The sequence below is a fragment of the Micromonospora citrea genome, assembly GCF_049629545.1.
GTDB lineage: Bacteria > Actinomycetota > Actinomycetes > Mycobacteriales > Micromonosporaceae > Micromonospora > Micromonospora citrea_A.
In genome coordinates, this window is record NZ_JBNADX010000003.1 from 279,773 (window position 1) to 336,319 (window position 56,547).

General features: G+C 74.0%; 52 protein-coding genes, 1 pseudogene and 1 riboswitch (2 of these 54 only partly in view). Of the genes and pseudogenes, 19 read left to right on the forward strand and 34 right to left on the reverse strand.

What is annotated here, in order from left to right; genetic code table 11:
- The 3 genes from ACPFP2_RS05700 to ACPFP2_RS05710 all read left to right on the forward strand — a co-directional run.
- A protein-coding gene (locus ACPFP2_RS05700; RefSeq protein ID WP_424086790.1) for a hypothetical protein crosses the window boundary here: on the forward strand, positions 1–550 show its 3' portion. Its footprint begins 212 nt before the window's first position; the window shows 550 of its 762 coding nt (coding positions 213–762); its start codon lies beyond the left edge, outside the window; the stop codon is at positions 548–550.
- 1 nt (position 551) lies between these two features.
- The gene (locus ACPFP2_RS05705) at positions 552–1,802 is read left to right on the forward strand and encodes an FAD-binding protein (protein ID WP_424086791.1); all 1,251 of its coding nucleotides are present in this window, start codon (positions 552–554) and stop codon (positions 1,800–1,802) included.
- Between the two features lie 83 nt (positions 1,803–1,885).
- The gene (locus ACPFP2_RS05710; protein ID WP_424086793.1) at positions 1,886–2,752 is read left to right on the forward strand and encodes an AraC family transcriptional regulator; all 867 of its coding nucleotides are present in this window, start codon (positions 1,886–1,888) and stop codon (positions 2,750–2,752) included.
- Positions 2,753–2,799: 47 nt separating this feature from the next.
- Here ACPFP2_RS05710 and ACPFP2_RS05715 read toward each other — a convergent pair whose 3' ends face one another.
- Together ACPFP2_RS05715 and ACPFP2_RS05720 are read right to left on the reverse strand one after the other, a co-directional pair.
- A complete protein-coding gene (locus ACPFP2_RS05715; protein ID WP_424086795.1) occupies positions 2,800–3,282 on the reverse strand; it encodes an anthrone oxygenase family protein in 483 nt (160 codons plus the stop codon).
- Positions 3,279–3,665: a nuclear transport factor 2 family protein gene (locus ACPFP2_RS05720; RefSeq protein ID WP_424086797.1), complete on the reverse strand. Its 387-nt coding sequence runs from the start codon at positions 3,663–3,665 to the stop codon at positions 3,279–3,281. Before ACPFP2_RS05720 ends, ACPFP2_RS05715 begins: the two co-directional genes overlap by 4 nt.
- Positions 3,666–3,735: 70 nt before the next feature.
- Here ACPFP2_RS05720 and ACPFP2_RS05725 point away from each other — a divergent pair, with 70 nt between their 5' ends.
- Positions 3,736–4,317, forward strand: coding sequence for a TetR/AcrR family transcriptional regulator (locus tag ACPFP2_RS05725; RefSeq protein WP_424086973.1), 582 nt, complete (start codon positions 3,736–3,738; stop codon positions 4,315–4,317).
- Positions 4,318–4,342: 25 nt separating this feature from the next.
- Here the strand turns inward: ACPFP2_RS05725 and ACPFP2_RS05730 are convergent, their stop codons facing one another.
- Complete coding sequence (locus ACPFP2_RS05730) at positions 4,343–5,485, reverse strand: site-2 protease family protein (protein WP_424086799.1); 1,143 nt, start codon at positions 5,483–5,485, stop codon at positions 4,343–4,345.
- A gap of 365 nt (positions 5,486–5,850) precedes the next feature.
- Between ACPFP2_RS05730 and ACPFP2_RS05735 the strand changes: the two genes are divergently transcribed.
- The gene (locus tag ACPFP2_RS05735; RefSeq protein WP_424086801.1) at positions 5,851–7,971 is read left to right on the forward strand and encodes a prolyl oligopeptidase family serine peptidase; all 2,121 of its coding nucleotides are present in this window, start codon (positions 5,851–5,853) and stop codon (positions 7,969–7,971) included.
- 97 nt (positions 7,972–8,068) lie between these two features.
- Positions 8,069–9,208, forward strand: coding sequence for a DUF3103 family protein (locus ACPFP2_RS05740; RefSeq protein ID WP_424086803.1), 1,140 nt, complete (start codon positions 8,069–8,071; stop codon positions 9,206–9,208).
- Between the two features lie 162 nt (positions 9,209–9,370).
- On the opposite strand, the gene ACPFP2_RS05745 is transcribed toward ACPFP2_RS05740, so the two are convergent.
- Positions 9,371–9,868 (reverse strand): hypothetical protein, encoded by a 498-nt coding sequence (locus tag ACPFP2_RS05745; RefSeq protein ID WP_424086805.1) that lies wholly within the window; start codon positions 9,866–9,868, stop codon positions 9,371–9,373.
- Between the two features lie 242 nt (positions 9,869–10,110).
- On the reverse strand, positions 10,111–10,941 hold the full coding sequence (locus tag ACPFP2_RS05750) for a hypothetical protein (protein ID WP_424086989.1): 831 nt from the start codon (positions 10,939–10,941) through the stop codon (positions 10,111–10,113).
- Between ACPFP2_RS05750 and ACPFP2_RS05755 the strand changes: the two genes are divergently transcribed.
- Positions 10,942–11,172: a hypothetical protein gene (locus ACPFP2_RS05755; RefSeq protein WP_424086975.1), complete on the forward strand. Its 231-nt coding sequence runs from the start codon at positions 10,942–10,944 to the stop codon at positions 11,170–11,172.
- 10 nt (positions 11,173–11,182) lie between these two features.
- Here the strand turns inward: ACPFP2_RS05755 and ACPFP2_RS05760 are convergent, their stop codons facing one another.
- The gene (locus ACPFP2_RS05760; RefSeq protein ID WP_424086807.1) at positions 11,183–12,106 is read right to left on the reverse strand and encodes a L,D-transpeptidase; all 924 of its coding nucleotides are present in this window, start codon (positions 12,104–12,106) and stop codon (positions 11,183–11,185) included.
- A gap of 85 nt (positions 12,107–12,191) precedes the next feature.
- On the reverse strand, positions 12,192–13,640 hold the full coding sequence (locus ACPFP2_RS05765; RefSeq protein WP_424086808.1) for an alpha-amylase: 1,449 nt from the start codon (positions 13,638–13,640) through the stop codon (positions 12,192–12,194).
- Between the two features lie 278 nt (positions 13,641–13,918).
- Between ACPFP2_RS05765 and ACPFP2_RS05770 the strand changes: the two genes are divergently transcribed.
- The 3 genes from ACPFP2_RS05770 to ACPFP2_RS05780 are packed head-to-tail and all read left to right on the forward strand — an operon-like array spanning position 13,919 to position 17,845.
- Positions 13,919–15,736 (forward strand): hypothetical protein, encoded by a 1,818-nt coding sequence (locus tag ACPFP2_RS05770; RefSeq protein ID WP_424086810.1) that lies wholly within the window; start codon positions 13,919–13,921, stop codon positions 15,734–15,736.
- Positions 15,733–17,202, forward strand: a complete 1,470-nt coding sequence (locus ACPFP2_RS05775; RefSeq protein ID WP_424086812.1) for an NADH-ubiquinone oxidoreductase-F iron-sulfur binding region domain-containing protein — start codon at positions 15,733–15,735, stop codon at positions 17,200–17,202. The genes ACPFP2_RS05770 and ACPFP2_RS05775 overlap by 4 nt, the downstream gene beginning before the upstream one ends.
- Before the next feature lie 22 nt (positions 17,203–17,224).
- Positions 17,225–17,845, forward strand: a complete 621-nt coding sequence (locus ACPFP2_RS05780; protein WP_424086814.1) for a TlpA family protein disulfide reductase — start codon at positions 17,225–17,227, stop codon at positions 17,843–17,845.
- An 84-nt stretch (positions 17,846–17,929) separates the two neighbouring features.
- Here the strand turns inward: ACPFP2_RS05780 and serS are convergent, their stop codons facing one another.
- The 5 genes from serS to ACPFP2_RS05805 form a co-directional block, all read right to left on the reverse strand.
- Positions 17,930–19,216: a serine--tRNA ligase gene (serS, locus tag ACPFP2_RS05785; protein ID WP_424086816.1), complete on the reverse strand. Its 1,287-nt coding sequence runs from the start codon at positions 19,214–19,216 to the stop codon at positions 17,930–17,932.
- A gap of 148 nt (positions 19,217–19,364) precedes the next feature.
- Positions 19,365–20,450: a MerR family transcriptional regulator gene (locus ACPFP2_RS05790; protein WP_424086977.1), complete on the reverse strand. Its 1,086-nt coding sequence runs from the start codon at positions 20,448–20,450 to the stop codon at positions 19,365–19,367.
- Between the two features lie 60 nt (positions 20,451–20,510).
- Positions 20,511–21,692 (reverse strand): saccharopine dehydrogenase family protein, encoded by a 1,182-nt coding sequence (locus tag ACPFP2_RS05795; protein WP_424086818.1) that lies wholly within the window; start codon positions 21,690–21,692, stop codon positions 20,511–20,513.
- A 29-nt stretch (positions 21,693–21,721) separates the two neighbouring features.
- On the reverse strand, positions 21,722–22,897 hold the full coding sequence (locus ACPFP2_RS05800) for a zinc-dependent alcohol dehydrogenase (protein WP_424086820.1): 1,176 nt from the start codon (positions 22,895–22,897) through the stop codon (positions 21,722–21,724).
- A complete protein-coding gene (locus tag ACPFP2_RS05805) occupies positions 22,894–23,310 on the reverse strand; it encodes a hypothetical protein (RefSeq protein ID WP_424086822.1) in 417 nt (138 codons plus the stop codon). The genes ACPFP2_RS05800 and ACPFP2_RS05805 overlap by 4 nt, the downstream gene beginning before the upstream one ends.
- A 76-nt stretch (positions 23,311–23,386) precedes the next feature.
- Between ACPFP2_RS05805 and ACPFP2_RS05810 the strand changes: the two are divergent.
- Positions 23,387–26,186, forward strand: a pseudogene (locus tag ACPFP2_RS05810) (LuxR C-terminal-related transcriptional regulator).
- 151 nt (positions 26,187–26,337) lie between these two features.
- On the opposite strand, the gene ACPFP2_RS05815 reads toward ACPFP2_RS05810, so the two are convergent.
- The 3 genes from ACPFP2_RS05815 to ACPFP2_RS05825 are packed head-to-tail and all read right to left on the reverse strand — an operon-like array spanning position 26,338 to position 28,119.
- Positions 26,338–26,850, reverse strand: a complete 513-nt coding sequence (locus ACPFP2_RS05815; protein WP_424086979.1) for a DsbA family protein — start codon at positions 26,848–26,850, stop codon at positions 26,338–26,340.
- Positions 26,851–26,885: 35 nt separating this feature from the next.
- A complete protein-coding gene (locus ACPFP2_RS05820) occupies positions 26,886–27,383 on the reverse strand; it encodes a redoxin domain-containing protein (RefSeq protein ID WP_424086824.1) in 498 nt (165 codons plus the stop codon).
- 55 nt (positions 27,384–27,438) lie between these two features.
- Positions 27,439–28,119 (reverse strand): BON domain-containing protein, encoded by a 681-nt coding sequence (locus tag ACPFP2_RS05825; protein ID WP_424086826.1) that lies wholly within the window; start codon positions 28,117–28,119, stop codon positions 27,439–27,441.
- Between the two features lie 345 nt (positions 28,120–28,464).
- On the opposite strand from ACPFP2_RS05825, the gene ACPFP2_RS05830 reads away from it, so the two are divergent.
- Together ACPFP2_RS05830 and ACPFP2_RS05835 are read left to right on the forward strand one after the other, a co-directional pair.
- Positions 28,465–30,204, forward strand: coding sequence for a hypothetical protein (locus ACPFP2_RS05830; protein WP_424086981.1), 1,740 nt, complete (start codon positions 28,465–28,467; stop codon positions 30,202–30,204).
- Between the two features lie 160 nt (positions 30,205–30,364).
- Positions 30,365–33,070 (forward strand): cellulose binding domain-containing protein, encoded by a 2,706-nt coding sequence (locus ACPFP2_RS05835; protein ID WP_424086828.1) that lies wholly within the window; start codon positions 30,365–30,367, stop codon positions 33,068–33,070.
- 132 nt (positions 33,071–33,202) lie between these two features.
- Here ACPFP2_RS05835 and ACPFP2_RS05840 read toward each other — a convergent pair whose 3' ends face one another.
- The 3 genes from ACPFP2_RS05840 to ACPFP2_RS05850 all read right to left on the reverse strand — a co-directional run bounded on the left by ACPFP2_RS05840 (position 33,203) and on the right by ACPFP2_RS05850 (position 34,667).
- A complete protein-coding gene (locus tag ACPFP2_RS05840; protein ID WP_424086830.1) occupies positions 33,203–33,718 on the reverse strand; it encodes a hypothetical protein in 516 nt (171 codons plus the stop codon).
- Between the two features lie 234 nt (positions 33,719–33,952).
- Positions 33,953–34,351, reverse strand: coding sequence for a hypothetical protein (locus ACPFP2_RS05845; protein WP_424086832.1), 399 nt, complete (start codon positions 34,349–34,351; stop codon positions 33,953–33,955).
- A gap of 163 nt (positions 34,352–34,514) precedes the next feature.
- Entirely contained in the window at positions 34,515–34,667 is a 153-nt protein-coding gene (locus ACPFP2_RS05850) for a hypothetical protein (protein ID WP_424086834.1), read from the reverse strand.
- A gap of 425 nt (positions 34,668–35,092) precedes the next feature.
- On the opposite strand from ACPFP2_RS05850, the gene ACPFP2_RS05855 reads away from it, so the two are divergent.
- The gene (locus tag ACPFP2_RS05855; RefSeq protein ID WP_091291757.1) at positions 35,093–35,455 is read left to right on the forward strand and encodes an STAS domain-containing protein; all 363 of its coding nucleotides are present in this window, start codon (positions 35,093–35,095) and stop codon (positions 35,453–35,455) included.
- A 12-nt stretch (positions 35,456–35,467) separates the two neighbouring features.
- Here the strand turns inward: ACPFP2_RS05855 and surE are convergent, their stop codons facing one another.
- Together surE and ACPFP2_RS05865 are read right to left on the reverse strand one after the other, a co-directional pair.
- Positions 35,468–36,292 carry a 5'/3'-nucleotidase SurE gene (surE, locus tag ACPFP2_RS05860; RefSeq protein WP_424086837.1) on the reverse strand — a complete coding sequence of 275 codons (825 nt, stop codon included), beginning with the start codon at positions 36,290–36,292 and terminating at the stop codon, positions 35,468–35,470.
- Entirely contained in the window at positions 36,289–37,266 is a 978-nt protein-coding gene (locus ACPFP2_RS05865) for a PfkB family carbohydrate kinase (RefSeq protein ID WP_424086839.1), read from the reverse strand. Before ACPFP2_RS05865 ends, surE begins: the two co-directional genes overlap by 4 nt.
- 152 nt (positions 37,267–37,418) lie before the next feature.
- On the opposite strand from ACPFP2_RS05865, the gene ACPFP2_RS05870 reads away from it, so the two are divergent.
- Positions 37,419–37,886, forward strand: coding sequence for an SRPBCC family protein (locus tag ACPFP2_RS05870; protein ID WP_424086841.1), 468 nt, complete (start codon positions 37,419–37,421; stop codon positions 37,884–37,886).
- Positions 37,887–37,963: 77 nt separating this feature from the next.
- On the opposite strand, the gene ACPFP2_RS05875 is transcribed toward ACPFP2_RS05870, so the two are convergent.
- The 4 genes from ACPFP2_RS05875 to ACPFP2_RS05890 all read right to left on the reverse strand — a co-directional run bounded on the left by ACPFP2_RS05875 (position 37,964) and on the right by ACPFP2_RS05890 (position 43,683).
- Positions 37,964–39,019, reverse strand: coding sequence for a coiled-coil domain-containing protein (locus tag ACPFP2_RS05875; protein ID WP_424086843.1), 1,056 nt, complete (start codon positions 39,017–39,019; stop codon positions 37,964–37,966).
- Positions 39,020–39,022: 3 nt separating this feature from the next.
- Positions 39,023–39,154: riboswitch (cyclic di-AMP (ydaO/yuaA leader) on the reverse strand.
- 131 nt (positions 39,155–39,285) lie between these two features.
- Positions 39,286–40,200 carry a cation diffusion facilitator family transporter gene (locus ACPFP2_RS05880; protein WP_424086844.1) on the reverse strand — a complete coding sequence of 305 codons (915 nt, stop codon included), beginning with the start codon at positions 40,198–40,200 and terminating at the stop codon, positions 39,286–39,288.
- A 176-nt stretch (positions 40,201–40,376) separates the two neighbouring features.
- Positions 40,377–42,491: a HelD family protein gene (locus ACPFP2_RS05885; protein ID WP_424086846.1), complete on the reverse strand. Its 2,115-nt coding sequence runs from the start codon at positions 42,489–42,491 to the stop codon at positions 40,377–40,379.
- 253 nt (positions 42,492–42,744) lie between these two features.
- Positions 42,745–43,683, reverse strand: coding sequence for an alpha/beta fold hydrolase (locus ACPFP2_RS05890; protein WP_424086848.1), 939 nt, complete (start codon positions 43,681–43,683; stop codon positions 42,745–42,747).
- 149 nt (positions 43,684–43,832) lie between these two features.
- Between ACPFP2_RS05890 and ACPFP2_RS05895 the strand changes: the two genes are divergently transcribed.
- Positions 43,833–44,447, forward strand: coding sequence for a carbonic anhydrase (locus ACPFP2_RS05895; RefSeq protein WP_424086850.1), 615 nt, complete (start codon positions 43,833–43,835; stop codon positions 44,445–44,447).
- Between the two features lie 170 nt (positions 44,448–44,617).
- Here ACPFP2_RS05895 and ACPFP2_RS05900 read toward each other — a convergent pair whose 3' ends face one another.
- On the reverse strand, positions 44,618–44,947 hold the full coding sequence (locus ACPFP2_RS05900) for a hypothetical protein (protein ID WP_091291747.1): 330 nt from the start codon (positions 44,945–44,947) through the stop codon (positions 44,618–44,620).
- A gap of 320 nt (positions 44,948–45,267) precedes the next feature.
- Here ACPFP2_RS05900 and ACPFP2_RS05905 point away from each other — a divergent pair, with 320 nt between their 5' ends.
- Positions 45,268–45,759: a DUF3145 domain-containing protein gene (locus tag ACPFP2_RS05905; protein WP_424086853.1), complete on the forward strand. Its 492-nt coding sequence runs from the start codon at positions 45,268–45,270 to the stop codon at positions 45,757–45,759.
- Positions 45,760–45,855: 96 nt separating this feature from the next.
- Positions 45,856–47,583: a glycoside hydrolase family 3 protein gene (locus ACPFP2_RS05910; protein ID WP_424086855.1), complete on the forward strand. Its 1,728-nt coding sequence runs from the start codon at positions 45,856–45,858 to the stop codon at positions 47,581–47,583.
- A gap of 138 nt (positions 47,584–47,721) precedes the next feature.
- Here ACPFP2_RS05910 and ACPFP2_RS05915 read toward each other — a convergent pair whose 3' ends face one another.
- A complete protein-coding gene (locus ACPFP2_RS05915) occupies positions 47,722–48,348 on the reverse strand; it encodes a lipoprotein (protein ID WP_424086857.1) in 627 nt (208 codons plus the stop codon).
- 203 nt (positions 48,349–48,551) lie between these two features.
- Between ACPFP2_RS05915 and ACPFP2_RS05920 the strand changes: the two genes are divergently transcribed.
- Positions 48,552–48,773 carry a hypothetical protein gene (locus tag ACPFP2_RS05920; protein WP_424086859.1) on the forward strand — a complete coding sequence of 74 codons (222 nt, stop codon included), beginning with the start codon at positions 48,552–48,554 and terminating at the stop codon, positions 48,771–48,773.
- 54 nt (positions 48,774–48,827) lie between these two features.
- Here ACPFP2_RS05920 and ACPFP2_RS05925 read toward each other — a convergent pair whose 3' ends face one another.
- From ACPFP2_RS05925 to ACPFP2_RS05960, 8 genes are all read right to left on the reverse strand, one after another.
- The gene (locus ACPFP2_RS05925; RefSeq protein ID WP_424086861.1) at positions 48,828–50,249 is read right to left on the reverse strand and encodes an acyl-CoA carboxylase subunit beta; all 1,422 of its coding nucleotides are present in this window, start codon (positions 50,247–50,249) and stop codon (positions 48,828–48,830) included.
- Between the two features lie 21 nt (positions 50,250–50,270).
- Entirely contained in the window at positions 50,271–51,497 is a 1,227-nt protein-coding gene (gene fabF / locus ACPFP2_RS05930; RefSeq protein WP_424086863.1) for a beta-ketoacyl-ACP synthase II, read from the reverse strand.
- 1 nt (position 51,498) lies between these two features.
- Positions 51,499–51,738: an acyl carrier protein gene (locus ACPFP2_RS05935; protein WP_053653162.1), complete on the reverse strand. Its 240-nt coding sequence runs from the start codon at positions 51,736–51,738 to the stop codon at positions 51,499–51,501.
- A 77-nt stretch (positions 51,739–51,815) separates the two neighbouring features.
- Positions 51,816–52,772, reverse strand: a complete 957-nt coding sequence (locus tag ACPFP2_RS05940) for a beta-ketoacyl-ACP synthase III (RefSeq protein WP_424086866.1) — start codon at positions 52,770–52,772, stop codon at positions 51,816–51,818.
- Between the two features lie 40 nt (positions 52,773–52,812).
- Positions 52,813–53,982: an acyltransferase domain-containing protein gene (locus ACPFP2_RS05945; protein WP_424086868.1), complete on the reverse strand. Its 1,170-nt coding sequence runs from the start codon at positions 53,980–53,982 to the stop codon at positions 52,813–52,815.
- A gap of 87 nt (positions 53,983–54,069) precedes the next feature.
- Positions 54,070–55,458 carry a PucR family transcriptional regulator gene (locus tag ACPFP2_RS05950; protein WP_424086870.1) on the reverse strand — a complete coding sequence of 463 codons (1,389 nt, stop codon included), beginning with the start codon at positions 55,456–55,458 and terminating at the stop codon, positions 54,070–54,072.
- Positions 55,455–56,123: a response regulator gene (locus tag ACPFP2_RS05955; protein WP_424086872.1), complete on the reverse strand. Its 669-nt coding sequence runs from the start codon at positions 56,121–56,123 to the stop codon at positions 55,455–55,457. Before ACPFP2_RS05955 ends, ACPFP2_RS05950 begins: the two co-directional genes overlap by 4 nt.
- Positions 56,120–56,547, reverse strand: the 3' portion of a protein-coding gene (locus tag ACPFP2_RS05960) for a sensor histidine kinase (protein WP_424086874.1). The gene runs 742 nt beyond the window's last position; only the last 428 of its 1,170 coding nucleotides appear in the window; its start codon lies off the right edge, out of view — the gene reads right to left on this strand; it ends in the stop codon at positions 56,120–56,122. The genes ACPFP2_RS05955 and ACPFP2_RS05960 overlap by 4 nt, the downstream gene beginning before the upstream one ends.

Below are 56,547 nucleotides of genomic sequence, written 5' to 3' on the forward strand. Positions count from 1 at the left end.
CGCCGACGGGCTGACCGTCCGGCGGCCCGGCCTGCGCCGCTGCGTCGGCTGGACGGAGCTGGACGCGGTGGTGCTCGACCAGCCGGCGCCCCGCTCCGGCGTCCCCGCCGCGCCGCGCCTGCTCGCGGTGCCCGCCCCCGGTACCCGCCTCGGCCCGGCGCGGTCGCGTCACCCGTTCGACGACCGGCCGGCGGTGGACCTGCTCGACCTCGCCGGGATCCGGGAATCGCCCGACGAGCTGGCGGCGGCGCTGGCCCGCCACGCGGGCGATCGCTTCCTCGACGCCCGGGCGCGGCGTAGGAGCACGTTCGCCGACCCGGACTTCGCCGTGGCGCTGCGCGGCTACCGGGCCGAGGCGGTCGACGCGCTGGTCCGGCAGGGGCGCGACGCGCTCGCCTCCGGCGATCCGGAGCTGCGCCGGACGGCCCGCGCCGAGATCGACCGGGCCCGGGCGACCGGTCTGGCCCGCGCCGACCGCGGCTACAGTGTGCTCCAGGTCGACGAGGTGCTGGACGCCCTCGTCGCCGCCCTCACCGAGGAACCGGGGTGACATGGTGACCGACCTCCCGCGCCGCAACTGGGCCGGCAACGTCGCGTACGCCGCCCGGGCCTTCCACCGGCCCGCCACCGTCGACGAGCTGCGCAGGCTCGTCGCCCACAGCGACCGGATCCGGGCCGTCGGCACCGGCCACTCCTTCAACCGCCTCGGCGACACCACCGGCGACCTCGTCTCCCTCGCCGGACTGCCACCCACCGTCGAGATCGACCGGGCACGCCGCACGGTCACCGTGGCCGCCGCCGTGCGCTACGGCGACCTGGCGACGCGGCTGCACGCCGAAGGGCTGGCCCTGGCCAACCTGGCCTCGCTGCCGCACATCTCGGTGGCCGGCGCGGTGGCCACCGGCACCCACGGCTCCGGTGACGGCAACGGCAACCTGGCCGCGGCGGTGGCCGGCCTGGAACTGGTCACCGCCGACGGGGAACTGGTCACGGTGGGCCGGGCCGACGGCGACCGGTTCGCCGGTCACGTCGTCTCGCTCGGCGCGCTGGGCGTCGTCACCCGGGTCGCCCTGGACGTGACGCCCACCTTCGCCGTCCGCCAGTACGTGCACCGCGATCTGCCCGCCGACGCCCTCGACGCGGCGTTCGCGTCGGCGTACAGCGTCAGCGGGTTCACCTCCTGGCGGTCGTCGCGCATCGACATGGTGTGGCGCAAGCAGCTCGCCGACCGGCCGCCGCCGCCCGCCGACTGGCTCGGCGCCACGGCGGCCACGGAAGCCGCCCACCCGGTGCCCGGCATGGACCCGGTCAACTGCACCGCGCAGCTCGGCGAACCCGGCCCGTGGCACGAGCGGCTGCCGCACTTCCGGCTCGGCTTCACCCCGAGCAGCGGCGACGAACTCCAGTCCGAGTACCACCTGCCCCGGGCGGCCGGGCCCGACGCGCTGGCCGCGCTGGACGGGATGCGCGACCGGATCGCCCCGGTGCTGCAGGTCTGCGAGCTGCGGACGGTCGCCGCCGACGGGCTGTGGCTGAGCCCCAACCAGGGCCGGGACACGCTCGCCGTCCACTTCACCTGGGTCGACGACGCGGCGGCGGTGCTGCCGGTGGTGGCCGAGGTCGAGCGGCGCCTCGCCCCGTTCGCGCCCCGCCCGCACTGGGGCAAGGTCTTCACCCTCGACCCGTCGGCGGTGGCCGCCACCTTTCCCCGGTACGCCGACTTCCTCGACCTGCTGGCCGAGCGGGACCCGGCCGGGAAGTTCCGCACCGACCTGCTGGACCGCTACTTCCCCCGCCGCTGACCCGACCGCGGCGGGCACCGGATGTCGGGTCGGCCGGCCGGTCGCGTCCCTAGCGTGGATCCCGGCAACAGGAGGGAGACCCGGTGCTGGAGCGGCTGAACGAGGCCATGGCGTACGTCGAGCGCCATCTGGACGAGCGGATCGACGTCGCCGAGCTGGCGCGGATCGCGCTGACGTCGGAGTACCACTTCCGGCGGATGTTCTCCGCGCTGGCCGGGATGCCGCTGTCCGAGTACGTCCGTCGGCGGCGGCTCACCATCGCCGCCGCCGAGGTGGCGGCCGGCGAACGGACCCTGCTCGACATCGCGGTCCGGCACGGGTACGGCTCGACCGAGGCGTTCACCCGGGCGTTCCGCGCGATGCACGGGGTCGGACCCGGCGAGGCCCGGCGCACGGGCGCGGTCCTGCGCTCGCAGCAGCGGCTCTCCTTCCGTCTCATCGTCGAAGGGAGTGGCAGCATGCGGTACCGCGTGGTGGAGAAGCCGGAGTTCGGGCTGGTGGGGAAGCGGGCCCGGGTGCCCCTGGTCCACGAGGGGATGAACCCGGCGATCGTGGCGTTCGTCCGGAGCATCGGCCAGGAGACGGTGGCCCGGATCGAGGCCCTGTCCGACCAGGAGCCGGCGGGGATCGTGCACGCCAGCGACAAGCTGGGCGACGACCGCGAGGAGGGCGCCGAGCTGGACTACTGGTACGCCGTGGTGACCGACGCCGACGTGCCGGAGGGGCTGGACCGGGTGACCGTGCCGGCCGGGACGTGGGCGGTCTTCGAGACCTCCGGCGAGTTCCCGGCGGCGGTGCAGCACCTGTGGCGGGACGTGTTCACCCAGTGGTTCCCGGCCAACCCGTACCGCAGCCGGCCGGGGCCGGAGATCTCCCGTACCCGGATCTCGGCGGACGGCACCCGGGCGGACGCCGAGCTGTGGATCCCGGTGGAGCGCACGGCGGCCTGACCCGCCCCGCGTCGCTGCCGGTCCGTCGGCAGCGACGCGGACCGCCGTCACCGTGGCTGCCGCGCAAGCGGGGTGACCAGGGTGAGCAGCAGCAGGAACGCCACCAGGGCGGCGACGGTCCGTACGTCGTTGAACAGCTCCCAGCGGCGCAGGATCGCCGCGTAATCGGGCGGCGCGCCGGTGACGGCCCAGACCTTGATCCGGCCGTTGATCGGCACGTTGCCGAGCCGGGTCACCAGGAACGAGGTCGCCACCAGCACGGACGCGGCGGCGGCCACCCGGCGGGCGGCGCCGTGCAGCAGCACGGCCAGCACCAGTGAGCTGAGGAACGCCAGCGCCATCGTGGACTGGACGACCGGGCCGTTCATCCGCATCAGCGCGGTGTGGAAGGTGAGCCGGACGTCCAGCGGAACGGCCTTGAAGGTCTGGACGACGTTGACCGCGCCGTAGCCGAAGGCTCCGGCGAGCAGGCCGGTGAAGAGCAGCGCGAGCCCGCGTACGACGGGGAGCAGCCGGGGGTGGTCGGTCACGACTCCTCGCCGGCGGGCACGATCCGGGTGAGCTGGTCGATGCGGCACAGCCGCCCGTCGGGGGCGAGCCGGCCGAAGAGGTGGATGTCGGTCGAGAGTGGCCGGCCCCGGGAGACGGCGTGCAGGGTGTAGCGGGCCGCGACCCGGTCACCGTCGATCAGCGTGTCGTGGATGTCGACGTGCCCCTCGGTCGCGGTGCGGCGGACCGGTCGGGCGTGGTCGATCAGCCGTTGCCGGCCGAGCACCGTCCCGTCGTTGCGCCAGACCAGATCCGGGGTGTGGTAGCGGTCCAGGACGACCTCGGGATCCTCGGTGCCGAAGCCCATCTCCTGGACGTAGGAGCGGAGATAGCCGGCGAGGTCGTTGCCGGGCAGCATGGTCATGTCGCCTCCTTAGCCTTGACGATGCTGTCAAGGCTAAGGGGTGGAGGTAGCGTTGACAACCGTGTCAGAGATGAAGGCGGGACGGCCGCGACGGATGCGCGCCGAGGGGCGGCGCAGCGTCGCCGCCATCCTCGACGCGGCGCTGCGGATCCTCGGCGACCGGCCGCAGGCCAGCATGGACGAGGTGGCCGCCGCGGCCGGTGTCTCCCGGCAGACCGTCTACGCCCACTTCCCGTCCCGGGACGCGCTGCTCGGCGCGGTGGCGCGCCGGCTCACCGACGAGGCCGTGGCGGCGATGGACGCCGCCGATCTCGATCAGGGTCCCGCCGCCGAGGCGCTGCTGCGGGTGGTCGAGGTGAGCTGGGCGATCTTCGACCGGTTCCCGCTGCTCAGCGCCGTCCCCGAGGCCGCCGCCGAGGACCTGCACCTGCCGGTGTTCGACCGGCTGGAACGGCTGATCCGGCGCGGGCAGCAGGCCGGCGAGTTCGACCCGGACCTGTCGTCGGGCTGGCTGATCGCGGCCACCGTCGCGCTCGGGCACGCCGCCGGGACCGAGGCCGCCGCCGGCCGGATGCCCGCCGCCGACGCCCTCGCCGCGCTGCGTGCCAGCGTCCTGCGGGTGTACGGGGTACGCACACCACCGCCCGCCTGAGCGAGTGCCGGCCCCGCGGGGCGGATCAGCGCCGGTCGGCGGCCGACTGGTGGCGGAGGCTGCCCCGCTGCACGGCCCGGCTGATGTCGCTGGGCGAGACGATGCCGACCAGCCGCTGGTCCACCACGACCAGCGCCCGGCCGTCGGCGCACTCGCTGAGCCGGGGCAACAGGTCGTTGAGCTGCTCCTCCGGCCGGGCCAGCACCAGGTCCTCGGCCCGGCAGGAGACCTCGGCGAGGGTGGTGACGCCCCGCCGGTCGGCGGGGATGCCGCGTACCCGGTCGAGGGTGACCAGACCGACCGGCCGCTCGTTCTCGGTCAGCGGCAGCGCCGAGTGCCGGTACGCGAAGAGGTAGTGGTCGACGAAGTCGGCGACCGTCATCTCCGCCGAGGCGGTCTGCGGCTGGGGGGTCATCACGTCGGCGACCCGGACACCGGCCAACGCGCTGCCCATCCGGGCCTGACGCTCCTCCACGCCGGCCGCCCCGATCAGGAACCAGCCGATCAGCGCCAGCCAGAGCCCGCCCACCCCGAAGCCGACCAGGAACTGGAAGAGACCGAGGCCGATCAGCAGCGCGCCGAGCACCCAGCCGGCGCGGGCGGCCACCACCGACGCCTTGGTCCGGTCCCCGGTCGCCTTCCACACCGCGGCCCGTAGCAGCCGGCCGCCGTCCAGCGGCGCGGCCGGCAGGACGTTGAAGACCGCCAGCAGCACGTTGATCCCGGCCAGCCAGGCCAGCGACCCGAGCAGCAGCCCCTCCGCCCCGGCCAGGGTGAGGACCAGGGCGATGCCGCCGAAGAAGAACCCGAGCAGCAGGCTCACCAGCGGGCCGACCCCGGCGATGCGCAGTTCCGCGCCCGGGTTGGGCGCCTCGCCGCGCAGCTCGGCGACGCCGCCGAAGAGCCACAGGGTGATCCCCTCGACCTGCAGGCCGTTGCGCTTGGCGACGACCGCGTGGGAGACCTCGTGGGCGAGCAGGCCGAGGAAGAACACCACCGCCGCGGCGAGCCCGGCCGCGACGTACGCGGCCACCGGCCGGCCCGGGTACGCCCGGGGGAACTGGTTGGCCGACAGCGCCCAGGCGATCAGCAGGAAGATGACCAGGACACTCCAGTTGACCCCGACCGGTACACCCGCGATCCGGCCAATCCGGAAGCTAGCCCTCATGGATCCGTCATACCCGTGGGAAGACGTCCCATGCCAGGGCGGAAGGTCACCTCGTGCGGCGGATGACCGTTTCTTCGCGGCGACCGCCCGTCTGACGAACTGGTCAGCCGTTCCGGCTGGGACGACCCAGGCGGTGGGCTGTCCGGTGATCGCGGTGATCAGGCCGGAGTCGCCGTCGTAGTGCAGGACGGTGACTCCGTGTCTTGTCATCGACGTCAAGGATCGTCCGACTCACGGCCACCTCTGCTGGTGGGCGATCATCGCCGGTGACATCGATTTGTCGCGCTTTGACATCAGGCCCCGCTGAGTCGCCATGCTGACATCCGGGCTCGGATCGGGACCGCTCATCCGGGATAGTGGCGTGTGTGGCAACTAAGATCGACGAGGGCGACGACCCGTACCTCTGGCTTGAGGACCTCGACGGTGAGCGCGCCGCCGGGTGGGTGCGGGAGCGGAACGCGGAGACCGTCGCCGCGCTGACCGGGGACGAGGCGTTCGCCGCCCTGCGGACGGAGATCCGGCAGGTGTTCGACGCCGGGGACCGCATCCCGTACCCCGGCTGGCGGGGGGACGGGTTCTACTACAACTTCTGGACCGACGCCGCGCACCCGCGGGGGGTGTGGCGGCGGACCACCCTCGACCAGTACCGGCGGCCGGAGCCGGAGTGGGACGTGCTGCTCGACCTGGACGCACTCGCCACCGAGGAGGGCGAGAACTGGGTCTGGCAGCAGGCCACGGTGCTGCGCCCCGGCTACCGGCGCTGCCTGCTCAGCTTGTCCCGGGGTGGTGCCGACGCCGTCGTGGTACGGGAGTTCGACCTGGTGCGCCGCACTTTCGTCGAGGACGGCTTCACGCTTCCCGAGGCGAAGACCGACGTCTGCTGGATCGACGCCGACCACGTCTACGTCGGCACCGACTTCGGGCCCGGTTCGCTGACCGCGTCCGGGTATCCGCGCATCGTCAAGTGCTGGCGGCGGGGCACCCCGCTGGCCGAGGCGGAGGTGGTCCACGAGGGGCGGGTGGACGACATGACCGTGCACGCCTCGCACGACCCGACACCCGGCTTCGAGCGCGACTTCGTGGTCCGCAGCCTGGATTTCTACCGTACCGAGAGCTGTCTGCTGACCGACGCGGGCGAGCGGATCCGGATCGACGTGCCGGAGGACGCCCAGTGGGACGTGCACCGGGAGTGGCTACTGATCCGGCTGCGTTCGCCCTGGACGATCGACGGGGTGACCCATCCGGCGGGTGCGCTGCTGGTCACCCGGTTCGACGCGTTCCTCGCCGGTGGGCGGGAGCTGACGGTGCTGTTCCGGCCGGACGACCGTACCGCGCTGGGCGGCTACGCCTGGACGCGACACCACCTGATCCTGGCCACCCTCGTCGACGTGCGGAGCCGGCTGGAGGTGCTCACGCCCGACGGGGCGGGCTGGCGGCGTGAGCCGCTCGCGGGTGTACCGGCGGATGAACACAGCCAGATCGTGGCGACCGACCCGGACCACGGCGACGACTACCTGCTCGACTCCGAAGGGTTCCTGCAACCGGCGACGCTGCGGCTCGGGCAGGTCGGCGGCGCGGTCGGGACGCTCAAGCAGGAGCCGGCGTTCTTCGACCCGGACGGCCTGGCGGTGCGTCAGTTCTTCGCCACCTCGGCCGACGGCACGCGGGTGCCGTACTTCGTGGTGGGGGATCCGGGCGTGACCGGCGGACCGACGCTGCTCACCGGGTACGGCGGTTACGAGATCCCGCTGACCCCGTCCTACAGCGGGGCCATCGGCCGGGGCTGGCTGGCGCGGGGCGGCAGCTACGTGGTGGCGAACATCCGGGGCGGCGGAGAATACGGCCCCCGGTGGCACCGCGCCGCGTTGCGGGAGAACCGGCCCCGGGCGTACGAGGACTTCGCGGCGGTCGCAGCCGACCTGGTGACGCGCGGCATCACCACCCCGCAGCGGCTGGGCATCGAGGGCGGCAGCAACGGCGGGCTGCTGATGGGAGTGATGCTGACCCGGTACCCGGAGCTGTTCGGCGCGGTCGCCGCGCATGTGCCGGTGCTGGACATGCGGCGCTACCACCGACTGCTGGCCGGTGCCTCCTGGATGGCCGAGTACGGCGACCCGGACCGGGAAGCCGACTGGTCCTACCTGCGCCGGTACTCGCCGTACCACAACGTCCGGAGTGGAGGGCCGTACCCGCCGGTGCTGCTCGTCACCTCGACCCGCGACGACCGGGTGCATCCGGCGCACGCCCGCAAGATGGCGGCCCGGCTGCGCGAGCACGGCCACGAGGTGGCGTACTACGAGAACCTCGAGGGCGGGCACGGCGCGGCGGCGAACAGCGCGCAGCGGTCCTTCGTGTGGGCGCTGACGCTGGAGTTCCTGTGGCGGCAGCTGACATCACGTCCCCCCACTCTGCCGCGCCAGGTCTCGTCGGGCGACGCGGTCCAGCGGGGTGATCGGTTCGCATGGGGTTCACCGTCGAACCCTTGACGTTCTCGCTATCCATATGAATCTATATGGCTTCCGGTCGTCACATTCCCGGTCACCCGCCCACGAGCCGCAGGCCGGGACACGCAGAGGAGCCGACGTGAACCCACGTACCTTCCATCGCGCCGCCCGGTCGCTCGGCATCGCGGCCACCACCCTGGCCGTACTGGTTGCCAGCCCGGCGTACGCCCGTCCCGACCACGTCACCCCGGAACCGGCGGCCGTCACCGCCAGCCCGGTGCTCGCCATCATTGACGGTGTGGCTCGCCAGGTGGCGATCGCCGACCGGCCCACCGGCGAACGCCTGAGCGCCACTGCCGCGAGCGGCCCGGTTGACCTGCTCGCCGCCAAGGTGAACGGCCGGCTCGCCGGTGACCTGCGTGCCGCCAACCAGCGGCTGCTGATCGCCAAGGGGCTGCCGGCCGACACCGGCTCGCTGCTCCGGCTGCGGTTGGGCCACCCGGACATGCGCGCGGCGCTGGCCCGCGGCGAGGCGCCGCTGGTGGCCGCCGCCTCGACCGACGATTCGGCGACGAGCGTGACCGCCTACGACCGCTCCGGTACCACGGTGGTGCTGGACGCCGCACAGGTGCCGCAGCGGCCGGTGCTGCTGGTCGAGGTGGACGTCGAGCGGGCGCTCTCCGCCGGCCTGAAGCTGATGCGCGAAGGGCTGAGCCAGCGGGGCATCGGTCAAGCTGACTCGACGGGGCCCGCGTCCCGTACCACCGCCGCTGGGGTCACCGCCACATCCGGCTACTGGGCCACCAAGGTCAAGGCCGTCCGACTCAGCGACGACAAGGAGCCCTGGATCAAGGGCGCGGCCGAGATCTACAACGTCGTGGCCGGGTTCGGGCTGGACGGCAAGGCCAAGGTCGACCTGGTGCAGATGCCGTACCTGGACCACGACGACACGACGTACTACCCGAACCAGCTCCTGGTGCACTTCTCGGCGTACAAGTACAACCTCGCCGACGTGGTCATGATGGAGGACGACGGTGACACCAACTACTCGGCGCTGGTCAAGGCGATCGCCAACGCACTGCTGGTGATCGTGGACGGCGGCGCCTACGCCCCGCTGGTCAACGCGATCCTGGATGCCATCCCGACCTCCTGGTACACCGACGACCCGGACTTCGTGGACGCCTGGTACACCCTGAGCACCACCAGCAGTGGTCGGAAGTACGGCGCGGGCGCCAACGGCTGGATGGACGTGGCACCGTACTGGGTGGCGCCGCTCTGACCCCTTCGGTCGGGCGTTGACCCGCCCTGTCGGGCAGTAGTCCGAAGGCCGCCTCTCCGTTGATCGTGCGGGAGGCGGCCCCGCTGTGGGCCGGTGTTGAACGCTGCATCGAGCACGGATCGGGCATGAGCCTCGGCAAGCCTGACTGCGCTCAAATGCAGGTCAGGCGGGCGTGGTCGTAGACTGGACCAATTCGGCCGTGTCGCTCAGCGTCGGCTTGTGGGCCTTCACTGTCGCGGTGATCGACCATGCCAGCGCGACCAGCAGCGCGACGAGGGCGGCGGGAATCAGTCCCCAGGGCATGGCGTGCGGCGAGAACGTCCAGGCCTGGCGGCCGTCGGCGAGCACCCTTGGTTGCTTGGCCGAGGCAGGGATGATGACTTCCCATTCGTATGCATTGTTGGGTTCTTCGTCGATGGCCTTCCAAGATTCCTTGACGTCGACGCCGTAGATCGGCCCTTGATGCCCGCGACCGCCCCGGGTCCAGTTGCCGACGCACCGGCTGTTCATGACCTCGAGCCGGTCGTAGGTGACGTAGCAATGGTCCAGAGTTGCGCGGGGCTGGTCGCCGGGCCACAAGCCGGCTGTCCAGCTGAGCAACCCGATGAGGACCAAGCCCACGGAGACCACTGCCGCGAGTCGCATCCTGAACGCAGTCATGGTCGCTCCTTCTCCTCACCGCGCCGATTTTTTGCGCGCTCATGGATAAACGTGCGGGCCGCTCGCAAGGAACGGCCCGCACTCGTCATCAGCCGTTGGTGCTTGTGATGATCCGGAAGGTCGCGCCACCGGTGTAGCCGCTGTCTCGCCAACTGTCCATCAGCTCGTAGATCTTGCTGATGGCCACGTAGTTGTTCCTCTCGCCCGGAGCGCATGGTCCGCTCCGGTTCTGCTGGTTGCCCTCAAGGATTCCGTAGGCCTTGTTGTCGATCTGGCTGAACAGTGGCCCGCCCGCTGTCTCCCGCCCGGGCGCACACGTCTGTGTTGATGCCGACATCCTTCGACAGGACCCTGCCGCACCGGGTGCCGACGAGGTAGTCGTCGCCCGCACCCGAGTCATACGACTCGGGGTAGTTCTTGCTGTCCGAGCCGCTGCCGGTCGCGCAGACGACCCAGCCGGCCCCGATCGCGCTGAGCGAGTGATATCCGTTGATCGTCACCCGCTGCTCTGTCGCCTGAAGACCGCACGGCGTGTCGGCGTTGCTGTCCTGGCCGCCGTTACGGCAGTACTTCAGCACGCTGTTTCGGTATCCTGTCCCACCCCAGTTTTCGAGCCAGGCACCCGACTCGGTACCGCTGATGTAGTTGAGGAAGGCAAAGTCGTAGGGGTAGGAGTTGACCTCCATGACGTACCCGCCCGCGACTCCGTGCTGGTTCAGGATGTTGTATCCGTTGTGGTGGATCCTGGTGTTGTTGGTCTTCCCGACCACGCAGTGGCCGGCGGTCAGCACCCATCCCCAGCCGTTCACACCACCGCCGCCGGACCGGGCGTTGAACCCGGCCGTGCAGCCGCCCCACGTGCCGTTGTCGCGCTTGATGTTGAGGCGGAGCCCACCCCTCATGCCGCCATAGACCGCCTTGCAATAGAGCGGATGGCAGTATCCCCAGTCCACATAGGGCGTGAAGGACTGCTTGGGCTTGGGCAGGACGCGCCTCTCGACGCCGACCGTCGACGCCGCAGCAGCCGAGTCGGCCTTGGTCTTCTCCGACGAGCCGAGCGGTGGGTCATCCACCTGCCGGTGGTCGCCAACGACCTGCTCTCCGCCCAGCGGCTGGCCCGGGTGGTGGCGCACTGGACGCACGTCCTGCCGCAGACCGAGCCGGGCGGCACCACCGTCTCGGCGGAGGACGACCAGAACGTACGCCACTGGGCCTTCTGCGACCGGAGGATGCCCGGTGGCCTGCGCTGCCTGCTGCGGCCCGAGCACGACGGCCCGTGCTCCCGGCGTTTCCGCTGGCGGTGACCGCGCGTGCTCAGGCGGTGGCGGGCGGGGTGGGCAGCTCGTCGACCACGACCAGCGGGGTGCCGGGCGGCACCTCGTCGAGGAGTCTGCGCTGGGCGCTGCGGGTGAGCCGGATGCAGCCGTTGGTGACGTTGCGGCCGAGCGTGCCGTCGTCGTACCAGCTGTGCAGGCCGATGTGCGCGCCGCGCAGGCCGGTCGGCACCGCGTCCGGGTCGTCGGGGATGGCGCCGAGGGCGAAGATGTCGACCCCGCCGTAGACGTCCTGGGGCGGGGGAGTGCGACCGAGGACGAAGGTACGGCCCAGCGGCGTGAGCTGCCTCGGCATGCCGAGGGCGACCGGCCACGAGTCGACGGCCTCGCCGTGCCGGTACCAGGTCAGCCGGTGCGGCCGGCGTTCCACCACGATCTGGTCGCGCAGCACCACGGTGCTCCAGCCGCCCTCGGGGAGCCAGGCGATACGCCGGTTGGCCGAGGGGAGCAGCACCGCCGTCCACCCGGTGCGTCGCGCCACCACCGGCATGGTCAGCTCGACACCGCTGATGGTGGGGGCGAGCAGGGCCAACGGCCGCCCGCCGGGGGCGTCGTACGCGGCGATCCGCCGGGTCGGCGACAGCCCTTCGGTCAGCGGTGTGGTGTCGTCCGGGTGCGGGTCGGCGGGGAAGCCGTCGGGGGCGGGGTCGTAGTCGACCACTCCGAGCCCGGCCGGCACCGGCCCCGCCACCGGCACCGGCTCGTCCGTCGGCGGGCCGGTCGGTCCGGTGGTCGCAGTTGCCGGTGCGGCCGCCGGTGGCGGGACGAGGGCGGCCGGCGGGGCCACCCGGTCGTGGTGCAGCGCCGAGTTGACCAGCAGGGCGAGCGCGAGCAGCACCGGTACGCCGAACGCGGTGGCCAGCGGGCCGACGCCGAAGCGGGAGGTCAAACGGTCAAACAGCACGAAACTACTCTAAGCCACAAGGAAGACCAGGGGCCTCGTCCGGCGGAATCCGTCGGACGAGGCCCCTGGCGCCGGGGTCGGGTGGTCAGGACAGCTTGGCGCCCACGTGGATGGCGACCGCGTCGTGCGCCGGGATGTTGGCGGCGAACCAGCCGGCGGAGTCCACCGTGATCACCGGCCCGCTGCACGAGCCGTTGCTGAAGGTGCCGTGGATGACGTCGCAGTACCGGCCCGCCGGCAGCCCGGCGTAGTAGGACCGGCCGTTGATCGCGGAGTCCTCGTCGTTGACGGTCAGGTAGCCCTTGCCGGTCCGGCTGAAGGCGATGTGCTGGTAGCCGTTGTCGTACCAGTTGCTGACGCCGGCGCCCTGGGTGGCGTTGTGGAAGCCGACCATGTTGGCGATGACCTGCCAGCGGTGCTCGCACTCCCAGCCGGAGAAGCAGGTGGTGTTCGAGGTCTTGTTGTTGGCGTCCGAGGGCGGGCCGGCGTCCCGGTTGCTGAAGGTGTAGCTGGACTGGACCGTCTTGGAGCCGTACGGCCAGGCCAGCATGAAGGCGTTGGCCAGGGCGTAGGTGCGGCCGTTCTTGTACGTCAGCACGCCGCCCACGTCGCGCTGGGTGTCGTGGTTGTCGACGAAGACGGCGGCCTTGCCGTTGGGCAGGTAGCCCCACGCCTCGCCGAAGTTCTTCAGGTACGCCAGACGCTCGTTGTTGAACATCCGGGCCAGGTCCTTGCCGTACCGGAACTCGTGCACGTCGCCGTTGCCGGTGTACTCACCCGGGCCGATCGGCTCGCCGGCGCCGTAGATGACCTCCTGCACGATGTACGCCGACCGGGAGAGCTTGCCCTTGATGGCGGCGATGTCGGCGGCCGGCATGTGCTTGCTGGCGTCCAGCCGGAAGCCGTCCACGCCGAGGGAGAGCAGGTCGTTCATGTACGCCGCGATCCGCGACCGCACGTAGTCCGACTCGGTCTTGAGGTCGGAGAGGTTGACCAGCTCGCAGTTCTGCACCTCCCACCGGTCGTTGTAGTTGGTGATCTCGTTGCCGGCGTTGCGGCCGCAGTAGTGGAAGTCCTGCGACTGGTAGATGCCCGGGTAGTTGTAGTGCCCGTACGACGAGCCGGCCCAGCCGGTGCCGCCCGCGTCCTGGCCGGACATGTGGTTGATCACCGTGTCGACGATGACCTTCACGCCCGCGGCGTGGCAGGTGTTCACCATCGACTGGAACTGCGCCCGGGTGCCCTTGCGGGACTCGATCCGGTAGCTGACCGGCTGGTAGGCCACCCACCACTGGTTGCCCCGGACATGCTCCTGGGGCGGGGACACCTGGACGTAGCCGTAGCCCTTCGGGCCGAGCACGTTGGTGCACTCGCCGGCCACCGAGGGCCAGTTCCACTCGAAGAGGTTGGCGATGACGGTCTTCGTGCCGGACGGCGTCGCGGCGGCCGGGGGTGCCGCGACGACGGTGGGTACGAGCAGGCTGGCGAGCGCGCCGAGGGCGACTAGCGCCGAGCGGCATCGACGACGATGCATCGGTACTCCTGGGGGTGCGGGGGACGGTGGCAGCGCGGGGGAGGGCTCAGCTGACGACTTCTTGCGAGTCGTGCTGAAATTTTCGGCAAGGTTACAAGCGCGTTGCAAGAACTGTCAACGGATGGACATGTGTCGTTGCGCAGGGCGCTACACGCGCTCCGGGCCATGGCGGTTCGAAAAATCCCGCGAGAAATTCGACACCCGCACTGATCCGTACGCGCCGGACGTCCGTACTGGATGAAGGAGCAGGTCGGCCGGTGGCGGCGTCGCCGTGAGACATGATCGAGGAGCAGATGGCCCGGGCAAAGCAGAACCAGAAGGCGGCGACCGTCCGGACCACCACCAGCAGCCGTGGTGTCCGCACCGCGTCGAAGTCCACGATGGCGCTGATGGCCGCCTCCGCCCTCGGCCTGCTGTGGGCCGGTGTCGAGATGTCCGGCAACGGCGGTGCCATGTACGCCTACGGCTTCGTCTTCACGGAGTTCTTCGCCGGAGTGGTGGCCCTGGTCTCACTCAGCCTCACCGTCATGATGGGGCTGCTCGCCACCGACCGGCTCGTGCTGCAGATCCCGCACCGGGTGCTGTTGCAGTCCGCGCACCGGGCCACCGGCATCCTCGGTGTCGCCGGCCTGGTCTTCCACGTCATCACCAAGGTCTCGATCGGCCGGGCCGGCCCCACCGACGCCGTGGTGCCGTTCATCGGCGGCTCCGGCCTCTACGTCGGCCTCGGCACCGTCGCCGCCTTCCTCATGGTCAGCGTGCTGTGGACCGGTATCGTCCGGGTCCGCTTCGCCGGCGTCGGTCCGAAGTGGTTCTGGCGCGCCCTGCACTCGATGGCGTACGTGTCCTGGCCGTTCGCGTTGGTCCACGGCCTCAACGCCGGCCGTGCCGCCAAGTCCTGGGTGACCCTGAGCTACCTGGCCTGCGTGGTGCTCGTGGTGATCGCGCTGCTGGTCCGGTTCTCGCTCTACCTCGGCCGGCGCAGCCGGGAACAGCACCAGGCCGCCGTCCTGAACGCGGCGATGACCGGCAAGGGCAGCGAGGACGGCAAGGCCCGCACGCTGCTCGGCGGCCTCGGCCGCAGGAAGGGCGAGGCCGAGGAGGACGGCCGGGGCGCCCGGGGCGGCTGGGCGGAGACCACCGCCGCCGGCTCGTGGGGCCCGTCGGGCGCCGCCCGGCGGCGCGACCCCGACCGGTTCACCGTGCCGGTGGTGCCCGAGCCGGGCACCCTGCGCGAGTCGGTCCGCGCCGGCCGGTCCCGCCGTGAGGTCGAGGAGCCGGAGCCGCGACGCCGGGAGCGCGATCTGGAGCCCGCCGCCCGCCGCGCCGAGCGGACGGAGCGCGTCGAGCGCCGGCGGGACGAGGAGCGCTCCGCTCGCCGCCGGGGCGAGGAGGACGTCGCCCCCGTCTCCGGTAATCGGCGGTCCCGCTACGAGGAGGACGTGCGGCCGGTCTCCACGGGCCGTCGGGCGCGCCTCGACGACGAGGACGTGCGTCCGGTGTCGACCGGTCGGCGGGCCCGGTTGGAGGACGAGGACGTGCGTCCCGTCTCCACGGGCCGTCGGGCGCGGCTGGACGACGAGGACGTGCGTCCGGTGTCGACCGGTCGGCGGGCCCGGTTGGAGGACGAGGACGTGCGTCCCGTCTCCACGGGCCGTCGGGCCCGCCTCGACGACGAGGACGAGCGTCCGGTCTCCACCGGCCGGCGTGCCCGTCGCGACGACGACGACCTGGCCGCCCGCTACTCCGCGCCGCCCCGCCGGCGCACGGAGGAGCCCGAGGAGCCCTGGGACAGCCCTCGTCGCTGGGAGGCCACCTCGCCGGTGTCGGCCGAGCCGATCTCCGCGACCCCGCGCAGCGGCGCCGGCCGGCACAGCGTCGACGACGACGTGCCGGAGGAGCCGGACTACTGGCGTCCGCCGGCCCGGTACGCCGGGGACGACCTGCCCGTCGACGACACCCCCACCCTGGTCGACCTGGCCTCCCGCCGGGCGTTGCGGTCCTCCAGCGAGGGCCGGGGCCGGCGGGGTCGCCGGGCCAACGCGGCGGAGGTGGACGGGGCGTACTGGGCGGGGCTGCGGGGTGAGGCCAAGTGAGCCGGACCAAGGTCCCCCCGGTGGCCTGCATCGGTGAGCCCCGGCTCACCGCCGGGTTCGCCGAGTTCGGCCGGCTCGACCTGGTCGCGCACGAGATGGTGCACGGACCGATCGGCCCGATGGAACCGGCCAACCTGCTCCGGCTGGCCGAGAGCATCCAGCTCAAGGGCAAGGGCGGAGCCGGCTTCCCGTTCTTCCGCAAGGTCAAGGCCGTGCTGGAGTCCTGCGAGCGCCAGGACCTGCCCGCCGTGGTGGTGGTCAACGCCTCCGAGGGTGAGCCGGCGAGCTGGAAGGACAAGGTGCTGCTCACCCGCGCACCGCACCTGATCCTCGACGGCGCGGCGCTGGCCGCGTACGCGCTGGACGCCGAGGAGATCGTGCTCTGCGTCGCCGACGACCTGATCGGCCGGGATTCGCTCACCGAGGCCCTCGCCGAGCGCCGGATGCCCGTCGAGACCAGCATCGTCACCGTGCCGCACCGGTTCATCTCCGGTGAGGGCGGAGCGCTGGTCAACGGCATCAACGGGCTGCCGCACATCCCGCCCGGCACCAAGAAGCGCTCCAGCGACTCCGGCGTCCGCAACCTGCCGACCCTGCTCTCCAACGCCGAGACGTACGCCCAGGTCGCCATCGCCGCCCGGCTCGGCCCGTACGAGTACGCGGCGCTCGGCACCGACGACGAGCCCGGGACCGTGCTGCTCACCGTGACCGGCGCGGCCAAGCGCCCCGCCGTCGTGGAGTGCGCCACCGGCACCCCGCTGCGCGAGATCCTCGACCTGTGCGAGGTGCCGGAGGGGCCGGGCATCCTGATGGGTGGCTACCACGGCCGCTGGATCACCCCGGAGGCGGCGGACCGGGCGGAGGTCTCCCGCAGGAGCCTGACCAGGGTCGGCGGCACGCTCGGCGCCGGCATCATCCTCCCGCTCGGCACCGACACCTGCCCGCTCGGCGAGGCCGCCCAGGTGGTCCGCTACCTGGCCGGGGAGTCCGCCGGCCAGTGCGGGCCGTGCAAACGGGGCCTGCCGGACCTGGCCCGCGCCGTCGACCTGGCGGTCTCCGGCAGCGCGCCGGTGGAGGTCGTCCGGGCCGCCGCCGGCGACGTCAAGGGCCGTGGCGCGTGCAGCCACCCCGACGGTACGTCCCGGTTCGCGCTGTCCGCGATGGAGGTCTTCGCCGAGGACCTGCGCCTGCACACCACCGGTGAGGGGTGCGGCAAGCGGGTCAAGGGCGTGATGAGCCTGCCCGGCGCGCCCGACGCCAACCCGCAGAAGCTGACCCTGGACTGGTCCCGCTGCGACGGGCACGGGCTCTGTGCGCACGTCGTGCCCGACTTCATCCGGCTCGACCACAACGGATACCCCGCCTTCCCCGCCACGCCCGTGCCGACCTGGCTCAAGGAGGGCGCGATGAAGGCCGTCAAGGTCTGCCCCGAGCTGGCGTTGCGGCTCGTCGACGCCAACAAGTAGTCAGTACCGAGAGGAGACGCCGATGCGGTCGTACCGGAGGAACCGCCCGGACCGACGACCGCCCGGACGGCTCGTCGCCACCGCCGCCGTGCTGGCCGGTGTCCTGGTCGCCGCCGCCGGCTGCGCGGCCGGCGACGACCCGGCGCGGTCGGCCACCGAGGCCGTGGTCCCGGTCGGCACCACCTCGCCACTGCCGTCCGGCGGGCCGACGACCGGCGCCCCGTCGGCCCCGGCGCAGGTGCCGGACGCGCTGCGGTTCAGCGCGAAGACCCTCGACGGTACGGCGTTCTCCGCCGCCGAGCTGGCCGGGAAACCGGTGGTGCTCTGGTTCTGGGCACCCTGGTGCGCCACCTGCGCCAGCCAGGCGTGGACGGTGGCCGAGATCGCGCCGAAGTACCGGGACACCGTGCCGATCGTCGGGGTCGCCGGCCTCGGCGAGCAGAAGGCGATGAAGGACTTCGTCACCGAGTTCGAACTGGCCGGCACGCCGCAGCTCGACGACCGGGCCGGCGCGCTCTGGCGCCGCTTCGAGATCGTCGAGCAGAGCACCTTCCTGATCATCGACCGGGACGGCAGGGTGGTCCACCAGGGCTTCCTCGACGGCGAGGACCTCACCCGCCGGGTCGCCGCACTGGCCGGCTGACGTCAGGCGCCGCTCACGGTGGCGCTGAACGGACGGCGGGGATCGGGGTGACCCGATCCCCGCCGTCGTCGTTCGGTCAGCGGATCAGCGGACCGGGGTGAGCCGGTCGGTGCCCAGCCGGTCGTGCAGCACCTCGGGCAGCAGCACCGACCCGTCGGGCTGCTGGAACTGCTCCAGGATGGCCGGGAAGAGCCGGCTGGTGGCCAGCGCCGAGCCGTTGAGGGTGTGGACGAAGCGGGTCTGCTTGCCGCCCGGCTCGCGGTAGCGGATGGCCGCCCGGCGGGCCTGGTAGTCGCCGCCCCAGGAGACCGACGACACCTCCTTGTACTTGCCGGTGCTCGGCATCCAGACCTCGACGTCGAGGGTCTTCTTCATCGCGGCGCTGGCGTCGCCGGCCGCGAGCAGGCTGGTCTGGTGGTGCAGGCCCAGCTTCTGGACCAGGCCCTCCACGTGGCCGACCATCGACTCCAGCGCGGCGTCCGCCTGCTCCGGCAGGGTGAACTGGAAGATCTCCACCTTGTTGAACTGGTGGCCCCGCACGGTGCCGCGCTCGTCGGAGTGCGAACCGGCCGCCTCGCGGCGGTAGCAGGGCGTGTACGCGAACCGCTTCAGTGGCAGCGCCGTGGTGTCCAGGATCTCGTCCTGGTACGCCCCGAGGATCGCCGTCTCCGCGGTGGGCAGCAGGAACTGCCCGCGCGGCGCGGACTCCCGGTCCAGGTGGTAGACGTCGTCGTAGAACTTCGGGAACTGCCCGGCGGCGAAGCCGGCGGTGTCCAGCAGCAGGTGCGGCGGGAGCAGGAACTCGTAGCCGGCCTCGATGTTGCGCTCGATCAACCAGTTGAGCAGCGCCCACTCCAGCCGGGCACCGAGGCCGGTGTACATCCAGAAGCCGGAGCCGCCGAGCTTGACCCCCCGCTCGTGGTCGACCAGGCCCAGCGTGCGGCTCAGCTCGACGTGGTCGCGGACCTTTTCGATGGCCGGCGGCGCACCGAAGGTCCGGACCACCCGGTTGGCCTCCTTACCGCCGGGGACGACGTCGTCGGCGGGCAGGTTGGGCAGCTCGCTCATCGTGGTACGCAGCCGGGACTGCACCCCGTCCAGCTCGGACTCCAGCTCCGCGAGCTGCTTCCGGCCGGCCTCCGGCGCGGAGACCTCCGGCTCGGCGCCGGCGCGCTTGGCCGCCGCGTACGCCCGCGCCTCGGCCTTGCGGCGCTGCCGCTCGGCGTCGATCTCGGTGATCAGGGCGCGGCGTTCCTGGTCGAGCCGCTGGACCTCGTCCAGGACCCGATTGACCTCGGCGGGATCCAGACGCTTCGCAAGTGCGGTGGCCACCGCCTCGCGATCCTTCCGGATCAACTCCATGTCGAGCATGCTGCTCCGTACGCCTCCGTCCGGGAAGTCAGGTGGTAACCCCCCGATGCTACCGTCGCGGCCCGTTGCGCCCGGGGACGGCCCGGAGGAGCGGACCCTCTCGGCCACCCCGCCGTCGTCGTCAGCCCTCCGCGCGGCGCAGGGCGGGTCAGAGGCGGATCGGCATCAGGATGGAGAAGGCGTCCGTGTCGTCCGGGCGACGGATCGCCAGCGGGGCGATCGGGCCGTCCAGCTCCAGCACCAGCTGCGGCGCCCCGGCGGCGTCCAGCGCGTCGAGCAGGTATCCCCCGTTCACCCCGACGCGCAGCTCGTCGGGTTCGTCCCCGGCCGGCTCGTCCGCGCCGACCAGACGCCACCCGTCCCCGTCGCGGACGCCGAGCACGGTCACCGCCAGCGGCACGCCCTCGTGCTCCCGGGTGACGGTGGGCGCGGCGCCGTCGCGCAGCGCCGCGCGCAGGGCCGCCGCGTCGACCGGGACCTGCCGGGTCGGCCCGTCGTCGGCCGGCCGGCGCAGCAGCCGCCGGTAGTCGGGGAAGTCGTACGGCAGGGCGGAGGCGGTGACCTCCCGGCCGGCGACGGAGGCGGTGACCCGACCGGCGGTCACGGTCAGGACCACCTCCGGCGTCACCCCGGTCCCGGTGTCCAGCAGGGCCCGCAGCGCGTCCACCGCGTCGACCGGCAGCAGCGCCCGTACGGGTGGGCCGTCGACCGTGCCGGCGGCCCGGGCCACCGCCAGCCGGTGCCGGTCGGTGGCGACCAGCCGTACGCCGTCCGGCTCGACGTCGAACAGCACGCCGGCCAGCACCGGCAGGTCCGGGTCGGTGCCGACGGCGAAGCGGACGGCGTCGACGGCGGCGGCCAGGTCGGCACGGGACAGGACGAGTCGGGTGGTCACTGCATTCTCCTCGGGTACGAGCAGGGCACGGACGCGGGAGAGCTCACGGCGGGCGTCGGCGAGGCCGTCCTCCAGCCGGCGCAGGTGCGCGTCGAGCAGCCGGCCGACCACCGCCGGCTCGTGCCGGTGCCGCAGCGCGACACCGATCTCGGCCAGCGGCAGGCCCACCCGGCGCAGCCCGGCCACCAGCCGGGCCGGGTCCACCTGCTCGTCGGTGTACCAGCGGTAGCCGGTCACCGGATCGACCCGCGCCGGGGCGAGCACCCCGGTGCGGTCGTAGAACCGCAGGGCGCTGACCGTCAGGCCGCTGGCCCGGGCCAGCTCGCCGATGCTGCGCAGCTCGCTCTCCACGCCGAGGATCCTGTGGCCTGCACCAGGTCGAGGGTCAAGCGCGCCGGCTCAGCGCGCCCCGTCCAGCACCCGGAAGGTCATCCCGGCCGCGACGAGCCGGTCCAGCAGCGCGTCACCCATCGCGGTGACCGGGGTGACCTGCCCCGACGTGGGCGGCAGGTCGTCCAGGGCCAGGCAGAGCGCCGACTCGGCGAGCATCTTCGCGGTCTCGTCGTACCCGGGGTCGCCACCGGCCACCTCGGTGAGCACCTTCCGGCCCCCACCCTCGCCCACGAACCGGACCGTGAACCACGACTTCGCCCGGACCTCGGCGCTCGGCCCCTGGCCGGAGGAGAGCCGGCCCAGCAGCCACCGCCGGGTCGGCGGCAGCTTGACCAGGCCGACCAGACCGGCCATCCCGACCCCGGCGGCCAGGATCGTCGGCAGCCGCTTCACCGCCGCGAAGTGCCGGTAGCGGAAGTCCGGGCCGTACTCCGGGCGGGCCGCCGCGGACCGGCGGACCACCTGCGGGTCGATGGTCGGCAGCGGCACCGCCCAGCGGCCGATCTCCTTCGACCGGCCCACCTTCCCTGGCACGGCGCGCACCCGTCGCCCCTCCGGACGGGGCTCGACCGCCCGGCGCGCCTTCGCCGCGCGGCTCATCTCCCCGGACCGGGAGAACGCGGTCAGCGCCGAGTGGTACGTCCCGGCGGAGAACTTGCCGCCGGCCCGGACGAACCCGTCCACGGTGACCGGCCCGTCCGTCGGCAGGTGCTTGAGTGTGTACCAGACGCCCAGGTCGTGCGGGATCGAGTCGAAGCCGCAGGTGTGCACCAGCCGGGCCCCGGTGCGCACCGCCTCGGCGTGGTGCCGCAGGTACATCAGGTCGACGAACTCCGGCTCGCCGGTGATGTCGACGTAGTCGGTGCCGGCCGCAGCGCAGGCGGCGACGAGCGGCTCGCCGTGGTGGACGTACGGCCCGACGGTGGTCGCGACCACCCGGGCGCTCTCCGCGACCGCCCGCACCGACGCCGCGTCGGTGACGTCGGCGGTGAGCAGCGGCAGCTCGGCCAGGCCCGGGTCGATGTCGGCCAGCCGGTCGCGGACCGCCGCCAGCTTCGCCGGATTACGGCCGGCGAGCGCCCAGCGCAGCCCGGTCGGGGCGTGCCGGGCCAGGTACTCGGCGGTCAGGCCACCGGTGAAGCCGGTCGCGCCGAACAGGACGAGGTCGTACGGGCGGTCGTCGCGCATCCGCCGAGTGTGCCACCCGGGAGCCGGATTCACCCCTCCGGTGTGAAGACCGTCCGCACGCAGCCGTCGGCGCGGTCCCGGAACAGCGCGTAGCCGGCCGGGCCCTGCTCCAGCGGGAGCCGGTGGGTGGCCAGGTGCTCGGTGCGCAGCTCGTCACGGGCCATCCGGTCCAGCAGCATCGGGATCCAGCGTTGCCCGTGCTGCCGGGCGCTGCGCACGGTCAGCCCCTTGTTCATCACCGCCCCCAACGGGAAGGTGTCGACGAACCCGGTGAAGGTGCCGGAGACGAAGACCGTGCCGCCCTTGCGGCAGGCGTGCACCGCCTCCCGCACGGCGAGCGGGTCCTCGACCGGGCCGTCCCGCCGGCCGGTGAACCGCTCGGCCAGCGAGGCCGGCCGGCCACCGCCGTCGGCCGCCCCGACGGCCTCCACGCAGACGTCCGGGCCCCGGCCCCCGCTGCGCTCGCGCAGCTCGGCGGGGACGTCGGTCAGCTCGAAGTTGAGCGTCTCGGCCCCGGTGTGCGCCTCGGCCATCCGTAGCCGGTCCGGGTGCCGGTCGATGACGATCACCCGGTCCGCGCCGAGCAGGGTCGCCGCCTGCGCGGTCAACTGGCCGACCGCGCCCGCGCCCCAGACCGCCACCACGTCGCCGGGGCCCACCTCGCCCAGTTCGGCGCCCATCCAGCCGGCCGGGGCGGCGTCCGAGGCGAAGACCGCCCGGTCGTCGCTGACCGTCTCGGGGACGTTGAACGCCCCGACGTCGGCGTACGGCACCCGGACGAACTCCGCGTGGCTGCCGGCGAAGCCGCCCGTGGCGCGGGGGTGGCCGTAGCAGCCGCCGGTGGGCTGCCCCCAGGCCGTCTCGGTCACCGCCGTGGAAGCGCCGCCGTTGTCGCAGCAGGAGTGCAGCCCCTGCCGGCAGTACCAGCAGCTCCCGCAGGCGACGGCGGCGCAGACCACCACCCGGTCGCCGACCCGGTGCCGGCGCACCTGCGGTCCGACCTCCGCGACCTCGCCGAGGAACTCGTGCCCCAGCACGTCCCCGGCGGCGAGGAAGGGCGAGCGCCCGTCGAGCAGCGGCAGGTCCGCCCCGCAGGTGGCGCTGCGGCGTACCCGGACGATCATGTCGTGCGCGTTGCGCAGCTCCGGGTCGGGCACCTGGCGTACCGCGAGGGAGTTCGCGCCCTCCCAGCACAGCGCCCTCACCCGGGCACCGCCGGCCGGTCCACCGGCGAGCGGTCCGCACGCAGCACCTCGCCGGTCTCCACGAGCTGCTTGACCCGGCGCAGGGCCTCCCGCAGGAACAGGCCGGGATCGTCACCGACCAGGTGGGCGGCCATCCCCGGCAGGGTGGCCACCCCGCCCAGCGGGCGGGCCGCCAGTTCGGTGCCGCGCCCGCCCGGCGCCGGGCGCAGCCACAGCTCCACCGCGCCGTCCAGCGGGCGCAGCGGCTCGGGCCACCGCCCGCCGGGCAGCACCTCGGCCGCCGGCCGGTCCACGGTCACCACCTGCCAGTGGCCCGGTCGCGGGTCGGCGCCGGCCGCGTCCGGCCGGCGTCTCCGCCCGGGTACGACCAGCGCGCGCAGTGCCGCCAGGGCCCGCCGTCCCATCCGTACCATCTGTTCCTCCCGCCGCTCGGGGGCCGGTTGCGGTACGGGCGACCGGTCACGCGCGGCCGGTCGCCCACGTAGGCCCATGGTCGGCGCGGCCCGGGTGAACTCGGCTCCCCCCGAAGGGGTGAACCGGCGCGGGCCGGGTAACCGCCGCCGACCGGGGGAGGAACGCGTCCGACGGGGGTGCACGGATGCCGCAGCAGCGCAGCACGAACGGGATGGCCGAGGCGTCCGCCGGTCCGCCGCTGCTCGCCTCCCGGCTGGCCCCGCCCGCCCCGCCGGAGCCGCTGCTGCTGCGGCCCCGGCTGACCGCCCGCCTGGACGCCGGGACCGCCGGCCCGGTCACCCTGGTCCGGGCGCCCGCCGGCTGGGGCAAGACCACGCTCCTGGCCGCCTGGGCGCGCGGCGCGTCCGAGCCCGGGCCGGCCTGGGTGCAGGTCGAGGAGGGCGACACCGGGCAACGGCTCTGGGCGTACCTGACGGCGGCGCTGCACGGCGTGGCCGGGCACGAGCCGGGGCCGCCCGTGCCGGCGACCACGCCCCGCCCCGACCAGCTGGAACTGCTCGCCGCCGCGCTGGCCGCCCGGGAGCTGCCGGTGGTGCTGGTCGTGGACGACCTGCACCGGGTCGCCGACCCGGCCGCGCTGACCGGGCTGGAGTTCCTGCTGCGGCACACCGACGGGCGGTTGCGGCTGGTCGTCGGGGCCCGGGGCGAGCTGCCGCTGCCGCTGCACCGGCTGCGCCTGGCCGGCGAGCTGACCGAGATCGGCCCGGACGAGCTGGCCTTCACCGTCGACGAGGTCGCCGACCTGCTCGTCGCGCACGGCACGCCGCTGCCCGCGACGGCGGTCACCCGGCTGCGGGAGCGCACCGGCGGCTGGCCGGCCGGCCTGCGGTTCGCCGCGCTGGCCGTCCGGGAGCGCCCGGACCCGGAGCGCTGGGCGGAGCGGTTCGGCGGCGGCCAGCCGGAGATCGCCGCGTACCTGCGCACGGAGGTGCTTGGCGGGCTGCCGCCGCAGACGCGGGAGCTGCTGCGACGTACCGCCGTCAGCCCGGCCGTGCGGGCGGACCTCGCCGACGTGCTGACCGGCCGCGACGACGGCGGGCAGGTGCTCGCCGGGCTGGCCCGCGACGGTGGCTTCCTGCACGCCGACGACAGCGACCCGCCCTGGTACCGGGCCCACCCGCTCCTGGCCGACCTGCTGCGCGACGAGTTCGGCGGGCTGGACGAGCGGGACCGGCGGGAGCTGCATGTGCGCGCCGCCGGCTGGTACGCCGCGCACGACCGCCCCGCCGAGGCGCTGCGGCACGCCCTGGCCGCGCGGGAGTGGGACCGGGCGAGCGAGCTGCTGCTCACCGGCTGGCCGGAACTCGGCCCGTACGACCGCCGGGCCCCGGCCGTCGCGCCGCCCCCGCCACCCCCGCCGGAGGCGGTGCGCCGTGACCCGGAGCTGGCGCTGGCCTGCGCCGCCGAGCGGGCGTACGCCGGGGACGCCGAGGCGGCCGAGGCCCGGCTGGGGGACGCGGTGGCGGCGGCGCGGTCCCTGCCCGCCCCGCGCCGGGACCGGTTCCGCCGGCTGGCCACTGCGGTGGAACTGAGTCTGGCCCGGCTGGCGGGCGACCACCGGGAGGTCCGCGCCGCCGCAGCCCGGCTCCTGGGCACCCGCGCCCCCGCCGGCTCCACCGTGGACGACGATCCGCGCACCGGTGCGGGGGAGGACGCCGACGTGCGGGCGGTGGCCGGGGCGGCGCTCGGCCTGGTCGATCTCGCCGAGGGTGACCTGCGGGCGGCGGCGGCCCGGCTGGCCGGCGCGTACGACGCCGCGCGGGAGGCCGGCCGGCCGCGCACCGCGTTGGTCTGCGCGGCCCGGCTGGCCCTGCTGCGCGCCCTGGCCGGTGAGTTGCGCGCAGCCGAACGGACCGCCCGGGCGGCGCTGGAGATGCCGCCCTGCCAGGGCTGGTCGAGCCGGACCGAGTGCGCCTACGCGCACCTGGCGTTGGCGCTGGTGGCGGTGCACCGTGACCAGCCCGAGGAGGCCACCGCGCGGCTCGCCCTGACCGGCGCGGCCGGCGCGGAGAGCACCGGCGCGGCCGCCGCGGCGCTCTGCCGGGCCACCCTGCTGCGCGACGCCGGTCAGGCCGCCGCCGCGGCCCGGCTGGTGGCCGCCGCGCGCATCGAGGCGCGGCCGGACGGGGAACTCGCGGACCGGCTGCTCGCCCTGGAGGCGGACCTGCGCGGCGAGCAGGGGGACGTGGACACCGCCCGGGCGCTGATCGCCGACCGGGCGCGGGAGCCCGACCCGGCGCCGGCGCTGGCGGTGGCGCTGACCCGGGTGGAGCTGCGGGCCGGTGACGTGCGGGCCGCCGGGTACGCCCTGCCGGAGTGGGACACCCCGGTCGCCGAGGGCTGGCCACTGCCGGTACGCCTCGCCGCCGGGGTGCTGGACGCGGTGCTGGCCCGGCGCGGCGGCGACGACCAGCGGGCCGGCCGGCTGCTGGAGCGGGTGCTCGACCTGGCCGCGCCGGAGGGGTACCGGCGGGTGTTCACCCGCGCCGAGCCGGCGGTACGCGACCTGCTCGCCGCTCACCTCGACTCCGGCACCGCGCACTGGCCGGCGGTGAGCGACCTGGTCCGGGGCGCCGAGGAGCCGGCCGTGCGGGGGCCGGCCGGGGCGGAACGGGCGCTGGACGAGCCGCTGACCGAGCGGGAGCTGACCATCCTGCGGTACCTGCAGAGCATCCTGTCCAACGTGGAGATCGCCGGCGAGCTGTCGCTGTCGGTCAACACCGTCAAGACGCACGTGCGCAACATCTACCGCAAGCTCGACGCGACCCGCCGCCGCGAGGCGGTCCGCCGGGCCCGCGAGCTGCGCCTGCTGTGACCGCCCGGCCCGGATCGCCGTGGTGGGCGGCGTGTCGTCGTGGGGACACCGCCGAGCGGCCCGCCCCCTCGACCCCGATCGGGGCGGTGCCGGGGCCCGGGCGCCGTCCGCCGCCGGGCGGTGCGATCCCGGCGGTGGACGGGTGCGGGGGTCAGGCGCCGGCGGCCGCGTCCACCACGGCGAGCAGCTCCGGCAGGTCGTACCCGCCCTCGTGACGGACGTCGTTGACGAAGAGGGTGGGGGTGCCGTTCACCCCGCTGCGGATCCCGCCGACGAAGTCCCGCCGCACCCGGTCGGCGTACGCCTGCCGACCGAGCTCCGCGTCGACCTCGTCGGGCGGCAGCCCGAGCTGTTCGACGCCGAGCGACAGGTGCACCGGGTCCAGCTGGTCCTGGTGCTCGTAGAGCCAGTCGTGCATCTCCCAGAACCGGTCCCGCCGACCGGCCGCCTCGGCGACCTCGGCCGCCGCCTCCGCGTACGGGTGCACGTTGGCGATCGGGAAGTGCCGGTAGACCAGGCGGACGGTGTCGGCCCGCTGGCGCAGCACCTCGGCGAGGTTCGGGTACGCCGCCCCGCAGAATCGGCACTGGAAGTCGCCGTACTGCACCACGGTCACCGGCGCGTCCACCGGCCCACGGACGTGGTCGACGCCGTCCACCGGCATCCGCAGTCGAGCGTTGACCTGCAACGGTGTGCTGCTCACCGGGTCACCACCTGCTGCCCTGCCCCGAGCTGTTCCAGCGCGTCGAGGATGCCGTCGGCGCCCGGGTTCACCTCGGGCGGGGAGAGGTGGCTCCAGGCCACCGTCTGGTCCCGGTCGAGCACCACCAGCGCCCGGGCCGACTGCCCCTGCGCGGTGTACGCCCCGTACCGGCGGGACACCTCGCCCTTGGGCTCGAAGTCCGCCAGCAGCGGGAACCGGACGCCCTGGGCCTCGGCGAAAGCGCGGTGGGACCAGAGGCTGTCCACCGAGATGCCGAACAGCACCGCGTCGTAGCGGTCGAACTCCGGCATCGCGGCCTGGTAGAGCGCCATCTGGTCGCCGCAGACCGGGGTCCAGTCGGCGGGGTAGAAGGCCAGCACCACCGGCCGGCCGCGGAACCGTCCGGGACCCGTGCGCCGCCCGTCCGGGGTGGCCGGCAGGGAGAAGTCGGGGGCCGGGCTCCCGGGTCGGATCAGCCCGTCGGATTCAGTCATGACTCCCACCCTGCCGCCGGGCCGGGTGAGGGCGGCTCACCCGGCCCGGGTGGTCTCAGCGCGCCACCGTGACATGGTTGTGCACCTCCCGGATGCCGGGGGCGGACCAGACGACCCGCTCCACCTCGTCGCGCTCGGTCACCGAGTGGACCAGCCCGTCGACGACCACGGTGTCGCCGTACACCCGGACGCTGATCCGGTCCGGCTCGGTGGCGCCGCTGCGGGCCAGCGCGTCGACGATCCGGTCGGGCAGGTCGGCCCCGGACGGCCGGGTCGACGGCCGGACGGTGACCCCGTTGCTCACCCCGCGTACGCCGGTCAGCCGGCCCACCACCCGCTCGGCGGCCCGGCGCTGGTACTCCCACTCGACCGTGCCGCGCAGCGTCACCCAGCCGCCGGCCACAGTGACCTCCAGGTTCTCCACGGGCACGAACGCGTCCCAGGCCAGGGCGCGCTCGGCGGCCGAGGCGATCTCCGGGTCGGTGCGCTCGGCCGACGGACCGATCCGGACGGTCAGGTCGTTGGCGACGGCCCGGACCCGGGCCACCCGGTGCGCGGCCCGTTCGGCGGCCCACTTGGCGGCGTAGCTGTCCACCCAGCCGGTCAGCGTCACCACCCCCTCGGTGACGGTCACCCCCACCTCGGTCGGGCCGACCCGGGGGTCCCAGGTCAACTCGTCGAGCACGTCGGTCTGGATGTCCTGGTCGGTACGGGTGACGGTGGTCGCGGTGGCCATGCGCTCACTCCTCAGCAGGATCGGGGCATTTCCGGCGGCCGTGCGGCCCGCCGACCGCGATCCTGTCGCCGTCCGGGGTGAGTCGCCCTCGCCCGCTCCGGATGAGCCCCGCCGGTCGGGCCACCGGGTCTTCCCGGGTGCCCGGGTCGTCCCGGGCGGCCGGGTCGTCCCGGGTGCCCGGGTGTCGCGGCGGCGGGTGCAGAGCGCTCTGCACCCGGATGCGCGCCGAACCCGGGGCGGGGCCGGCGCGGCCGGGTGGCGGTGGCGTCGACAACCCGGCCCGGCTCGGGCAGGATCTGGCGATCGGCGCGCGGGAGGGGACGGATGGACGTGGACCGGGGCCGGATGGTCGCCCGCCGCGTCGGCCGAGGGCTGCGGTGGGCGGGCCGGTGGGCGGGCCGGGCGGCCCGGCACGAGTGGAGCCTCGCCGTGCTCGCCGGGCTGCTGCTGGCCGTCGCGCTGACCTGGCCGACGCTGCGCGACCCGGCCGGCGCCATCCCGCAGGACACCGGCGACCCGACGTTGCAGGCCTGGCAGATCGCCTGGGGCGGGCACGCCCTGCTCACCGACCCGGCGCGGCTGTGGCACTCGAACACGTTCTTCCCCGAGCCGTACACCTACGCCTACTCCGACACCCTGCTCGGCTTCGCCCCGTTCGCCCTGGTCGGCGAGGGGCCGGTGGCCGCCGTGATCCGGTACAACCTGCTCTACGTGCTGACCCACGCGCTGGCGTTCGTCGGGGCGTACGCGCTGGCCCGGCAGGTGGGGGCCGGTCGGGCGGGGGCGGCGGTGGCCGGTGCCTCGTTCGCGTACGCGCCCTGGAAGCTGGCCCAGGCCGGGCACCTGCACGTGCTCTGCGTGGGCGGCATCGCCCTGGCGCTGGCCATGCTCGCCCGGGGGCACGGCTGGTCACTGCGGCACGGGTACCGGCCGGACCGGGTGCGGCCGGGCTGGGCGGCGGCCGGCTGGGCGGTCGCCGCCTGGCAGGTCACCCTCGGCTTCGGCATCGGCCTGCCCTTCGCGTACGTCCTCGCGCTGCTCTGCCTCACGGTCGCCACCGCGTACGCCCTCACCTGGCGGTGGCGGCGCACCCGGCCGGCGGTCCCACGCGGGCTGCTCCTGGCGGACCTGGCCGGGGCGACCGGGTTCGCCGGGGTGACCCTGCTGATGGCCGCGCCGTACTTCGAGGTGGTGGCCCGCCATCCGGCCGGGCGACGGACGGTGGCCCAGGTCGAGATGTTCTCCCCGCCGGTGCGGGGCTTCCTGACCGCCCCACCCGAGTCCTGGCTCTGGGGCCCGCGGCACGAGGCGGCCCGCGCCACGCTCGGCTTCCCCGGGGAGATGACCCTGCTGCCCGGGGTGGTGCTGGTCGCGCTCGCGCTGACCGGGCTGGTCTTCTCCGCCTGGCGGCTGCGGCACCGGCTCGCGCTCGCCGCCGGGGTGCTGGTCAGCCTGGCGCTCGCCGCCGGGACCACGTTCGGCGGTGACGGCGATCCCGGCTACGTCACGCTGGTGCGGCACGTGCCGGGCTGGGACGGCATCCGCACGCCGGGGCGGCTGGTGCTCTGGACGACGTTGCTGCTCGGCCTGCTCGCCGCCGGGGCGCTGACCGTCCGCGAGCCCGCGCCGGCCGGTCGCCGCGACTGGCGGCGCGCGGCCCGGGCCGCGCTGGTGCTGCCGGTGCTGCTGGTGCTGGTCGAGGGGGTCAACCGCACCCCGCACGTGCCGGTGCCGGCCGAGCCGGCGGCGCTGCGCGGGGTCCGGGGCCCGGTGCTGGTGCTGCCGCTGGGCGGCGTCCGGGACTACCACGTGATGCTCTGGTCCACCGACGGCTTCCCGCGCACGGTCAACGGGTTCGCCTCGTTCACCCCGGCCAGCCAGCGGCGGACCCGCGACGCCACGCTGGGCTTCCCGGACGTCGCCTCGGTGGCGTACCTGCGGGCGGCGGGGGTGCGTACGGTGGTGCTGCTGCCCCGGTACGCCGCTGGCACCCCCTGGCAGGACGCGGCCGCCCGTCCCACCGACGGACTGGGGATCCGCCGTGAGCAGGTGGCCGACGGGCTGGTCTACCGCCTCGATCCCTAGGGGCGTGGGAGCGCTTCCATGTTAGCGCTCGCCGTGGCTACGGTGTCGTCCTCGGCAGCGGGAGCCAGCATGCCGGCGGAGAGCCAGGGCAGCTCTCCGCCCCTCGACGATCCGGGCGTCGCATCCCCACCACACCTGGCATCCCCGAGAGGAACCGCAGATGCGGAGAAGTCTCGTCGGCGCGGTCACGTCCGTGCTCGCCGCCGCGACGGCCCTGGTGGCCGTCCAGTTCACCGTCGCACCGTCCACACCCGCCGCCGCCGCGGCGGCCGAGCCGTACTCCTGGAAGAACGTCCGGATCGACGGCGGCGGGTTCGTCCCCGGCATCGTCTTCAACCCCACCGAGAAGAACCTGGTCTACGCCCGGACCGACATCGGCGGGGCGTACCGCTGGGAGCAGGCCACCCAGTCGTGGACGCCGCTGCTGGACTGGGTCGGGGTCGACAAGTGGGGCTGGAACGGAGTGGCCAGCATCGCCACCGACCCGGTGCAGACCAACCGGGTGTACGCCGCCGTCGGCATGTACACCAACGGCTGGGACCCGAACAAGGGCGCCGTGCTGCGCTCCGCCGACAAGGGCGCCACCTGGCAGGTCAGCGAGTTGCCGTTCCACCTGGGCGGCAACATGCCCGGCCGGGGCATGGGCGAGCGGCTGGCCGTCGACCCGAACCGCAACGGCATCGTCTACCTCGGCGCACCGGGCGGCAACGGGTTGTGGCGCAGCACCGATCACGGGGCCACCTGGGCCCGGGTGACCGCCTTCCCGAACGCCGGCAACTATCCGGCGGCCGACGCCAACAACCAGGGCGTCGTCTGGGTGAGCTTCGACGAGAGCACCGGTACGGCCGGCGCCGCGACCCGGACGATCTACGTCGGGGTGGCGGACAAGCAGCACCCCGTCTACCGCAGCACCGATGCCGGTGTGACCTGGGAACCGGTGCCGGGCGCACCCACCGGGTACCTCCCGCACAAGGGTGTGGTCGACCATGAAGGTGGCTTCCTCTACATCGCCACCAGTGACACCGGTGGGCCGTACGACGGCGGCAAGGGTGATGTGTGGCGGTTCAGCCGGGCCACCGGCCAGTGGACCCGGATCAGCCCGGTCCCGTCGACCGACAGCGGCAACACCTTCGGCTACTCCGGGCTGACCGTCGACCGGCAGGACCCCGACACCGTCATGGTGGCCAGTCAGGTCGCCTGGTGGCCGGACACCCAGTTCTGGCGCAGCACCGACCGGGGCGCCACCTGGACCCGGATCTGGGACTGGACCAACTACCCGAACCGCAGCTTCCGCTACACGATGGACGCCTCGTCCGTGCCGTGGCTGACCTTCGGCAACGACAACCCCGCTCCGCCGGACACCTCGCCGAAGCTGGGCTGGATGAACGAGTCGGTGGAGATCGACCCGCACGACTCGGACCGGATGATGTACGGCACCGGCGCGACCATCTACGGCACCACCGACCTCACCAAGTGGGACACCGGTGACAAGTTCACCATCAGGCCGATGGTGAAGGGGCTGGAGGAGACCGCCATCCTCGACCTGATCAGCCCGCCGTCCGGCGCCCCGCTGCACAGCGCCATCGGTGACATCGCCGGATTCCGCCACGACGACCTCGACGTCGTGCCGGGCTGGACGTACCGGGGCCCGAACTGGAGCCCGCACGACCTGGACTACGCGGAGACGAAGCCGGCGGTGATCGTCCGGGCGGGCAGCTTCAAGGACGCGGACCGGCCGGGGGACAGCCACGTCGCCTTCTCCACCGACGGCGGGGTGACCTGGTTCCAGGGCGGCGAGCCGGCCGGCATCACCAACGGCGGCATGGTGGCCGCCGCCGCCGACGGCAGCCGGTTCGTCTGGGCGCCCGGTGACTCCGGCGCGGCCGTGCTCCACTCGGTCGGCCACGGCACCTCGTGGACCGCGTCGACCGGCATCCCGGCGAACGCGCGGGTCGCCTCCGACCGGGTGAACCCGAACAAGTTCTACGGCCTCAGCAACGGCAAGGTCTACGTCAGCACCAACGGCGGGGCCGGTTTCACCGCCTCGGCCGCCGCCGGGTTGCCGGCCACGGGCCGGCTCAAGGCGGTGCCCGGCCGGGAGGGGGAGCTGTGGCTGGCCGGCTCCGGTGGGCTCTGGCGCTCGTCCGACTCGGGGGCGAGCTTCACCAAGCTCTCCACCGTGACCACGTCCGGCAACATCGGCTTCGGCAAGGCGGCTCCCGGGCAGACGTACCCGGCGCTGTACCTGTTCGGCACCGTCGACGGCAAGCACGGCGTCTACCGGTCGGACAACGCCGGCGCGGCCTGGGTCCGGATCAACGACGACCAGCACCAGTACGGCAACGCCGGCGACGCGCTGACCGGTGACCCCCGGGTCTACGGCCGGGTCTACCTGGGCACGAACGGTCGCGGCATCCTGGTCGCCGACCGGCTCGGCGGCACCCCGAGCCCGACGCCGACCACCCCCGCGCCGACCCCGACCTCGCCGAGCCCGTCGCCCACCTCGCCGAGCCCGTCGCCGACCGGCTCCGCCCCGACCACACCGGTCCCGGCGGGCGGCTGCACGGCCACCTACAAGGTCACCGGATCCTGGCAGGGCGGTTTCCAGGCCGAGGTGTCGGTACGCAACAACGGCGGCTCGTCGACCAGCGCCTGGTCGGTGGTGTGGAACTACACCGCCGGGCAGAAGGTGACCCAGCTCTGGGGCGGCAGCGTCACGCAGACCGGAACGCAGGTGGTGGTCCGCAACGCCGACTGGAACGGCGCCCTGGGCGTCGGGGCCAGCACCAGCTTCGGCTTCATCGGCAGTTGGACCGGCACCAACCCGGTGCCGACCCTGACCTGCACGGCCGTGCCGGCCCGCTAGGGGCCCGGTGACAGGTGCGGGTGAGCAGTTCGTCGACAGGGCCCGGTGGACCCTGCCGGGACCCCGCTCATCCGCACCTGTCACCGCTCGACGGCCTCGTGCGGTCGCCGCAACCCGACCGGTGGCGCGTCGTCAGACGCAGTTGGGGAACTGGGCGCCGACGAGGTCGCAGTTCGTGCTCGGCGCCAGGGTGCCGAACTGGTTGAGGAACCGTAGGTTCCAGGTCGTGCCGGTGCCCCGGAGGACCGCGTAGCCGAACTCCTGCACGGTGACGAGGTGCCCCACGGGGACGCCGTCGACGGGTCTGCCGATCATGGCGCTGTCCTGCCGGGTCTTCTGGTCGAGCGCGGTGCCGGAGGCGCCCACCGTGAGCTGGGGCGGGCGACGGGTGAGGGTGGTGGCGCCGAAGTCGCGCATCTCGTGAAGGTGGACGTGGCCCGAGAGCACCAGGTCGATCCGCGGGTCGCGCATGCCGCTGGTGGTCATCGCCACTGCCGCTTCGAGGTCCTGGTCGATCGATACCGGGTTGTCGAACGGGGTACGTCCGACGATGGTCCAGCTGGGCGGGTGGCCGAGCAGGAAGTTGTCGCCACCCGGACCCCGTTCCGACGCTTCATGCTGTCCCTCCGCGTTGCCTCCGACCCCCATCGACGCTACGGGGGTTCTGGCGGTGCCTGCGGATCCCCTCGGTGGCCTCGCGTCAGATGGGTGCGGCGTGGGTGACGTGGCCGAAGAGCCGACCGAACAGCTCGGGCGAGTAGCGGGCGAGGACGTCGGCGATCCTGCGGCGTCCGGGTGCGCCGACCTGGAAGGGGCGCGAACATGGTCGAGCCCCGGCCGACGTCCCTGTCGACCGGGGCTCGGAGCCGTCCGCGGACCCCGTCAGCCGTCGAGGCCGGCGGGGGAGTTGGGCCGGTCCACGTCGACGAACTCGATGTCGTCCACCGTGCGGCCGTCCCGGCTGCCGGCGGCCCGCGCGGCCGTGCCGGCGGCCCAGCCGATCGCGGCGCCGACCAGCGCGGCGCTGATCAGCAGGGTCCACGGCAGGGCGGGACGTCGGCCGGCGAGCGCGTCGAAGGCGAGCGTGGCCCGGCGCCGGGCCTCGTCGGCGGCCGAGCCCACCAGGTCGCCGGCGTCGGAGAGGCCGCCACCGCGTACCGACTTCGCGGCGTCGCGGACGCTGTCGCCGGCGGACCCGACCGTCGAGACGAGCTGCTGCCAAGCCTGGTCGGCGATCCGTTCCGGCTTGCTGCGGCGCTCCAGCAGGTTGTTGCCGAACATCTGGGTTACCTCCTCGGGGTGCCGAAGTCTGCGGGCACTTCGCACGTCGACGTCTGCGGCGCGTCACGGTCCGCCTGCCACGGCCAGTGCCCCGTGGGCCCGACCGCCAAACCAGCGCCCGGCCCGGCGCGGGGAAGCCGCGCCGTGGACCGGGCAGGTGCCGTCAACGGACCGCGACCACCGCGACGCCACGGGCGAAGTCGTCGCCGTCGTCGTCATCGTCGTCGTCCCCGCCACCGCCACCGCCGAAGCCGCAGGCCAGTACGAGGGCGAGCAGCGCGCCGACACCGGCCAGGCCGAGCAGTCTCCTGATCATTGGATCGTCCTTCCGTCGTGGTGGACCCCTCGCCGCCGAGGCTAGGCGGCCCCGGCAAGCAGGAAGGTGACCTGCGGCGCATCGGGCGCGTGTCGCACGGGCACGAACGCGTGTCGCACCGGGCGCGACCTGCGGCGCGCCGGTCGCGGCCAGAGGGTGGACGGGCCGGCGAGGGTCGCCACCCGGTCGGGGTGCGGGCCGGAGTGGACCGGGGCGGCTACCCTGGGACGGTTCGAGCGGCCCCGCCGGGGTTGCTCGTTGGAATGTTCAGGACCAGGAGAAATGCGGCGAAGGGCGGCCCGTTCCGTCCGGATCCGCGAATTGCTCATCCCGAGGGGTGGCGACCGAGGCCGTGAGAGGAATACTCTCGGTCGCGGCCCGCGTACTGATGAGGCGCCCGTGAATGGGCGAGTGGAGGTGCTCGCGTGAGCCTGTCGATCGTGAAGTCGGTTCTGTCGGGTGGTGTCATCGAGATCGCTCCGCGAGGGGAGATCGACGTCGACACCGCGTACGAGGTGCGTGAGGCGATCGCCGAGGTGCTCGCGAAGGGCCGACCGTCCCGGATCGAGCTGAACATGCGACTCGTCACCTTCATCGACTCGGTCGGCATCAGCGCGATGGTCGCCGGGTTCCAGACCGCAGAGGTCAGCGGCGTCAAGCTGGTCGTCACCGAGCCGAGCCGGTTCGTGCACCGGCAGCTCTGGGTGACCGGCCTGCTCGGCCTCTTCGGCGCTCCCGAGCCGTACTTCGCCGGCGCGGCCACCCCGGAGGTCCTGCCCGGCGCCTGAGCCGAGCACCCGTCACTCCCCGGCGAGGCCGGCGAGGTCGACGTCGGCCGCCTCGACGACGGCCCGTACGGCGGTGACCGAGGCGTACCCCTCGGCCAGCAGCGCCAGGTCCGTGCCCGGCTGCACCGCCTGCCCGGGTTCCTCCAGCGACGTCCGCACGAAGCCGTGTCCGGCCTCGGCCACCGTCATCTGCACCTGGCCGAAGCTGGCCAGGCCGGCCCGGCGCACCCCGCGCAGCCGGCCGTGCGGCACGTCCGGCGCGTTGACGTTGAGCACGCTCTCCACCGGCCCGGCGGTGAGCCGGGGCAGCAGGTCCAGCGCTACCCGCGCGGCGGTGGCCCAGTGCCGGTCCGCGTCGCGGACCCGCGCGGCGGCGGAGACGGCGGCGCCGCCGCTCACGGCGGTGGCCTCGCCGGCGGAGAGCACGTCCAGCGAGACCGCCATGGCGCGGCAGCCGTTCGCGGCGGCGGTGAAGGCGGCGCCGACCGTGCCGGAGTGCAGCACCGCGTGGCCCGCGTTGGCGCCCCGGTTGATCCCAGAGAGCACCACCGCCGGGGGCGGTCCGAACGCCCCGTGCACCGCGATCAGCGCGATGAACCCGGGGGAGCCGCCCACCCCGTACGCGGGCACCCCGGTCAGCCCCGGCAGCGGATGCTCGCGGACCACCACGTGCCCGTCCCGCTCCACCGCGGTCATCGAGGCGCTGGTGCCGCTCGCCTCCTCCAGTGGAGCGGCGACAACCACGTCCAGACCCCGGTCGGCCGCCGCCCGGGCCAGCGCCTCGATGCCGGGCGCGGCGATCCCGTCGTCGTTGGTGACCAGCACCCGCAGCGTCATCGGTCGACCGCCCGGTCGGCCAGCTCGTCCGGGGTGGTGCGCTCCTGCGGGCGGCTGTCGGAGGGCACCAGGCGGACCCGGTCGACCAGGCCGGTGATGGTGTCCAGCCGGCCGGTGCCGAGGCCGTGCCGGGTGACGTTCAGCGCCCCGGCCGCCGCGCCGGTGCGGATCGCGGTGCGGATGTCACCGCCGCCGGCGACCACGGCGGCCACCCCGGCGGTCATCGAGTCACCCGCGCCGCGCGGGTCGGCCGTCTCCAGCTTCGGCATCTGCACCTCGAAGATCTCCCCGTCGACCAGCGCCAGGGCCGGCTCGGCAGCCCGGCTGACCACCACGTTCTCGGCGCCGGCGGCGTGCAGGTCGTACATGGCCCGGGTGAGCTGGTCCTCCTCGGCGCCGGCGGCCAGCCCGTCGGCGATCAGTTCCTCGTGGCTGACCTTGAGGAAGTAGACCCCGCTGGAGAGCACCGCCGTCAGGTGCGGGCCGGCGAGGTCCACCACCACCCGGCCGCCGTTGGCCCCGAGATCGGCGGCGAACCGGCGGTACAGGTCGGCCGGGACGAGGGACGGCTCGTTGGGGCCGCTGAGCACGCTGACCGGCGCGCGCAGCCCCTCGCCGAGCGACAGGTTGTAGAGCTCGTCCAGCTCGTGCCGGCTCAGCGACGCGCCGACCACGTCGACGATCTCGTGTCGGGCGCCGTCGCGCCGGTCGTGCACGTACCCGCCGCTGGTCGAGTCGCGGCGGACCACCCGCAGGTCCGCCCCCTCGCTGAGCAGCAGCGGCTCCAGCACCTGACCGATCTCGCCGCCCAGGCTGGTGCAGAGCACCACCGGTACCCCGAGCGACATGATCATCCGGGCCTGCCAGACGCCCTGCCCGCCCGGGTGCAGGTGCAGCTCCGGCTGGTCGCTGGGCTGGTCCACGGTCACCGTCAGCCGGGGCGTCGGCGCGAAGACCATCACGTGCCCACTCATCCGCCGTACCCGCCCATGTCCGCCTCCCGTGGCCGTCGCCGGGCGCGGGATTCCCCGCCCCGCCCGCGTCATGCGCGACCGGCCGCCGCCGGCGTTGCCAGCCCGTCCCCGGTACGGGACTATCGTGCGACCGACGAGGAGTGGAGGGCGGAGTGGTCCGGCGGGAGACGTTCAGCTACACGGTGCAGGCGCGCTGCTCACGGGCGGACGCGGTGGCGCTGCTGAGCGATCTCGCCAGGCAGGGTGAGCTGCATCCGCTGATCGTCCGGGTCCGCGAACTGCCGCCGCGCCCGGGCGCCCGGGCCAGCTATGCGATCACCGACCGGCTGGAGTTGGGGCCGCTGAGCTTCCCGGTGACGTACCAGGCCGACGTCCTGGTGGTCACCGACGACGAGATCGTCACGGTGGCGCGGCAGCAGCCCGGCACGACCGTGCGCAACCGCACCCGGATCCGTGAGGAGGACGGGCTGTTGCAGGTGGACGTGGAGATCACCCTGGCCGCCCCGGCGCCGCTGTTCGGGTACGCCTTCCGCCAGGCCCGTGCCGCGCACCTGGGGCTCGCCGGTCGGCTCGGCGCGGTGCTGGACCGGCTCTCCGACGGCGGCCCGGTCGCCGGCTGACGCCACGCGTCCGGCAGGCTCCACCGGCGTACGCGGGCGGGGCCCGTCCGACGGACGGGCCCCGCTCCCGGTCCGGGTCAGTACACCGACAGGTGCACGTGGTTGGTGTGGTCGCTGGACGGGTCCCCACCCGCCCCGCTGTACGACTTCCAACCGCTACTGGGCAGCCAGATCTGCCGGTACCAGATCACGTAGAGCACGCCGAGCCGGTCGGCGTTGCGGACGTGGTACGCGGCCAGGTTGTTGCCGTACGTCCGGTCGCCACCGGTCGCGTCCCCGCCGAAGCCGCCCTTCTGCGCGGCGAAGTCGCAGGCCCGACCCTTGGGATGCTCGCCGGAGCCGCTGGGGCGGTAGCAGGAGACGTATCGGGTGAAGCCGGCCGCCTGGCTCTGCTGGAGCGCGTTGAGCATGCGCGGCGTGATGCACCCGTTGGCCGGGGTGGGATCGTTGACGCTGCACGACTCCGACGGCCAGGAGCCGTCCGAGTTGCGCGGGGCCGGCCGGGCGTTCGCGGTGGAGGTGCCCCGGCTGGCGCCGCTGTCGGCGCGTGGGGCGGGCTTGTCGGCGGCGGCCACCGCCAGCGCCCGTTCGGCCTGCTGCTTGCGCTTGGCCATCACCGCGATCTGCTTGCGTTGCTCGACGATCTCGGTGTCGAGCGCGGCCCGGGTGCGGGTGGCCTCCTCCTTGGTGCGCAGCAGGTTGCGCAGTTCGCGGTCCTCGTTGCTGGCGACCGTCTCCAGTTCGGCGGCCCGGTCCAGGAAGCCCTCGGGGGTGCTGCTGTTGAGCAGCGCCGAGACGGGGCCGAGCCGGCCGGTGCGGTACGCCACCCCGGCGATCTCGCCGACCTTGCCGGTGCGCTGGGTCAGCTCCGACTCGATGGTCTTGAGCTGGTTGTTGAGTTCCTGCTGGCGCCGGGTGGAGCGCTCCAGCGCGGCCTTGGCGTCGATCCAGCCCTTGCTGGCGGCGTCGAGTTGGGCGCGCAGGGCGGGGGTGCCGCCCTCTTCGTCGCCGGGCGCGGCGAGCCGGGTGGTGGGCGGGGCGGCGGTGACGGGCGGTGGCGCCGACGACACCCCGAGGGCGAGGGTGGCGGCGACCGCGGCCACCAGTCGGACAGTGGTACGTCGTACGTGCATGCACAATCCTTCCGTCAGCCGCCGACCGGGTTAGCTGACGGGTTCGGGACGGAAGATCCCTACCGCTGGCGCGGATGCACCCCACGTACCTGGTTCCCCGGTACGCCCTGGCGGGCGTTTAGGCGGCGGCCACCGCCGGCACCGTCGGGTGCCGCCTGGCGGAGGCCGGAACCGAGACTACCGGTACTGGTGTGACTGATGCCCGGTTCGTGACTGAGGGTACGGGAGGTAAGCCAGCTAAAAAGGGCATAAGCGGATAATTGGTGTTACCACTCGACCGGGCCGCAGGTCCCCGGCGTCGCTCCGGGCTCGATCTGGAGGGTGGCGTGCTCGATGTGGAAGTCCTCGTGCAGCGCGCTGCGGGCGGCGGCCAGCACCGCGCCCACCTCGGCCTTGGGGTGCACGGTCAGGTGCGCCGAGGCCACCTCCATGCCGGAGGTGAGCGTCCAGACGTGCAGGTCGTGCACCTCGGCCACGCCGGGGACGGCGACCAGCCGGTCGTGCACCGCGGTCACCTGGAGATGCTCCGGGGCGGCCTGCACCAGGATCCGGACGGCCGCCCGGCCGAGCCGCCAGGTGCGGGGCAGGATGAACAGGGCGATCGCCACCGCCACCGCCGGGTCGGCCCACCACCAGCCGGTGCCGGCGATCAGCAGCGCCGCGCCGATCACGCCGAGCGAGCCGAGCAGGTCGCCGAGCACCTCCAGGTACGCCCCGCGCAGGTTGATGCTCTCCTGCGCCCCCTCGCGGAGCAGGGCGAAGGCGACGACGTTGGCGAGCAGGCCCAGCACGGCCACCGCCAGCATCGGCCCGGTGCTCACCTCGGGCGGGTCGCCGAACCGGCGTACCGCCTCGATCAGGACGTAGACGGCGACGCCGCTGAGCAGCACCGCGTTGCCGAGCGCGGCGAGCACCTCCAGCCGGTAGAGGCCGAAGGTGCGCTGCGGGTCGCGGTCCGCCCGCCGGGTGGCGGTGATCGCGGCCAGGGCCATCCCGATGCCGAGCACGTCGGTGAACATGTGCCCGGCGTCGGAGAGCAGGGCCAGCGAGCCGGTGACGACGGCCGTCACCGCCTCGACCAGCATCAGGACGGCGAGCAGTGCGAAGGCCGCCCAGAGCCGACCCCGGTGACGGTGCGCGGCGTTCGCCACCGACCCGTGGTGGTCATGACCTGCGCCCACGCCCACACCTTCCGCCGTCGGACCGACCCGACACCCAACCTATGCTCACATCGCTATGTATGCAAGTGAACCGGTCACGCCGACCGTCGATCATGAAGTTGTTGCCACGACACGCCGATGCACGGGGCAACAACTTCATGATCAACGGGGGTGGGGGTGGGGCGGGGTTGGGGGGGTCAGGTTAGGGGTTCGATGGTGGTGAGGCGTTGGGTGGCGCGGGATAGGGCCACGTAGAGGGTCCGGACGCCCGAGGGCTCGGAACGGATCTCGCCCGGGTGGACCAGCACCACCCCGTCGTACTCCATGCCCTTGGCCTGGAGGCTGGTCACCACTTGGAGCCGGGGGCCGCCGTGCCCGTCCAGCCAGCCGGCCACCTCGTCGCGGCGCGGCACCGGCGTGATCACACCCACGGTGCCCTCCACCTCACCGAGCAGCGTCCGGACGGCCTCCACCGTCGTGGCGGCCAGCTCCGCCGCCGGAACGGTCAGCGCCACCGGCTCGACACCGGTGGACCGCACCGCGACGGGCAGCTCCAGGTCGGGGTGCAGTCGGCGGATCTCCGCCGCCGCCACCGCGAAGATCTCCGCCGAGTTGCGGTAGTTGGTGGTGAGGTTGAAGCGGTGCCGCCGACGCCGGCCCAGCGCCTGGTCCCGGGCCCGGTCCAGCTCCTGCGGGTCGCCCGTCCACGCGGTCTGCGCCGGGTCGCCCACCACCGTCCAGGAGGCCAACCGCCCGCGCCGGCCGACCATCCGCCACTGCATCGGCGAGACGTCCTGCGCCTCGTCCACCACCACGTGCGCGTAGTCGCGGTAGTCCTCCGGGCGCTCCCGGGCCGCCGCCCGTGCCGCCCGCTGCCGGTCGGCGAAGGTGCTCAGCTCGCGTACCCCGCCGGCGAGCTGGAACGGGTCGCGCTTCGCCCGCTTCGGCCGCACCGGCTGACCCAGCAGGGCGTCCAGCTCGTCGAGCAGGGCGATGTCGGCCACCGTCAGCCCCTGCGACCCCAACGTCCGGTACGCCTCCGACAACAGCGTGGTCTCGGCCCGGGACAGGACGCCGGCGGCGTACCGGCGCAGTCGTGCCGGCCGGGCCAGCCAGTCCAGCACGTGCCGGGGGTGCAGCCGGGGCCACCACGCCTTGAGGAACTCCCGGAACTCCGGCCGCTCGATGATCTCGTCCTCGAAGGCGGGCTGCTCGGGCAGGCGCGGGACGGCCAGCCGGCGCGCCTGGGCGTACAGCGCGGCGAGCACGGCGTCGAACGCGGCCCGGCGGACCTCGTTGCGGCGTGCGCCCCGCGACAGCGTCCGGTCCCGGATGCCGTCCAGCTCCCGCCGCTCCAGCCGCAGCAGCTGACCCCGGTAGAGCAGGCGCAGCTCGTCGGGGCCGTCCGGCACCGCGTCGCGTACCGCCCGCTCCAGCACCCGCCGCATCCGCAGCGAACCCTTCACCGCCGCCACCTCGGGCGGATCGGTGCGGGTCGCCGACATGCCGGGGAAGAGCGAGCCGAGCGAGTGCAGGGTGGCGGTCTCCTCACCGAGCGAGGGGAGCACCGAGGCGATGTACTCGACGAAGACCGACGACGGGCCGAGCACCAGGATGCCGCCACCGGCGTACCGGGCGCGGTCGGAGTAGAGCAGGTACGCGGCCCGGTGCAGGGCCACCGCCGTCTTGCCGGTGCCCGGGCCGCCCGAGACGATCGTGACGCCGGAGCCGGGGGAGCGGATCGCCTCGTCCTGCTCCCGCTGGATGGTCGCCACGATGTCCCGCATCCCCCGGCCGGTGGCCCGGGACAGGGTGGCCAGCAGCGCCCCGTCGCCGACCACCGCCAGGTCGGCCGGCGCCGCCTCCGGGTCGAGCAGGTCGTCCTCGATCCGGGTCACCTTCTCACCGGAGGACTGGATGGTGCGCCGCCGCACCACGCCCAGCGGCTCGGCGGGCGTGGCCTGGTAGAAGGCCGCGGCGGCCGGGGCCCGCCAGTCGACCACCAGCGTCTCGGCCTGCTCGCCGCGCACCCCGAGCCGCCCCACGTGCAGCACCTGGCCGGTACGCAGGTCGAGCCGGCCGAAGACCAGTCCCTCGTGCTCGGCGTCCAGCACGTACCGTCGCTGCGCGGCGTGGAAGACCATCGCGTCCCGCTCGACCAGCGCGCCGAAGTTGCCGACCCGGGCCAGTCGGTAGCCCTCCTTCTCGGCCTGCGCGGCCGAGCGGCGCAGTTCGGCCAGGCGGGCGTACACCCGGTCGAGATGCCGCTGCTCGGCGGCGATCTCCCGTTCCAGGGTGGTGTGGTCGGTCAAGGCGAGGGCTCCTGTGCGACGGCGGCGCCGGACGCGGGCGCACGCCAGGCGGAATGAGGGTACGGGCCGCACGCCCGACCGTGTCGGGGCCATGCCGCCTCCCGCGACCTCCGCCACGTCCCACCGGCCGGTCCCGGACCCGGCGGTCGGGCCGCCACGCCCGTTCCGGTCGCCCCGGCCCGGTGGTGTCCGGGCGCGGGACGTCGCCGGGCCACGCTCCACACGGTACGGGTCGCCGCGATCTCCCGGCCGGTCAGGCAGGTACGGGCGGGCCGGCGGGCGTCGGCTCGGTCGTACCGGTCAGCACCCGCTGGAGTACCCCGGCCACCGCGGCGTTCACCTCGTCCGGGCGTTCCATCATCAGCATGTGCCCCGCCCCGGGGCAGACGGTCAGCTCGGTCACCGGCAACGCGGCCGCGATCGACTCCGCGCACGGCGGCGGGGTCAACCGGTCCCGGTCACCGACCAGGGCCGCCGCCGGCAGGTGGGCCAGCTCGGCCAGCGTCTCCAGCCGGTGCTGGGCGCCGATCGAGGCGCGGAACCCACCGATCGAGCGGAGCGAGGCGCGGGCCGCCGCCGAGGTGACCAGGCGGATGTCGCCCGGGTCGCAGCGGTCGCCGAAGAGCATCCAGCGGATGCTGGGCTGCAAGGCCCGCAGCAGCGCCCGCGGCGGACGCCAGGAGCCGCACCGGGCCAGCACCCCGGCGCCGGTGGTCTCGGCGATCCGGATCAACCGGGCGATGCGGGGCGACAGGCCGTAGACGGTGTGGGTGTGCCCCTCGGCGGTGGTGGAGACGAAGACCAGCCCGGCGGTACGGGCGGCGAAGTGCTCGGGGTGGCGGTGGGCGTACTCCATCACGGTCATCCCGCCCATCGAGTGCCCGACGAGCACCACCGGGCCGGTGGGGGAGACCTCGTCCACCACGGCGGCCAGATCGTCGCCGAGCTGGGCCAGGGTGGCCGTCCGCAGCGCCATGCAGCTCGACCGGCCGTGCCCCCGGGCGTCGTAGGTGACCACGCGCACCCGCTCACCGAAGCGCTCGGTCAGGTCGGCGAGCTGCCGGTGCCAGGCCCGCCCGTCCAGGGTCCAGCCGTGCAGCAGGATCGCGGTGATCTCGGCGTCCGCCGGCCCGGTCACCTCGACGTGCAGGCGGACGTCGTCGGGGAGTCGTACCTCCCGTTTCTCCGGCATCGTCACCTCCCCGGGCCACCCGGAACCGATTCACCGGCGTAACCCGGCGGTAACACCGGCTACCCGTCATGAGAACACGCCAACCGTGCCGGTGAGAAGATTCGCAACCCGGCCCCGCACGATCGGATCGGTGGGCCAGGGTGGGACGTATGACCTCCGCACGTCCCGGAGCTGCCCGGACACCCCGGGCCGCGCTGGCCGAGCTGCTCGCCGGCAACCGGCGGTTCGTCAGCGGCCAGCCGGTGCACGGGCACGACGTCACCGCTGCGGCGGCCGTGGCCTCCGGCGACCAGCAGCCGTACGCCGTGCTGCTCGGCTGCATCGACTCCCGGGTGCCGCTGGAGGCGATCTTCGACCAGACCTTCGGGTCGATCTGCGTCATCCGCACCGGCGCGCACGTGCTCGACCGGGCGGTCTGCGGCTCGATCGAGTACGTGGTGGGCCAGCTCGGGGTGCCGCTGGTGATGGTGCTCGGGCACGAGCGGTGCGGGGCGGTCGCCTCGGCGGTGCAGACCCTGCGCACCGGCCGGACGCCCGGCGGCTCGCTGGCGTACGTCGTCGACCAGATCGCCCCGGCGGTGACCGAGGTGGGCCCGGACGACCCGGCCGTCCACCCGATGGCGGTACGCCGGCACGTGCTGCGCACGGTGGCCGCGCTGCGCGCCGACGACCTGCTGACCGGGCCGGTCGCGGCGGGCGACGTCGACGTCGTCGGCGCCCTGTACGACCTGGCCACCGGCGAGGTCACCCTGCTCGACCGCTGACCCGACACCCCCGCACTCCGCCGAACTCCGCGCCGGATGCGGCGTGTGGCGGCATCCCCTCGCTCGGACACCGCGACTCGCCGCGAACGGGGCGCGGGCGTACCCGGGAAAGACGGAACCGCCCGTCGGGGTGACCCGACGGGCGGTTCCGGTGTGGCTCGGGGGAGGGCTCAGCCCTCGAAGACGCCGGCCTCGACGAGACGCTTCTCGGTCTTGTCCCAGCCGTCGCCCGGGTGCGCCGCGGCGAGGTTGTTGATCTCGGCGCGGATCTTGGCGGCGTGGCCGGCGGCGGCCAGCACCCGGATCTCCTCGACGAAGGCGTCGGAGTCGGTGCGCAGGTGCGCGGTCTTGCCGTTGGTCAGGTTCCGCACGTAGGCGTGCTTGCCGCCGTTGAGCGGGATGAGGTACTTGAACTCGCCCAGCACGCTGAGGGCGCCACCCTGGCCAGCCTGGCCGGCCCGGACTGACGCGCGCGCGGTCTTAGAGGTGTTGCTCGCCACGGAGGTACTCCTTGCAAGACGTACGGGAGGACGCGGGAAACGTCCGGGGGCTGTAGCGGGTGACGCCCGGGATGAGCCTCGGCCCGCGAAGATGTACGGCGGCACAGAACCGCCCGGAGAACTGTACACGACCACGATGCCTGGCTGGCCACCGCGTCTGTCGGGGAGCACAACCGACGTCACCGGTCCGGGTATTCCGCCCGGCGAATTTTCCGATTCCCTGGCGCATCATCCGCCCCACCAGTCATCATGTGTTGCAGAAGCCACCCGGGTGGTCGAGGTCGTAGGGGAAGACGCACCTCGCTCTCCGGGAGGTCACCGTGCCAACGCGTGGCGTCGTATACGTCCACTCGACCCCGCTCGCCGTGTGCTCGCACGTCGAGTGGGCGATCGCGCGCGTCCTCGCCGCGCCGGTCAACCTGCAGTGGACGGCTCAGCCCGTCGACCCCGGCGCTCGCCGGGCCGAGTGCGGGTGGACCGGCCGTCCGGGGACGGGCGCCGAGCTGGCTGCTGCCCTCCGGCAGTGGCCCATGATCCGTTTCGAGGTGACCGAGGAGCCCAGCGCCGGCGTCGACGGTGAGCGCTTCATGCACGTCCCCGGTCGAGGGCTGTTCCGGGCGACCGTCGGCGCGGCCGGCGACATCCAGCTCGGCGAGGACCGCCTGCGCGGCATCATGGCCGCCGCCCGCGCGCCGGAGGCGCTGGCGCACGCCCTGGACAAGGCGCTCGGCACGGCCTGGGACGCGGAGCTGGAGCCCTACCGGTACGCCGGCGACGGCGCCCCGGTGACCCTGCTCACCCGCGTCGGCTGAGTCGGACGCCGTACCCGGACAGCCGGGTGCGGACCGGCACGCCCCACGTGGACGACCCGCCGGTCGGGTTGCCGCAGCGACGCGACGCCGGGTTTGATGGGGCGCGTGCCGATTTCCCCGCGACGTGCCGGCGTCGCCCTCGCCGCCCTGACCGCGCTGCTCGTCTCCGGCTGCTCGGCGGAGCCGGAGACGCCGCGGCCGGGGCTGAGCCCGTCGCCCTCCACCACCGCACCGAGTCCCGCCCCCACCCCCGCCGGTGACCCGGCCGCCCGTGCCGCCGCGCTGGTCGGCACGCTCACCGACGAGGACCTGGCCGGCCAGGTGCTGATGCCCTACGCGTACGGCAGCGCGGCGACGAAGGTCACGCCCGCCTCGGCCGCCGGCAACCGCGCCCTGGCCGGGGTCGACACTCCCGCCGAGATGGTGGCGAAGTACCGCCTCGGCGGCGTGATCCTGGTCGGCTTCAGCGCCGACGACCCCACCTCCGGCAACCAGGCCACCACCAACGTCGACAACCCCCGACAGGTCCGGGAGCTCACCGGCGGGCTGCGCGAGGCCGCCGCCGAGCTCCCCGCCGGCAGCGCGCCCTTCCTGATCGGCACCGACCAGGAGTACGGCGTGGTCACCCGGATCACCGACGGGGTGACCACGCTGCCCAGCGCCCTGGCCGCCGGAGCGGCCGGTGACCCGGCGCTCACCGAGGCCGCCTGGCGGGCCGCCGGCCAGGAGCTGGCCGCCATGGGGATCAACCTGGACTTCGCGCCGGTGGCCGACGTGCTCGCCACCCGCAGCACGGTCATCGGCTCCCGCTCCTTCGGCGCCGACCCGAAGCGCGCCTCGGAGCAGGTCGCAGGCGCGGTGCGGGGCCTGCAGAGCGCCGGCGTCGCGGCCAGCGTCAAGCACTTCCCCGGGCACGGCCTGAGCGCCGCCGACTCGCACAAGGACCTGCCGGTCATCGGCCAGTCCCGCACGCAGCTGGACCGCACCGCCTTCCCGCCGTTCACCGGCGGCATCGGCGCCGGCGCGATGGCGGTCATGTCGGCCCACCTGGACGTCAAGGCGGTCGACCCGGGCACCCCGGCCACCTTCTCCCGCAAGCTGCTCACCGACGTGCTGCGCGGGCAGCTCGGCTTCACCGGCGTGGTGATCACCGACGGGATGAACATGGCGCCGGCCAAGCGGTACCCGCCGGGCGAGGCCGCGGTGAAGGCGTTGCTGGCCGGCAACGACCTGATCCTGATGCCGCCGAACGTCGGCCAGGCGTACGACGGCCTGCTCGCCGCGCTGCGCGACGGGTCGCTGCCCCGGGCCCGGCTGGTCGAGGCGGCCACCCGGGTGCTGACCATGAAGTTCCAGCTCGCCGACCGGCCCGCCCCGGCGATGTCCACCCTGAACAGCCCCGAGCACCGCAGGGCGGCCGACGACCTCGCCGCCGCGGCGGTCACCATGCTGCGCGGCACCTGCGGCGCGCCGGTACGCGGCCCGGTGACCGTGACCTCCTCCGCCGGGCGGGACCGCACCCGTGCCGCGCTGACGGAGGCGTTGACCGAGGCGGGGGTGCGGGTGGTCCCGAGCGGCGGCACCAGGGTGCACCTGGTCGGCTACGGCGACTCCGCCGGTGACCTCAGCGCCGACGCGGCGGTGACCGTCGCGATGGACACCCCGTACGTGCTGGAGAAGGCGACGTCGCCGACGCTGCTGGCCACCTACTCCTCCAGCCGTACCTCGATGACCGCGCTGGCCCGGGTGCTCGCCGGCAAGGCGCAGCCGGGCGGTCGCTCGCCGGTGCCGGTGCCGGGGCTGCCCGCCACCAGCTGCGCCTGACGACGGCACGACGAGCGAGGGGCCTCGCCGGTACGGCCGGGGCCCCTCGCCCGTCGTGGCGCCGGCCCGGCGGAAGCGGGGTGCCCGTGTCCCGCCGACCCGTGCCCGGCCACGCCACCGGCGGGCCGGGCACACCGGTCACTTCGGCAGGTTGGCGCTCGACCTGGCCAGCTGGTACGCCGGGAGCATCGCCGTGTACTCCTCGTCGTCCATCCCGCCGAGGGTGATGAGGACCTTGCCGTAGAGGCTGGACACCAGGATCGCCCGCTTGCGCCCGTCCTCGCCGGCCCAGGTCGCCTCGAACGAGTCCAGCGGGCCGGCCTTGGTCCGGCGGTACTGCCGCTCGGTCGCCTTGCCGTAGTCGTCGATGAACGTGTCCAGCGTGATCTGCGGCGTCCGGGGAGCCGCCCCCTCGATCCGCCAGACCCGCAGGAACCCGATGTGCCCGGCCGGCTTCGCGTCGATCTCGCAGATCGGCACGGCGGGACCGATCTTGAAGTCCGCGCCGGACGTCACCGCCTCGACCTTCCACTTCGCCGGCACGGAGAACGTGATCGGCAGCGGGCAGGTGGTGCCCTTCGGGCCGACCGTGGTGGCGGCGGCGGCCGGGGCGACCTCGTCGTGCCAGGGTGGCCCGGACGCGATCGGCGAGGCGGTCGGGCTCGCCGACGCCGACGGCGTGGCGGCGGGCTGCTCCTGCTTCTCGGCGCAGCCGGCCGACACGGCCAGGGTGAGTGCGGCCAGTACGGCCACCTGTCGCTTCATGTGTCACGTTCCCCGTCGAAGTTCCCGCCGTCGATGCGACGGCCGACGGATGCTAGCCGACGCGTGGCGTGCCGTGCTGCCAGCGGTCGGCCGGTCGACCGCCGGCGGGAGGGGTGGCTGTCGGTGGAGATCCGGGGCCACGCCCCGGTCGAGGGGCGGAAATCCGGATGCGGCACCGGCCCGGCGCTGGCAGCCTGCCCGGCATGGGACAGGACGCGCGAGGTTTCGCGTACGTGCGGCGGGCGGACGGCTCGGTGGTGATCACCCACCACGGCCGGGCGGCCGGCACGTTGCGGGGCGGCCGGGCGGCGGAGTTCCTCGCCGAGGTGGACGAGGACCCGCAACTGGTGATGGCCCGCTGGACGGGCAACTACCGGCGGGGCAACGAGCGGACCGCCCGGCAGCACCTGCGAAACCGGGGCTGAGACGACGGTGAGGTCCGCGCTCGACGAGCGCGGACCCCACGAGTACGTCCGGTGTTACAGCGGAATGTTGCCGTGCGCGCCCCGGGCGGCCGGTGCGGCGGCGAGGGCTTCGGCGATGCGGCGTCGGGTTTCGTCGGGTTTGATGACGTCGTCGACGACGCCGATCTCCAGGGCGCGGTTGACGCCGCCGGCGACGCGGGTCTGTTCCTCGATCAGCTGTGCGCGGAGGGTTTCGCGTTCCTCGGCGGGGGCGGCGGCCAACTTCTTGCGGTGCAGGATGTTGACCGCGGCGCTGGCGCCCATGACGGCGACTTCGGCGTTCGGCCAGGCGAACACGGCCGTCGCCCCGAGGGAGCGGGAGTTCATCGCGATGTACGCCCCGCCGTAGGCCTTGCGGGTGACCAGGGTGACCCGGGGCACGACGGCTTCGGCGAAGGCGTGCAGCAGTTTCGCGCCGCGGCGCACCACACCGTCCCATTCCTGCCCGAGGCCGGGCAGGTAGCCGGGCACGTCGACCAGCACGATCAACGGCACCCCCAGGCTGTCGCACATGCGCACGAACCGGGCCGCCTTCTCCGCGCTGGAGGCGTCCAGGCAGCCACCCAGGCGCAGCGGGTTGTTCGCGATCACCCCCACCGTGCGCCCGGCGAACCGGCCCAGCGTGGTCACCACGTTCGGCGCCCACTTGGCGTGCAACTCCACCCCCGGGCCGTCCAACAGCGCGGCGACGACCGGCTTGACGTCGTAGGCCCGGTTGGTCTCCGTCGGCAGCTTCGCGGCGAGGTCGTGCCCGGCGTCCCCGACCGGCACATCATCCGGCGACAGGCGACCCTGATGCCCCAGCAACGCGGCCAACGCCCGCGCCCGACCCAGCGCCGCCTCGTCGTCGGTGCACGTCACGTGCACCACCCCGGACCGACGTCCGTGCGGCTCCGGCCCACCCAGGCGCTCCATGTCGACCTGCTCACCCGTGACCGACCGCACCACCTCCGGGCCGGTCACGAAGATCCGCCCCGCCCCACTCATCACCACGATGTCGGTCAACGCCGGACCATAGGCCGCCCCACCCGCGGCCGGACCCAACACCACCGAAATCTGCGGCACCCGCCCCGACGCCCGCACCATCGCCGCGAACACCTGACCCACCGCGTCCAACGCGACCACACCCTCAGCCAGCCGCGCCCCACCCGAATGCCACAACCCCACCACCGGCACCCGCTCACGCACCGCCGCATCGATCGCGTCCACCACGTGCCGACACCCCTCGGCACCCATCGCACCACCCATCCGAGTGGCATCCGTGGCATACCCCACCACCGGCACACCCTCGACCTCACCCCGCGCCCACAACACCCCCGAGGCATCCCGCGACACACACAAACGCAACGAACCCGCATCGAACAACGCCCGGAGCCGAACCTCCGGATCGCGGTAGTCGGCTGTCGAGGGGTCCGCGCTGACGGCGGTCGTGGTCACTTGAGCCTCCAGGGTGTGGTCTCAGGCCCGCGTGAAGACGAGAGCCACGTTGTGGCCGCCGAAGCCGAACGCGTTGTTCAGCGCGGCGGGGATCTCCATGCGACGCGCCTCGTGTGCGGCCACGTCCATGGTCAGGCCGTCGTCGGGGTCGTCCAGGTTGATGGTCGGAGGTACGACACCGTCGCGGATGGCCAGGATGGTGGCGATCGACTCCAACGCCCCGGCCGCGCCGAGCAGGTGACCGGTCATCGACTTGGTCGCCGCCAGCACCGGGTGGTCCCCGAGTGCCTGGTGCAGCGCCCCGATCTCCAACATGTCGCCCACCGGCGTCGACGTCGCGTGCGCGTTGACGTGCATGATGTCCATTTTGGCGACGTCGGCGTCCGCGATCGCCTTCCGGATTGCCCTGATGGCGCCCTCGCCCTCGGCGTGCGGCTGCACCATGTCGTACGCGTCGGAGGTGATGCCGGCGCCGGCCAGGCGCGCGTACACCCGGGCGCCGCGGGCGGCGGCGTGGTCGGCGCGTTCCAGCACCACGATGCCGGCGCCCTCGCCGAGGACGAAGCCGTCGCGGCCCTTGTCCCACGGGCGGGAGGCCCGCTCCGGCTCGTCGTTGCGGGTCGACATGGCCCGCATCGAGGCGAACCCGGCGATCGGCAGCGGGTGGATGACCGCCTCGGTGCCGCCGGCCACCACCACATCTGCCCGGCCGGCCCGGATGATGTCGAGACCGAGCGCGATGGCCTCGGCGCCGGTGGCGCAGGCGCTGGCCACCGAGTGCACGCCGGCCTTCGCGCCCAGCTCCAGCCCGACCCAGGCGGCCGGGCCGTTGGGCATCAGCATCGGCACCGTGTGCGGAGAGACCCGCCGCGGGCCGGACGCCTCCAGGATGTCGTCCTGGGCGAGCATGGTGGTGGCGCCCCCGATGCCGGAGCCGACGCTGACGGCCAGCCGCTCCGGGTCCAGCCCGGAGTCGGCGAGGCCGGCGTCGGCCCAGGCCTGGTGGGCGGCGATCAGGGCGATCGCCTCGGAGCGGTCCAGCCGGCGCAGCTTGACCCGCTCCAGCACCTCGGCGGGGTCGACCGCGAGCTGGGCGGCGATCTGGACGGGAAGCTGCCCGGCCCACTCCTGGGTGAGCGGACCCACCCCGGAGCGGCCGGCGAGCATGGCGTCCCAGGTCGACGCGACGTCCCCGCCCAGCGGGGTGGTCGCGCCGAGCCCGGTGACGACGACGTCGGGACGACTCATATCAGGACTGCGCCTCGATGTAGCTGACGGCGTCCCCGACGGTCTTCAGGTTCTGCACCTCGTTGTCCGGGATCTTGACGCCGAACTTCTCCTCGGCCGCCACCACGACCTCCACCATGGAGAGCGAGTCGACGTCGAGGTCGTCGGTGAAGGACTTCCCCTCGGCCACGTCGTCCGGGTTCACCCCGGCAACCTCTTCGAGGATCTCGGCGAGGCCGGTGGTGATCTCGTCACGGGTCATTGCGGTTGGGTTTCCTCTCCATAGGGGGGTAGTTCTCCGCCGGACGGCGGCGCGGCACGGTGGGACCGGGCCGGGTCTCAGGGGCAGCGGACGACCTGACCGGCGTAGGTCAGGCCGCCGCCGAAGCCGAAGAGCAGCACCGGGGCGCCCGAGGGCACCTCCCGCCGCTCGACCAGCTTGGACAGGGCCAGCGGCACACTGGCCGCCGAGGTGTTGCCGGACTCGACGATGTCCTTGGCGACGATGGCCTGCGGGATGCCCAGGCGCTTGGCGATGCCGTCGATGATCCGGCCGTTGGCCTGGTGCGGCACGAACGCGGCCAGCTCCGACGGGGCGACCCCGGCCCGCTCGCAGGCCTGCAGGGCCAGCGGGGCCAGCGCGGTGGTGGCCCAGCGGAAGACCGCCTGCCCCTCCTGCGCGATGTACGGGCGCCAGCCCTCGATCCGTACCGCGTCGCTCTTCTCCGGCACCGATCCCCAGACCACCGGGCCGACCCCGGCGGGCTCGCCCTCGCCGGTGGCGGTGACCACCGCGGCACCGGCGCCGTCACCGAAGATGATGCAGGTCGAGCGGTCGGTCCAGTCGGTGAAGTCGGAGAGCTTCTCCGCGCCGATGACGATCGCGTTGCGCGCCGCCCCGGCCCGGATCGCGTGGTCCACCGTGCCGAGCGCGTACGCGAAGCCCGAGCAGGCCGTGTTGAGGTCGTACGCCCCGGGGGCGGTGATGCCCAGCTTCGCGGCGACCCGGCAGGCCACGTTCGGGCTGCGGTCGATCGAGGTGCAGGTGGCGACGACGACCAGGTCGATGTCGGCGGCGGTGAGGCCGGAGTTGGCCAGGGCCTTGCCGGCGGCGGCGGTCGCCATGTCGGCCACCGTCTCACCGTCGGCGATCCGCCGGGAGACGATGCCGACCCGGTCCCGGATCCACTCGTCGTTGGTGTCGACGAGTTGGGCGAGGTCGTCGTTGGTCACCACCCGCGAGGGCTGGTAGTGGCCGAGCGCGAGGATCCGACTGCCGGTGACGGGCCTGCTCATGCCGACGCCTCCCGGCGACGGTCCCTGACGATGCGCTCGCTCATACGTGGCCTCCGATGCGGGCGAGGGGCTGACCCGGAGCGACCGGGTCGTCGTGGTGGGCGAGCCACTCGGTGAGCAGCCCGCTGTCGTGCGCGGTCACCTCGACCGGCCCCTGTCGGGTGGCGACGTGGCCGATCACCTGGCCGGTGCGGAGGTCGGCGCCCTCGGCGAGCTCCGCGTCCGGTTCGAAGGTGCCCGCGACGGGCGAGACGACCACCCGGAACTGGACCACCGGCTCGTGGCCGCGCAGGCCGCTGTGCCGGGCGATCAGGTCGCGGGCGGCGGGCAGGTCGTCGGGGGTGTTCAGGGAGACGATCTCGGGCACGCCGGTCTCCTTGAGCTCCCGCTTGACCAGGCCGGCAAGGGTGCCGGCCGGGGGCAGCTCGATCACGCCGGTGACGCCGAGGTCGGCCAGGGTGCGCATGCACAGGTCCCAGCGGACCGGGGCGGTGACCTGGCGGACCAGCCGCTGCACCATCTCCCGGCCGTGGTTGACCGCCGCGCCGTCGAGGTTGGACAGCAGGATCCGGCGCGGGTCGGCGGGGGTGATCCCGGCGGCCACCGCGGCGAGCGCGGCCTCGGCCGGCGCCATGTACGGGGTGTGGAACGCCCCGGCCACCTTGAGCCGGATCACCCGGCTCTTCGCGGGCGGCTCGGCGGCGAGCTTGTCCAGCGCGTCGAGGCTGCCGGCCGCGACGATCTGGCCGGCGCCGTTGCGGTTGGCGGGGTGCAGCCCGTGCGCGTCGAGCGCGGCGAGGACCTCGTCGGAGTCGCCGCCGAGCACGGCGGCCATGCCGGTCGGCTCCAGCGCGCAGGCGGCGGCCATCTCGCGTCCGCGTACCCCGGCGAGGGTGATCGCGGCTTCGGCCGGGAGGACCCCGGCCAGCGCGGCGGCGCCCAGTTCGCCGACGCTGTGCCCGGCGGTGAGCGTGACGTCGTACATCGGCAGGTGCTCGGCGGCCAGCAGGGCGGCGGCCACCAGCAGCGGCTGCGTGCGGGCGGTGTCCTTGATCTCGTCGGCGTCGGCCGCGGTGCCGAGGTGCACCAGGTCGACCCCGGCGAGCGCGGACCACCAGCGCAGCCGTGCCTCGGCGCCGGTCAGGTCGAGCCAGGGGGTCAGGAAGCCGGGCTTCTGGGAACCCTGGCCGGGAGAGAGTACGGCGAGCACGTCTATGACTCTCCTGGATACGCGTGGGTAGCGCTGTGTCGGCACCAACCAAACCGCACTAGGACCTTTGGTGGGATCCTACAAAAATCAACGGCGGTCATCACCTGTCTGTGAGGTTTTCCTGACGGCTGGGGTCATTGTCTGGGTCGGGACAGTGGTGACGGCCGGGAAGACCGGGTCCAACCGCCCCACCGTCAGCGCCACCTGCAGGGCGAACGCGTCCCGCGCGGCCAACGGGGAGAAACCGGTCACCTCGGCGATCCGCCGCAGCCGGTAGCGGACCGTGTTCGGGTGCACGAACAGCGACCGGGCCGCGCTCTCCAGCGTCCCGCCGGCGGCGAAGAAGGCGTCCAGCGTCTCCAGCAGCTCGCCGCCCGCGCGCACCAGCGTCGCGTACACGTCGTGGCGCAACCGGCGGCGGGCCTCCGCGTCGCCGGCCAGGGCCCGCTCGGGCAGCAGGTCCGCCGCGGCGACCGGGCGCGGCGCGGTCGGCCAGGCCGGCGCCGCGCGGAACCCGGCGAGCGCGGCCCGCGCCGACTCCGTCGCCTCGTCCAGGCTCGGCACGCCCGGCCCGACCACCACCGGCCCGTCACCGAACGCGGGGAGCAGCTTCTCGGTGGCGGCGACCGGGTCGGCGGCGCCACCGAGGACGATCACCAGGCGGTCACCGTGCACCCCGCCGATCACCTCCACCCCGATCCGCCGGGCCTGGCGGTAGACGGTGTGCAGCACGGCGGCCACCTCGCCGCCGGGGGAGCGCCCCACCGCCACCGAGACCGGCGGGGCGTCCGCCCAGCCCAGCGCCGCCGCCCGGCTGGCCAGCACGTCGGGGGAGTCGCCCCGCAGCAGCGCGTCCACCAGCAGCGCCTGCAACCGGGCGTCCCAGGAGCCGCGCGACTCGGCGGCGCGGGCGTACACCCGGGCGGCGGCGAAGGCGATCTCCCGGGAGAAGCGCAGCACGGCCTCCCGGAGCTGCTGCTCCTCACCCTTGGCGGCCAGGTGCGACACCTGCTCCTCGACCACGTCGATGGTCACCTTGATCAGCGCCACGGTCTGCTGGAGGGTGATCGAGCGGGCCAGGGCCTGCGGGGCGGTGGCGAAGACCTCGTCGGAGACCTCCTGGGTGCTGTCCGTCGTGCCGCCGCCGCCGTGCAGCCACTGCACCAGGGACCGGACGCCGGCCTGCGCCACCAGCATGACCCAGGAACGCTGGTCGGCCGGCAGCTCGCGGAACCAGGGCAGGGTCTCGTCCATCCGGGAGACGCTGGCGGTGGCCAGCGCCCCCGCCGCCCGCTCGATCCGGCGCAGCGTGGCCGACAGCTCGGTACCGCCCGGCTCGCTCACCGCTCCAGCCTGACATGTGCTGACCAGGGCAACCACGTCGGCCTCCGGCGGGGCCGCCGGTGCGCCCGACAGCCCGGCCGGTGGCGGGTGCGGGACGCCGCCCACGTCCGAGGGCGCGGTCGCCGCGGTCACGGCGTCGGGGGCGTGGGCAGGCCCAGCTCCTGGGCGAGGATGGCGGCCTGTACCCGGCTGCGCAGCTCCAGCTTGGCCAGGATCCGGCTGACGTGGGTCTTGGCGGTGCTCTCCGCCATCGCCAGCCGCGACCCGATCTGCTGGTTGGACAGGCCGGCGCCCAGGCAGGCCAGCACGTCGCGTTCCCGGGGGGTCAGCGTCGCCACCGCCGCCCGGGTCGCCGCCGGGGTGGCGGGCGGGGCGGCCGCGAAGGCGCTGATCAGCCGGCGGGTCACCGCCGGGGCGATGAACCCCTCACCGCGTGCGATCGTGCGCACCGCCGCCACCAGGCCCGCCGCGTCGGTGTCCTTGAGCAGGAACCCGGCCGCCCCGGCCCGCAGCGCGCCGAAGACGTACTCGTCGAGGTCGAAGGTGGTGAGCACCAGGACGTCGGCCAGGTGATCGGCGACGATCTCCCGGGTGGCCGAGACGCCGTCGAGCCGGGGCATCCGGATGTCCAGGACGGCGACGTCGGGGCGCAGCTCCCGGCAGAGCCGCACGGCCGCCTCGCCGTCACCGGCCTCGCCGACCACCTCGATGCCCGGATCGCCGGAGAGGATCAGGACGAGCCCGGCCCGCACGGCGTCCTGGTCGTCGGCGAGGACGACCCGCACCGGGGCGGTCACCGGGCCACCCCGGTGGGCAGCGCCGCGTGCACCCGCCACCGGCCGTGCACCGGACCGGCGGAGAACCGGCCGTCCAGCAGCGCGGCCCGTTCCCGCATGCCGATCAGCCCGGCGCCCGCCCCGGTGAGCGGGCCGGTGCCCGCGCGTACCGGGTTCTGCACCGTCACCACCACCTCCGTCGGCTCGTACGCGACGCACAGCTCCGCCGTGCCGGCGCCGTGCCGCAGCGCGTTGGTCAGCGATTCCTGCACGATCCGGTACGCGGCCAGGTCCACCCCGACCGGCAGCGGGCGGGGCTGCCCGGTGACGGTGGCGCGGACCGCCAGCCCGGCCGCGCCCACCCGGTCGACCAGGCGGTCCAGCTCGTCGAGGCGTACCCGGGTCGGCTCCTCGGCGTCGTCGGCCGGCTCCCGGAGCAGGCCGA

Bases quoted from the DNA above. Each gene is read 5' to 3' on its own strand.
- ACPFP2_RS05705 (WP_424086791.1), top strand. From the start codon at position 552: ATGGTGACCGACCTCCCGCGCCGCAACTGGGCCGGCAACGTCGCGTAC.
- ACPFP2_RS05720 (WP_424086797.1), bottom strand. From the start codon at position 3,665: ATGACCATGCTGCCCGGCAACGACCTCGCCGGCTATCTCCGCTCCTAC.
- ACPFP2_RS05725 (WP_424086973.1), top strand. From the start codon at position 3,736: ATGAAGGCGGGACGGCCGCGACGGATGCGCGCCGAGGGGCGGCGCAGC.
- ACPFP2_RS05730 (WP_424086799.1), bottom strand. From the start codon at position 5,485: ATGAGGGCTAGCTTCCGGATTGGCCGGATCGCGGGTGTACCGGTCGGG.
- ACPFP2_RS05745 (WP_424086805.1), bottom strand. From the start codon at position 9,868: ATGACTGCGTTCAGGATGCGACTCGCGGCAGTGGTCTCCGTGGGCTTG.
- ACPFP2_RS05765 (WP_424086808.1), bottom strand. From the start codon at position 13,640: ATGCATCGTCGTCGATGCCGCTCGGCGCTAGTCGCCCTCGGCGCGCTC.
- ACPFP2_RS05770 (WP_424086810.1), top strand. From the start codon at position 13,919: ATGATCGAGGAGCAGATGGCCCGGGCAAAGCAGAACCAGAAGGCGGCG.
- ACPFP2_RS05780 (WP_424086814.1), top strand. From the start codon at position 17,225: ATGCGGTCGTACCGGAGGAACCGCCCGGACCGACGACCGCCCGGACGG.
- serS (WP_424086816.1), bottom strand. From the start codon at position 19,216: ATGCTCGACATGGAGTTGATCCGGAAGGATCGCGAGGCGGTGGCCACC.
- ACPFP2_RS05795 (WP_424086818.1), bottom strand. From the start codon at position 21,692: ATGCGCGACGACCGCCCGTACGACCTCGTCCTGTTCGGCGCGACCGGC.
- ACPFP2_RS05805 (WP_424086822.1), bottom strand. From the start codon at position 23,310: ATGGTACGGATGGGACGGCGGGCCCTGGCGGCACTGCGCGCGCTGGTC.
- ACPFP2_RS05815 (WP_424086979.1), bottom strand. From the start codon at position 26,850: ATGCCGGTGGACGGCGTCGACCACGTCCGTGGGCCGGTGGACGCGCCG.
- ACPFP2_RS05820 (WP_424086824.1), bottom strand. From the start codon at position 27,383: ATGACTGAATCCGACGGGCTGATCCGACCCGGGAGCCCGGCCCCCGAC.
- ACPFP2_RS05825 (WP_424086826.1), bottom strand. From the start codon at position 28,119: ATGGCCACCGCGACCACCGTCACCCGTACCGACCAGGACATCCAGACC.
- ACPFP2_RS05830 (WP_424086981.1), top strand. From the start codon at position 28,465: ATGGTCGCCCGCCGCGTCGGCCGAGGGCTGCGGTGGGCGGGCCGGTGG.
- ACPFP2_RS05835 (WP_424086828.1), top strand. From the start codon at position 30,365: ATGCGGAGAAGTCTCGTCGGCGCGGTCACGTCCGTGCTCGCCGCCGCG.
- ACPFP2_RS05840 (WP_424086830.1), bottom strand. From the start codon at position 33,718: ATGGGGGTCGGAGGCAACGCGGAGGGACAGCATGAAGCGTCGGAACGG.
- ACPFP2_RS05845 (WP_424086832.1), bottom strand. From the start codon at position 34,351: ATGTTCGGCAACAACCTGCTGGAGCGCCGCAGCAAGCCGGAACGGATC.
- ACPFP2_RS05850 (WP_424086834.1), bottom strand. From the start codon at position 34,667: ATGATCAGGAGACTGCTCGGCCTGGCCGGTGTCGGCGCGCTGCTCGCC.
- surE (WP_424086837.1), bottom strand. From the start codon at position 36,292: ATGACGCTGCGGGTGCTGGTCACCAACGACGACGGGATCGCCGCGCCC.
- ACPFP2_RS05865 (WP_424086839.1), bottom strand. From the start codon at position 37,266: ATGAGTGGGCACGTGATGGTCTTCGCGCCGACGCCCCGGCTGACGGTG.
- ACPFP2_RS05875 (WP_424086843.1), bottom strand. From the start codon at position 39,019: ATGCACGTACGACGTACCACTGTCCGACTGGTGGCCGCGGTCGCCGCC.
- ACPFP2_RS05890 (WP_424086848.1), bottom strand. From the start codon at position 43,683: ATGCCGGAGAAACGGGAGGTACGACTCCCCGACGACGTCCGCCTGCAC.
- ACPFP2_RS05895 (WP_424086850.1), top strand. From the start codon at position 43,833: ATGACCTCCGCACGTCCCGGAGCTGCCCGGACACCCCGGGCCGCGCTG.
- ACPFP2_RS05910 (WP_424086855.1), top strand. From the start codon at position 45,856: ATGGGGCGCGTGCCGATTTCCCCGCGACGTGCCGGCGTCGCCCTCGCC.
- ACPFP2_RS05915 (WP_424086857.1), bottom strand. From the start codon at position 48,348: ATGAAGCGACAGGTGGCCGTACTGGCCGCACTCACCCTGGCCGTGTCG.
- ACPFP2_RS05920 (WP_424086859.1), top strand. From the start codon at position 48,552: ATGGGACAGGACGCGCGAGGTTTCGCGTACGTGCGGCGGGCGGACGGC.
- fabF (WP_424086863.1), bottom strand. From the start codon at position 51,497: ATGAGTCGTCCCGACGTCGTCGTCACCGGGCTCGGCGCGACCACCCCG.
- ACPFP2_RS05935 (WP_053653162.1), bottom strand. From the start codon at position 51,738: ATGACCCGTGACGAGATCACCACCGGCCTCGCCGAGATCCTCGAAGAG.
- ACPFP2_RS05940 (WP_424086866.1), bottom strand. From the start codon at position 52,772: ATGAGCAGGCCCGTCACCGGCAGTCGGATCCTCGCGCTCGGCCACTAC.